Source organism: Streptomyces palmae, assembly GCF_004684805.1.
GTDB lineage: Bacteria > Actinomycetota > Actinomycetes > Streptomycetales > Streptomycetaceae > Streptomyces > Streptomyces palmae.
Map to the genome: position 1 here is coordinate 1 of NZ_SRID01000002.1, position 55,177 is coordinate 55,177.

59 protein-coding genes and 1 tRNA gene (1 of these 60 cut by a window edge) are annotated in these 55,177 nt (G+C 71.4%); 17 read left to right on the top strand and 43 right to left on the bottom strand.

What is annotated here, in order from left to right; genetic code table 11:
- Positions 1–83: 83 nt before the first annotated feature.
- The 9 genes from E4099_RS34760 to E4099_RS00410 all read right to left on the bottom strand — a co-directional run bounded on the left by E4099_RS34760 (position 84) and on the right by E4099_RS00410 (position 9,001).
- Positions 84–647, bottom strand: a complete 564-nt coding sequence (locus E4099_RS34760; protein ID WP_135336833.1) for a hypothetical protein — start codon at positions 645–647, stop codon at positions 84–86.
- 75 nt (positions 648–722) lie between these two features.
- Complete coding sequence (locus E4099_RS00375; protein WP_280923462.1) at positions 723–2,453, bottom strand: phytoene desaturase family protein; 1,731 nt, start codon at positions 2,451–2,453, stop codon at positions 723–725.
- Positions 2,450–3,001: a hypothetical protein gene (locus E4099_RS00380; RefSeq protein WP_135336834.1), complete on the bottom strand. Its 552-nt coding sequence runs from the start codon at positions 2,999–3,001 to the stop codon at positions 2,450–2,452. The genes E4099_RS00375 and E4099_RS00380 overlap by 4 nt, the downstream gene beginning before the upstream one ends.
- A 5-nt stretch (positions 3,002–3,006) precedes the next feature.
- Positions 3,007–5,280 (bottom strand): MMPL family transporter, encoded by a 2,274-nt coding sequence (locus tag E4099_RS00385; protein ID WP_135336835.1) that lies wholly within the window; start codon positions 5,278–5,280, stop codon positions 3,007–3,009.
- A 98-nt stretch (positions 5,281–5,378) separates the two neighbouring features.
- Positions 5,379–5,882, bottom strand: a complete 504-nt coding sequence (locus E4099_RS00390) for a 3-hydroxyacyl-ACP dehydratase FabZ family protein (protein ID WP_135336836.1) — start codon at positions 5,880–5,882, stop codon at positions 5,379–5,381.
- Entirely contained in the window at positions 5,879–6,295 is a 417-nt protein-coding gene (locus E4099_RS00395) for an ApeI family dehydratase (RefSeq protein WP_135336837.1), read from the bottom strand. The genes E4099_RS00390 and E4099_RS00395 overlap by 4 nt, the downstream gene beginning before the upstream one ends.
- Complete coding sequence (locus tag E4099_RS00400; protein ID WP_135336838.1) at positions 6,292–6,543, bottom strand: acyl carrier protein; 252 nt, start codon at positions 6,541–6,543, stop codon at positions 6,292–6,294. The genes E4099_RS00395 and E4099_RS00400 overlap by 4 nt, the downstream gene beginning before the upstream one ends.
- An 83-nt stretch (positions 6,544–6,626) precedes the next feature.
- Positions 6,627–7,724, bottom strand: coding sequence for a beta-ketoacyl synthase N-terminal-like domain-containing protein (locus tag E4099_RS00405; protein WP_135336839.1), 1,098 nt, complete (start codon positions 7,722–7,724; stop codon positions 6,627–6,629).
- Positions 7,721–9,001, bottom strand: a complete 1,281-nt coding sequence (locus E4099_RS00410; protein ID WP_135336840.1) for a beta-ketoacyl-[acyl-carrier-protein] synthase family protein — start codon at positions 8,999–9,001, stop codon at positions 7,721–7,723. Before E4099_RS00410 ends, E4099_RS00405 begins: the two co-directional genes overlap by 4 nt.
- Positions 9,002–9,215: 214 nt before the next feature.
- Between E4099_RS00410 and E4099_RS00415 the strand changes: the two genes are divergently transcribed.
- Complete coding sequence (locus tag E4099_RS00415; protein WP_167828243.1) at positions 9,216–10,661, top strand: aminotransferase class I/II-fold pyridoxal phosphate-dependent enzyme; 1,446 nt, start codon at positions 9,216–9,218, stop codon at positions 10,659–10,661.
- Between the two features lie 149 nt (positions 10,662–10,810).
- Here the strand turns inward: E4099_RS00415 and E4099_RS34765 are convergent, their stop codons facing one another.
- The 13 genes from E4099_RS34765 to E4099_RS00480 form a co-directional block, all read right to left on the bottom strand.
- Complete coding sequence (locus E4099_RS34765) at positions 10,811–11,782, bottom strand: beta-ketoacyl synthase N-terminal-like domain-containing protein (protein ID WP_135336842.1); 972 nt, start codon at positions 11,780–11,782, stop codon at positions 10,811–10,813.
- A 2-nt stretch (positions 11,783–11,784) separates the two neighbouring features.
- The gene (locus tag E4099_RS00425) at positions 11,785–12,990 is read right to left on the bottom strand and encodes a beta-ketoacyl-[acyl-carrier-protein] synthase family protein (RefSeq protein WP_135336843.1); all 1,206 of its coding nucleotides are present in this window, start codon (positions 12,988–12,990) and stop codon (positions 11,785–11,787) included.
- Positions 12,991–13,102: 112 nt separating this feature from the next.
- Positions 13,103–13,486, bottom strand: coding sequence for a hypothetical protein (locus E4099_RS00430; protein ID WP_135336844.1), 384 nt, complete (start codon positions 13,484–13,486; stop codon positions 13,103–13,105).
- A gap of 3 nt (positions 13,487–13,489) precedes the next feature.
- Positions 13,490–13,903: a DsrE family protein gene (locus E4099_RS00435; protein WP_135336845.1), complete on the bottom strand. Its 414-nt coding sequence runs from the start codon at positions 13,901–13,903 to the stop codon at positions 13,490–13,492.
- A complete protein-coding gene (locus tag E4099_RS00440; protein WP_135336846.1) occupies positions 13,903–14,232 on the bottom strand; it encodes a hypothetical protein in 330 nt (109 codons plus the stop codon). The genes E4099_RS00435 and E4099_RS00440 overlap by 1 nt, the downstream gene beginning before the upstream one ends.
- Positions 14,233–14,240: 8 nt before the next feature.
- Positions 14,241–14,492, bottom strand: a complete 252-nt coding sequence (locus E4099_RS00445) for an acyl carrier protein (protein ID WP_135336847.1) — start codon at positions 14,490–14,492, stop codon at positions 14,241–14,243.
- A 162-nt stretch (positions 14,493–14,654) separates the two neighbouring features.
- The gene (locus tag E4099_RS00450; RefSeq protein ID WP_135336848.1) at positions 14,655–15,380 is read right to left on the bottom strand and encodes a 2-hydroxychromene-2-carboxylate isomerase; all 726 of its coding nucleotides are present in this window, start codon (positions 15,378–15,380) and stop codon (positions 14,655–14,657) included.
- A 19-nt stretch (positions 15,381–15,399) separates the two neighbouring features.
- Positions 15,400–16,161, bottom strand: coding sequence for a 3-oxoacyl-[acyl-carrier-protein] reductase (fabG, locus tag E4099_RS00455; protein ID WP_135336849.1), 762 nt, complete (start codon positions 16,159–16,161; stop codon positions 15,400–15,402).
- Positions 16,158–17,159 carry an acyl-CoA thioesterase gene (locus E4099_RS00460; protein WP_135336850.1) on the bottom strand — a complete coding sequence of 334 codons (1,002 nt, stop codon included), beginning with the start codon at positions 17,157–17,159 and terminating at the stop codon, positions 16,158–16,160. Before E4099_RS00460 ends, fabG begins: the two co-directional genes overlap by 4 nt.
- A complete protein-coding gene (locus tag E4099_RS00465) occupies positions 17,156–18,031 on the bottom strand; it encodes an alpha/beta fold hydrolase (protein WP_135336851.1) in 876 nt (291 codons plus the stop codon). The genes E4099_RS00460 and E4099_RS00465 overlap by 4 nt, the downstream gene beginning before the upstream one ends.
- A gap of 4 nt (positions 18,032–18,035) precedes the next feature.
- The gene (locus E4099_RS00470) at positions 18,036–19,004 is read right to left on the bottom strand and encodes a beta-ketoacyl synthase N-terminal-like domain-containing protein (protein WP_245244442.1); all 969 of its coding nucleotides are present in this window, start codon (positions 19,002–19,004) and stop codon (positions 18,036–18,038) included.
- Positions 19,001–20,155 (bottom strand): beta-ketoacyl-[acyl-carrier-protein] synthase family protein, encoded by a 1,155-nt coding sequence (locus tag E4099_RS00475; protein WP_135336852.1) that lies wholly within the window; start codon positions 20,153–20,155, stop codon positions 19,001–19,003. The genes E4099_RS00470 and E4099_RS00475 overlap by 4 nt, the downstream gene beginning before the upstream one ends.
- 38 nt (positions 20,156–20,193) lie before the next feature.
- The gene (locus E4099_RS00480; RefSeq protein ID WP_135336853.1) at positions 20,194–20,448 is read right to left on the bottom strand and encodes an acyl carrier protein; all 255 of its coding nucleotides are present in this window, start codon (positions 20,446–20,448) and stop codon (positions 20,194–20,196) included.
- A 385-nt stretch (positions 20,449–20,833) separates the two neighbouring features.
- Between E4099_RS00480 and E4099_RS00485 the strand changes: the two genes are divergently transcribed.
- Genes E4099_RS00485 through E4099_RS00495 form a run of 3 tightly spaced genes read left to right on the top strand, consistent with a single transcriptional unit; the run spans position 20,834 to position 23,492 of the window.
- Positions 20,834–21,085 carry an acyl carrier protein gene (locus tag E4099_RS00485; RefSeq protein WP_135336854.1) on the top strand — a complete coding sequence of 84 codons (252 nt, stop codon included), beginning with the start codon at positions 20,834–20,836 and terminating at the stop codon, positions 21,083–21,085.
- A gap of 47 nt (positions 21,086–21,132) precedes the next feature.
- Complete coding sequence (locus E4099_RS00490; protein WP_135336855.1) at positions 21,133–22,377, top strand: beta-ketoacyl-[acyl-carrier-protein] synthase family protein; 1,245 nt, start codon at positions 21,133–21,135, stop codon at positions 22,375–22,377.
- Between the two features lie 17 nt (positions 22,378–22,394).
- Positions 22,395–23,492, top strand: a complete 1,098-nt coding sequence (locus tag E4099_RS00495; protein ID WP_135336856.1) for a beta-ketoacyl synthase N-terminal-like domain-containing protein — start codon at positions 22,395–22,397, stop codon at positions 23,490–23,492.
- A 532-nt stretch (positions 23,493–24,024) separates the two neighbouring features.
- On the opposite strand, the gene E4099_RS00500 is transcribed toward E4099_RS00495, so the two are convergent.
- From E4099_RS00500 to E4099_RS00515, 4 genes are all read right to left on the bottom strand, one after another.
- Positions 24,025–24,762 carry an IclR family transcriptional regulator gene (locus E4099_RS00500; RefSeq protein WP_135336857.1) on the bottom strand — a complete coding sequence of 246 codons (738 nt, stop codon included), beginning with the start codon at positions 24,760–24,762 and terminating at the stop codon, positions 24,025–24,027.
- Positions 24,763–25,096: 334 nt separating this feature from the next.
- Positions 25,097–25,966, bottom strand: a complete 870-nt coding sequence (locus E4099_RS00505; RefSeq protein WP_245244443.1) for a helix-turn-helix domain-containing protein — start codon at positions 25,964–25,966, stop codon at positions 25,097–25,099.
- Between the two features lie 40 nt (positions 25,967–26,006).
- Positions 26,007–26,777, bottom strand: coding sequence for a helix-turn-helix domain-containing protein (locus E4099_RS00510; RefSeq protein WP_135336858.1), 771 nt, complete (start codon positions 26,775–26,777; stop codon positions 26,007–26,009).
- A gap of 885 nt (positions 26,778–27,662) precedes the next feature.
- Positions 27,663–27,735 (bottom strand) — tRNA-Thr (locus E4099_RS00515).
- A 232-nt stretch (positions 27,736–27,967) separates the two neighbouring features.
- Here E4099_RS00515 and E4099_RS00520 point away from each other — a divergent pair.
- The 3 genes from E4099_RS00520 (at position 27,968) to E4099_RS00530 (ending at position 30,838) form a co-directional block, all read left to right on the top strand.
- On the top strand, positions 27,968–29,098 hold the full coding sequence (locus tag E4099_RS00520) for an ABC transporter ATP-binding protein (RefSeq protein ID WP_135336859.1): 1,131 nt from the start codon (positions 27,968–27,970) through the stop codon (positions 29,096–29,098).
- A gap of 269 nt (positions 29,099–29,367) precedes the next feature.
- The gene (locus E4099_RS00525) at positions 29,368–29,784 is read left to right on the top strand and encodes a hypothetical protein (RefSeq protein ID WP_135336860.1); all 417 of its coding nucleotides are present in this window, start codon (positions 29,368–29,370) and stop codon (positions 29,782–29,784) included.
- A gap of 274 nt (positions 29,785–30,058) precedes the next feature.
- Positions 30,059–30,838, top strand: a complete 780-nt coding sequence (locus E4099_RS00530; protein ID WP_135336861.1) for a nucleotidyltransferase family protein — start codon at positions 30,059–30,061, stop codon at positions 30,836–30,838.
- 256 nt (positions 30,839–31,094) lie between these two features.
- Here the strand turns inward: E4099_RS00530 and E4099_RS00535 are convergent, their stop codons facing one another.
- The 7 genes from E4099_RS00535 to E4099_RS00565 form a co-directional block, all read right to left on the bottom strand.
- Positions 31,095–32,687, bottom strand: coding sequence for a DoxX family protein (locus E4099_RS00535; RefSeq protein WP_245244445.1), 1,593 nt, complete (start codon positions 32,685–32,687; stop codon positions 31,095–31,097).
- A 545-nt stretch (positions 32,688–33,232) separates the two neighbouring features.
- On the bottom strand, positions 33,233–34,186 hold the full coding sequence (rlmB, locus tag E4099_RS00540; protein ID WP_135336863.1) for a 23S rRNA (guanosine(2251)-2'-O)-methyltransferase RlmB: 954 nt from the start codon (positions 34,184–34,186) through the stop codon (positions 33,233–33,235).
- Positions 34,187–34,323: 137 nt separating this feature from the next.
- Positions 34,324–35,721 (bottom strand): cysteine--tRNA ligase, encoded by a 1,398-nt coding sequence (gene cysS / locus E4099_RS00545; protein ID WP_135336864.1) that lies wholly within the window; start codon positions 35,719–35,721, stop codon positions 34,324–34,326.
- A gap of 111 nt (positions 35,722–35,832) precedes the next feature.
- Positions 35,833–36,243 carry a PPOX class F420-dependent oxidoreductase gene (locus E4099_RS00550; protein WP_135336865.1) on the bottom strand — a complete coding sequence of 137 codons (411 nt, stop codon included), beginning with the start codon at positions 36,241–36,243 and terminating at the stop codon, positions 35,833–35,835.
- Positions 36,244–36,425: 182 nt separating this feature from the next.
- A complete protein-coding gene (gene ispF / locus E4099_RS00555; protein WP_135336866.1) occupies positions 36,426–36,971 on the bottom strand; it encodes a 2-C-methyl-D-erythritol 2,4-cyclodiphosphate synthase in 546 nt (181 codons plus the stop codon).
- Complete coding sequence (ispD, locus tag E4099_RS00560; RefSeq protein WP_135336867.1) at positions 36,961–37,734, bottom strand: 2-C-methyl-D-erythritol 4-phosphate cytidylyltransferase; 774 nt, start codon at positions 37,732–37,734, stop codon at positions 36,961–36,963. The genes ispF and ispD overlap by 11 nt, the downstream gene beginning before the upstream one ends.
- A 436-nt stretch (positions 37,735–38,170) precedes the next feature.
- A complete protein-coding gene (locus E4099_RS00565) occupies positions 38,171–38,653 on the bottom strand; it encodes a CarD family transcriptional regulator (protein WP_009716930.1) in 483 nt (160 codons plus the stop codon).
- Positions 38,654–39,165: 512 nt separating this feature from the next.
- Here E4099_RS00565 and E4099_RS00575 point away from each other — a divergent pair.
- Entirely contained in the window at positions 39,166–39,879 is a 714-nt protein-coding gene (locus E4099_RS00575) for a DUF461 domain-containing protein (protein WP_135336868.1), read from the top strand.
- Between the two features lie 301 nt (positions 39,880–40,180).
- Here the strand turns inward: E4099_RS00575 and phoP are convergent, their stop codons facing one another.
- Together phoP and phoR are read right to left on the bottom strand one after the other, a co-directional pair.
- Entirely contained in the window at positions 40,181–40,861 is a 681-nt protein-coding gene (gene phoP / locus E4099_RS00580) for a two-component system response regulator PhoP (RefSeq protein ID WP_135336869.1), read from the bottom strand.
- Positions 40,858–42,213, bottom strand: coding sequence for a two-component system sensor histidine kinase PhoR (gene phoR, locus E4099_RS00585; protein ID WP_135336870.1), 1,356 nt, complete (start codon positions 42,211–42,213; stop codon positions 40,858–40,860). Before phoR ends, phoP begins: the two co-directional genes overlap by 4 nt.
- A gap of 505 nt (positions 42,214–42,718) precedes the next feature.
- Between phoR and phoU the strand changes: the two genes are divergently transcribed.
- The 3 genes from phoU to E4099_RS32750 all read left to right on the top strand — a co-directional run bounded on the left by phoU (position 42,719) and on the right by E4099_RS32750 (position 45,577).
- Complete coding sequence (gene phoU / locus E4099_RS00590; protein WP_135336871.1) at positions 42,719–43,396, top strand: phosphate signaling complex protein PhoU; 678 nt, start codon at positions 42,719–42,721, stop codon at positions 43,394–43,396.
- A 600-nt stretch (positions 43,397–43,996) separates the two neighbouring features.
- Positions 43,997–44,737 carry a DUF4097 family beta strand repeat-containing protein gene (locus E4099_RS00595; protein ID WP_135336872.1) on the top strand — a complete coding sequence of 247 codons (741 nt, stop codon included), beginning with the start codon at positions 43,997–43,999 and terminating at the stop codon, positions 44,735–44,737.
- A 276-nt stretch (positions 44,738–45,013) separates the two neighbouring features.
- Positions 45,014–45,577 carry a hypothetical protein gene (locus E4099_RS32750; RefSeq protein WP_167828244.1) on the top strand — a complete coding sequence of 188 codons (564 nt, stop codon included), beginning with the start codon at positions 45,014–45,016 and terminating at the stop codon, positions 45,575–45,577.
- An 80-nt stretch (positions 45,578–45,657) separates the two neighbouring features.
- Here the strand turns inward: E4099_RS32750 and E4099_RS00600 are convergent, their stop codons facing one another.
- On the bottom strand, positions 45,658–46,419 hold the full coding sequence (locus E4099_RS00600) for a phosphoglyceromutase (protein ID WP_135336873.1): 762 nt from the start codon (positions 46,417–46,419) through the stop codon (positions 45,658–45,660).
- Positions 46,420–46,671: 252 nt separating this feature from the next.
- Here E4099_RS00600 and E4099_RS00605 point away from each other — a divergent pair, with 252 nt between their 5' ends.
- Positions 46,672–48,021, top strand: coding sequence for an MDR family MFS transporter (locus E4099_RS00605; RefSeq protein WP_135336874.1), 1,350 nt, complete (start codon positions 46,672–46,674; stop codon positions 48,019–48,021).
- 85 nt (positions 48,022–48,106) lie between these two features.
- Here the strand turns inward: E4099_RS00605 and E4099_RS00610 are convergent, their stop codons facing one another.
- Both E4099_RS00610 and E4099_RS00615 read right to left on the bottom strand, forming a co-directional pair.
- Positions 48,107–48,361: a hypothetical protein gene (locus tag E4099_RS00610; RefSeq protein ID WP_135336875.1), complete on the bottom strand. Its 255-nt coding sequence runs from the start codon at positions 48,359–48,361 to the stop codon at positions 48,107–48,109.
- Positions 48,348–48,821: an ATP-binding protein gene (locus E4099_RS00615; protein ID WP_135336876.1), complete on the bottom strand. Its 474-nt coding sequence runs from the start codon at positions 48,819–48,821 to the stop codon at positions 48,348–48,350. Before E4099_RS00615 ends, E4099_RS00610 begins: the two co-directional genes overlap by 14 nt.
- Before the next feature lie 248 nt (positions 48,822–49,069).
- Between E4099_RS00615 and E4099_RS00620 the strand changes: the two genes are divergently transcribed.
- The 5 genes from E4099_RS00620 to E4099_RS00640 all read left to right on the top strand — a co-directional run bounded on the left by E4099_RS00620 (position 49,070) and on the right by E4099_RS00640 (position 52,824).
- Positions 49,070–49,924 (top strand): Scr1 family TA system antitoxin-like transcriptional regulator, encoded by an 855-nt coding sequence (locus E4099_RS00620; protein ID WP_135336877.1) that lies wholly within the window; start codon positions 49,070–49,072, stop codon positions 49,922–49,924.
- A 9-nt stretch (positions 49,925–49,933) separates the two neighbouring features.
- Entirely contained in the window at positions 49,934–50,125 is a 192-nt protein-coding gene (locus tag E4099_RS00625; RefSeq protein WP_135336878.1) for a DUF397 domain-containing protein, read from the top strand.
- A 254-nt stretch (positions 50,126–50,379) separates the two neighbouring features.
- On the top strand, positions 50,380–50,679 hold the full coding sequence (locus tag E4099_RS00630) for a hypothetical protein (RefSeq protein ID WP_135336879.1): 300 nt from the start codon (positions 50,380–50,382) through the stop codon (positions 50,677–50,679).
- Position 50,680: 1 nt separating this feature from the next.
- Complete coding sequence (gene tgmB, locus E4099_RS00635) at positions 50,681–51,646, top strand: ATP-grasp ribosomal peptide maturase (protein WP_135336880.1); 966 nt, start codon at positions 50,681–50,683, stop codon at positions 51,644–51,646.
- The gene (locus E4099_RS00640; RefSeq protein WP_245244446.1) at positions 51,643–52,824 is read left to right on the top strand and encodes a methyltransferase domain-containing protein; all 1,182 of its coding nucleotides are present in this window, start codon (positions 51,643–51,645) and stop codon (positions 52,822–52,824) included. The genes tgmB and E4099_RS00640 overlap by 4 nt, the downstream gene beginning before the upstream one ends.
- Before the next feature lie 29 nt (positions 52,825–52,853).
- On the opposite strand, the gene E4099_RS00645 is transcribed toward E4099_RS00640, so the two are convergent.
- The 5 genes from E4099_RS00645 to E4099_RS00665 form a co-directional block, all read right to left on the bottom strand.
- Positions 52,854–53,165, bottom strand: coding sequence for a gas vesicle protein K (locus tag E4099_RS00645; RefSeq protein WP_135336909.1), 312 nt, complete (start codon positions 53,163–53,165; stop codon positions 52,854–52,856).
- Between the two features lie 58 nt (positions 53,166–53,223).
- Entirely contained in the window at positions 53,224–53,490 is a 267-nt protein-coding gene (locus tag E4099_RS00650; RefSeq protein ID WP_135336882.1) for a gas vesicle protein, read from the bottom strand.
- Complete coding sequence (locus E4099_RS00655; RefSeq protein ID WP_245244448.1) at positions 53,487–54,299, bottom strand: GvpL/GvpF family gas vesicle protein; 813 nt, start codon at positions 54,297–54,299, stop codon at positions 53,487–53,489. Before E4099_RS00655 ends, E4099_RS00650 begins: the two co-directional genes overlap by 4 nt.
- 109 nt (positions 54,300–54,408) lie before the next feature.
- Positions 54,409–54,999 (bottom strand): gas vesicle protein, encoded by a 591-nt coding sequence (locus E4099_RS00660; protein WP_135336883.1) that lies wholly within the window; start codon positions 54,997–54,999, stop codon positions 54,409–54,411.
- Positions 55,000–55,020: 21 nt separating this feature from the next.
- On the bottom strand, positions 55,021–55,177 hold the 3' end of the coding sequence (locus E4099_RS00665; RefSeq protein WP_135336884.1) for an SRPBCC family protein. Its footprint extends 986 nt past the window's final position; only the last 157 of its 1,143 coding nucleotides appear in the window; its start codon lies beyond the right edge, outside the window; the stop codon is at positions 55,021–55,023.

The window sequence follows — 55,177 nt, forward strand, 5'->3', positions numbered from 1 at the left end:
GCGGCAGGGTGCGGGGCGGGTCGGGCACGACCGCGGACGGCCCGGGTGCGGGACGGTCGCGCCGGGTGGCCGGCGCGGGCGGGTCAGCCGCGGCCCTCCCTGCCCTCGTCCGAGGCGTTCGACATGGTGAGCGAATCGATGTAGACGGCCAGCAGATTGGCGAACCACTCGCCCTCGGCCAGGGGGTCGGCGCCGATGACGTCCAGGGGGTGGGGCGAGCCGAGGTCCCGGTCCGTCTCGCCGCGGTCCCGATCGACGGTGCCGAGGTCCCGTGCGGCGTCCAGGTCCCGACTCATGGCGCCCAGCTCCCGGCCCACGGTCCCGAGGTCCCGGCCAGGGGCGCCGAGCTCCCGCCCCGCGGTGCCGAACTCCCGCACCGGGGTCCCGAGGTCCCGCCCCGCGGTGCCGAACTCCCGGACGCCGGCGCCCCGCTCCCGACCGGGGGTGCCGGCGTCCCGGGTGGTGGGGCCGAGGTCCCGGTCGAGGGCGTCGAGGTCCCGACCGGTGGCGCCGAGGTCCTGGCCGGTGGCGCCGGGGTCACTGCCCGTCCGGTCACCGGATCGGGCGCGCTCGTGCCAGTGCTGGCAAACGGCGCAAGGCTCGGGGCCCAGGTCGGTGCCCGGGTCGGTGCGCAGGTCGGTGCTCATGGTGTCGCCGCCTTTCCGCGAGTGCCGCCGGGGCCCGGCCCGCCCGGGCCCCGGTCGGCTGGTGCGTGTCTCCGGTCAGTCCATACGGGCCAGCCCGCGGGCCGACCGCCGGTCCTTGCCGCGGGAGACCACCACCGGGTCCCAGTCCGCGCCGCGCTCCGGGAGCAGGCTCGGGTCACCGACCACCGCGCCGTTGTGCACCTCGTTCATCAGCGGGCGCTCCAGGATGGACGCCGCGGCGGCCAGGCCACCGACCATGACGCCGGTGATGCCGCTGCCGTAGCGGGTGGACTGGCCCACCATGTGCAGCCCGGAGATGCTGGTGCCGGTGCCCGGCTTGGTGCCGGCGCGGCCCCAGCGGGCCAGACCGAAGGGGGTACCGCCGGTGGAGAGGGTATAGCGCTCCTGGGTCAGCGGCGTGGCCAGTTCGCAATGGACCAGATTGTCCCGGAAGGGGCCCAGGACCCGCTCGGCGGCGGTCAGCATCGCCTCGGTGAAGCGCTCCTTCTCCGCCTTGTAGGCGTCCAGGCGGCGGTAGCGGGTGCCGTCGGCCGGCCCGGTCTCCACACCCCAGGGGGCGTAGCTGGGCGGGCACAGGGTCATCAGCTGGAAGTTGCTGTGGCCGGGCGGGCAGGTGTGCCGGTTGGTGCGGTCCTTGAGCGAGCCGAAGGAGATGAAGAGGAACTTCACGTCCTCGGGCTGCTTCCCCGCGGCCAGGTCGCGGTAGTAGGCGTCGATGTCGTCGGTGTCGTACCACCAGACGTTCGCCTCGTTGCGGTCCGCCTCCAGCTCGCGGTCCAGGGCCACGTAGAGGGTGACGAACGGCAGGCCCATCTCGGCCTGCTCGGTGTTGCGGATGATGCTCTTGCCCAGGTGGTCCGGGCCGACCAGGTCCAGCACGGTGCGCCGGTAGTCGGCGTTGGAGACGACCAGCGGGGCGTCGTACTCGGTGCCGTCCGCCAGCACCACGCCGCGTACCTGCTTGTCCTCCACCTTGATGCGCTGGACCAGGCTGCGGGTGCGCAGCATGCCGCCGTTGGCCTCCAGCACCTCGACCAGGGTCGCGGCGAGCATCTGGCCGCCGCCGGCCGGGAAGTAGGCGCCGCGGATGTAGTGGTCGGTGACGATGGCGTGGATGGAGACGGTGGCCTGGTCCGGGCCGACGCCGTAGTTGGGCGACTGGGCGGCCAGTACGGTACGGGCCCGCGGCGACAGCTCGCAGTGGTCGAACAGCTCGGTGAGCGAGCGGCGGCCCCAGGCCTGGGTGGTGGGCGTGCCGGCGACGATCTCCGGGACCGAGATGTCGGCCGGGGCGAGCAGGGTGTTGCGCTGCTCCTCGCCCATCGTCTCGATGACGTCGCAGAAGGCGTCCAGGCCCGCGGAGTCCTCGGGCAGCGCCTTCTTCAGCCGGGCCCGGTACTCCGGCCAGCTGGCCGGCACGTCCACGGCCACCTCGGGCAGCACGACCTTGTCGAAGCAGTCCGGGTCCAGCTCCAGGAACTCGACGCGGTCGCGGGCGCCGAGGCCGCCGAGGATGGCGGGCACGATGCCGTCCGGGCCGCAGTCGCCGACGTAGTGCACACCCACGTCGAACTCGTACTTGCGGCGGCGCCGGAAGACATGGCTGTTGCCGCCGGCGATGTCGTGCTGCTCCAGCAGCAGGACCCGCCGGCCGGCCGCCGCGAGGTAGGCGGCGCAGGTCAGGCCGCCGAGTCCGGCGCCTACGACGATGGCGTCCCACGTCTGGGGGACGCTGTTGCTCTGGTCCATCTCACCCGTCTCGCTTGGGTCGGTGATCGTGGTCATACCGCGCCGCTCCCCGGGCCGCGTTCCGCGGCCGGGCGCTGGTGGCGCTGTACGGCGGCCCGCAGCCATTCCTTGCGGGTCATACCGCTGCCCAGCCGGATGAAGATCCAGCTGATCCTGGTCAGGGCGGCGCCCGCCCCGCTGGTCGCCTGACCGCGGGTCAGGGTGTGCAGGGCGCCGCCGGTGTGGCAGAAATTGAAGACGAGCCGGAGGTGTCCGGGCTTGTCGAAGGCCTTGAAGGCGTCCAGCACCGAGTCCTCGGCCGAGACATAGGGGACCGGCGACATGGCCGGGAGCTTGAGTACGGTCCCGAGCACCAGCTCGTCCTCGGTGCGGACCAGCTCGCGGAAGCCCAGCTGGGCGGCCATCTCGTCGAAGACGAGGGTGTCCAGCTTGTCCTTGCCGATCCGCATCAGCTTGCGGGTGAGCGGCACCTCGCGCCAGGTCACCTCGGCGGCGGCGGCGATCACCCGCTCCGGCTCGCCGGCCGCGGCCATGCGGTGCCGCTCGCTCAGGTGCGTGCTGGGCAGGATCTCCTCGATCAGCATCCGGATCACCTCGTCGATACGGGGGTCGGGTGGCGGTCGGGCTCGTCCGCCGGCTCGGAGCTCTCCTTGACGCCGTAGGCGGCGTAGAAGCGGGCCATCGGACCGGGCGCCCACCAGGCGGCGCGCCCCATCAGCCGCAGGATCGCGGGCACCAGCAGCATCCGGACGATGGTGGCGTCCAGCAGGATGATGATGAACAGGCCGACCGCCAGGAACTTCAGGTCCTTCACGCCCACCAGCACGAAGGAGCCGATGGTGACGGCCAGCAGCACCGCGGCGCTGGTGATGATCCCGCCGGTGCGCTGCACCCCGGCGACCACCGAGTGCGGGGCGTCCTGGGTGCGGTCCCACTCCTCGCGGATGCGGGAGAGCAGGAAGACCGAGTAGTCCATGGACAGGCCGAAGGCGAAGGCGAGCATCATCACCGGTTCCATCGCGGTGATGAAGCCGGTGGTGGTGAAGTCCAGCACCCCGGACAGATGGCCGCTCTGGAAGATCCAGATGATCGGGCCGAAGGCGGCGGCGATGGAGACGATGTTGAGCACCACGGACATCAGCGGCACCAGCAGCGAGCCGAAGGCCAGGAACATGAAGAGCACCGTGACCACGATGATGATGCCGGCCATCAGCGGCAGATGGTCGCGCAGCGAGCCCAGCTGGTCCCTGAGGTCCGCGGCCAGGCCGCCGACCAGCACCTCGGTGCCCTCGGGGCGGTCCAGGGCGCGGATGTCGCCGACCACCCGGCGGGCCTCCTCGGAGGTCCACTCGCCGTGGTGGGTGGCGGTGAGCACCACGGAGGTGGTCGGTTTCCCGTCCACCGTGCGGTCCTTGGCCGCGGTCAGCAGGACCGAGTCGCGGTCGACGCCCGGCACGCCCTTGATCCGCTCGGCGAACTCCCGGGCCCGGGTGACGGTCTCCTGGCCGGTGCCGGGTTCGCCGGAGACCAGGACGTAGATCGACTTGCGGGCGTCGATGGTGAACTCGTCGGTGAGCCGCTCGGCGACCACCCGGCTGGCCGCGTCCTTGGGCAGCGACCGCTCGTCGCTGGTGCCGAAGTGGACGCCCAGCAGCGGGGTGGCCAGCAGCACCAGTCCGACCACGGTGGCCGCGGTGACGGCGAAGGGGTGCCGCATCACCTTGCCGGCCACCGTGCCCCAGCCGCCCTGGGCCGCGGTGCCCTGGGCCGCCCGGGCGGCGCGCCGCCGGTCGCCGGGCAGCGGCACCCGCAGCGCGTCCACCTTGCGGCCCAGTACGGCGAGGAAGGCGGGGAGCACGGTGAGCGAGGCGAGCATCGCCAGCACCACGGCGACCAGGCCGCCGTAGGCCATCGAGCGGACGTACGCCTGGGGGAAGACCAGCAGGCCGGTGAGGGCCAGGGTGACGGTGACGCCGGAGACCAGCACGGTGCGGCCGGCGGTCTGCATGGTGCGGGCGATGGCACGCGGCACCTCGTGGCCCTGGGCCAGCTCCTCGCGGAACCGGCTGACCATGAACAGTCCGTAGTCCACGGCCAGTCCCAGGGCCATGAACATCAGCACGTTGAGGGCGAACACCGAGATGCTGGTGAACTCGTTGAGCACCCGCAGCAGCACCAGGCCGCCGATCAGCGCCAGGATCGCGATCACGATCGGCACGGTGGCGGCGACCACGCTGCGGAAGACGAACAGCAGCAGCACGAAGAGCGCCGGGATGGTGATGAACTCGATGGTGGCGGCGCCGTCGCTGATGCCGCTGTTGAGGTCGTCGAACATCGGGCGGATGCCGCCGAGTTCGGTGTGCGCCGCGGCGCTGTCCACCACCAGCGGGTTGCCGCCCTTCGCGTCCTTCAGGGCGGTGTAGGACCGCATCCGCTGGTCGTCGTCCTCGCCCTTGAGCTGGACCACGGCGTAGGTGGCGTGCCGGTCCTCGGAGACCAGGGCGCCCCGGGCGGGGCCGGCCAGGTTCCGGTCGTAGTAGGAGTCGATGTGCTCCACCCGGGGGTCGCGGCGCGCCGCCTCCAGCGCGGAGACCACCTCGGTGCGGAACGCGGCCTGGTCCACGGTGCCGCGCGGATTGGTGTAGAGCACCAGGACGTCGGCGTCCTGCCGCCCCACCTCGTTCTTGATCCGGTCCATGGCCCGGTAGGACTCGCTGGCGCGGTCCTCCAGACCGCCCTGGCTCAGCACCCCATCCTCGGTGACCCCGGTTCCCCACACGCCGCCCACGGCGACCAGTACCACCGCCGCGATCAGTACCGCGCGGCGCGCGGTGACGACGACTCTCCCCAGCCAACCGAACACGCGCTCTCCCCCGTCCTCATCCTCTGAGCACCCGGGACCGATGGCCGGTCCCGGGTGTCCGTCAGTGGGCCGGATGCGCTCCGGCCGCTGTCAGCCGTTCAGTGCTGTCCTTCCGGTACACGGCCACTGCCCAGCACCTGGGCGGGGCGCCGCACCACGAGCCCGTGTCCGACGGTGAGGACCCGGTCCTCGCCGACGAAGCTCTCCCCCGTGAGGACCATGGACTCGTTGTGTTCCTGTTCGATACGGATGTGGTGCACCATCGTCTCGCCGGGCAGCACGGGGCGGCCGAAGCGGACGTTGTTGTAGGTGCCGAGCATCGGCACACCCGCCTCCAGCACCCCGGTGCTGAAGCTGCGCCAGGTCGTCATCACCAGGACCGCGCAGGCCTGGTTGAACGACTCCAGCAGCGCCGCGTGCGGGTAGGCGTGGTGCTCCGGGGCGGCCTCGCGCACCCCCGGACGCTGGTACCAGCGCTCCTCGATGCTCACGGTCTTGGCGACCACCGCGCGCTCCCCGGGCACCACCTCCAGCACCTTGTCCACCAGCAGCATGGTGTCGCGGTGCGGGATCAGCTCGGCCGGATCCGATGAGAAGGTCATGCCGACTCCCCCCACTCGTAGGCCAGTCGGACGCGGGCGCTGGGCCCGCGCTCGGTGCTCAGGACCGTACGGCAGCGCCACCCGTCCTCGGTGCGCTCCCACTTCAGCTCGACCGTGACCGCCTCGCCCGGGAAGACCGGGTCCTGGAAGCGGGCCGCCTCCACGGCGGCCAGCCGGGCCCGCCCGGCCGCCGGAGCGGGCGGCAGGGCGGCCATCGCGGTGCGGTGCGCCAGCTCGATCAGGCAGACTCCGGGAAGGATCGCGAAGCCCCGGTAGTGCCCGTCGAAGGCCGGCTCGTCCGCCCCGACGACCACCCGAGCGGTGGCCTGCGGAGGCTGCCCGTCCGCCTGGTCCCCGGCGGACAGGATCTCGACCTCGCCGAAGACCGTCCGGGCGGTCTCGTCGCTGATCACGCCTGGCTCAGCCGGTTCTGCAGCAGGGTGTGGGCGTCCTGGAAGGTGGTGATGGTGCGGAACTCCTCCTCGGTCAGCTTGACGCCGTACTTCTGCTCCAGCTGCACCATGACCTCCAGGGACATCAGCGAGTCCACGCCCAGGTCCTCGACGAAGTTGGCGGTGTCGGTGATCTTGGCCTGCGGGATGTCCAGGGCGTCGGCCATGACGCTCCGCAGCTCTTCCCGGTCGATGGTGGCGGCAGACATGTGATGTCCCAATCTGGTGGTGGTCGGGTGGAGATGGGCCGGAGTTCCGGCCGGTGCGGCCAGGCCGCCGGCGGGTCGGCGGGTCAGGCCGTCGCGCCGTCGAGCAGACGCAGCAGGGCGCAGCCCAGTGCGCCGTCCCGGTCCACCGCGGTGACCAGCGCCAGCCGTCCCGCCAGGGCGGGGCGGTGCTGGGCCGACACGAGGACCGAGACGATCTGGAAGGCGGCGGCGGCCGCCGAGGTGTCACCGATCAGTTCGGTGCAGGAGACGCGTTCGGGGGCGGCGCCGGCCAGGACCTCGTCCAGCGCGGCCAGCTCCTGTTCGCCCAGCACGCCGGCGGCCTCCCCGGGGGCCACCAGGGCCAGGTCCCCGGGGGCGGCCTCGGCGGTGGCCAGCGCGCGGCGCACGCAGTCGGCCAGTGCCGGGCGGATGCCCTCGGCGTCCGCGTACACGCCCATCTGCACGGTCAGCACCTCGGCGAGGCCGGGGCGCTCGGGGCCGCCCGCGCCGGCCGGCTCGATCAGCATCATGGCGCAGCCCTCGCCGAGCACCGCCGCCTCCTCGCCGGTGTCCCGGGAGTGGTGGCCGAGCCAGGCACGGGCGTGGCTGTACTCCTCGGCGGCACCGCACAGCACCGAGCCGGCGCGGCCGGTCAGCTGGAGGCGGCGCGCGTAGTTGAGGGCCAGCAGGCCCGCGGTGCGGCCGCCGCCGATGGTGGCGTTGGGGCCCTTGAGCTGGTAGCGGATGGCGCAGGCGCCGGCCGCGCAGTTCATCACGGTGTTGGGGAAGCGCGCCGGGTCCACGAAGAACGGCTTGTCCTCGGTGAGCGAGCTGCGGGTGAAGTCCATCATGCTCTGCGCGCTGCCGGTGGTGGTGCCCAGGACGACCGAGCGGCGCGGGTCCGGGGCGTCGTCGGCGGCCGGGGCGTCCAGGCCGGGCGCGGTGGCCAGCAGTTCGCCGACGGTGGCGGCGGCCAGCGCGGTGACCCGGTCCATGGAGCGGGTGCCCTTCTTGCCCAGCACGGCGCGGGGGTCGAAGTCCGGCACGGTGAAGGCGGCCTTGTCCGGCCCGGCCGGCTCGCCGGCGGCTGCCGGCCGGCCGGCCAGCAGCCCGTCCTGGAAGACCTGGCGGCCGATGCCGAACGGGGATACCGCGGCCCACGCGGAGATGACGGTGTTCACGACTGGTAGCTCCCGAAGATCACCACGGCGTTGTTGCCGCCGAAGGCCAGGCCGTTGTTCTGCACGATGCGCAGGTCCGCCTCGACCGCCTCGTTGGGTACGCAGTCCACCGCGCACTCCGGGTCGGTCTGGACGTGGTTGATGGTCGGCGGGATGAAGCCTTCCTTGATGGCCAGGGCGCAGCCGATGGCGGCGAGCGCGCTGGCCGCGCCCATGGCGTGCCCCAGCATCGACTTCATCGAGATGGTGCGCGGCACGGCGTCGCCGAAGACCGAGCGGATGGCCCCGACCTCGGTGGTGTCGTTGGCCTTGGTGCCGGTGCCGTGCGCGGAGATGAAGTCCACCTCCTCGGGCTTGACGCCGGCGTCGTCCAGGGCCAGCCGCATGCAGTCGGCCACGCTCTCGCCGAACGGGGCGACCTGGTGGTAGGCGTCGCAGTTGAGGCCGTAGCCGAGCACCTCGGCGTAGATCCGGGCGCCGCGCGCCAGGGCCGACTCCAGGCTCTCCAAGACCAGGATGCCGGCGCCCTCGCCGGTGAGGATGCCCTTCCGGTCGGCGTCGAAGGGCTGGCACTTCTCGGGTGCGATGGTGCCCAGCCGGTAGAAGCCGGTGAAGGTCTTGCGGCAGACGGCGTCCGCGCCGCCGCACAGCGCGATGTCGGCCTCGCCGATGCGGATGGCGTCCAGGCCGTAGCCGATGGCGTAGTTGCCGGCCGCGCAGGCGGTGGGCACGGTGACGGCCTCGGCCCGGGTGAGTTCGAACTCACGGGCCACCGCGGTCGACAGGTGCCCCACGGGAACCCTGCGGGCGGTGATGGCGTCCATGTGCTCGGGGCCCTCGGCGACCTCGGTCTCCACCAGCCGGTCGAGGTCGTGCGACTCGCCGTCGGTGGTGCCGACCGAGATCAGGCAGCGGCCGGCGTCCAGCGCCTCCGCGGTCAGTCCGGCGTCGGCGACCGCCATCCGGGCGGCGGCCACCGAGAACTGGGTGGCCCGGCCCAGGCGTTGCGGGTCCAGGGTGCGAATATGGCGTTCCGGCTGGAACCCGACGACCTCGGCTCCATTTGCATACTCAAAGCCGGTGGTGTCATAGAGTGAAATCGGCCGGACTCCGCTGCGACCGGACCGCAGTCCATCGCGGAATTCCTCGACACCGATCCCAATGCTGGACACGGCACCGAGTCCGGTCAGTACGACCCTTCTCCCTCGGCCGCGACCTTGAGGTTCCAGCACCTCAGACCCCCCATTGGCTGTGCGTTCCGCTATTGCGCCAGACATTAGGGTCCGGCGATCGCCCCGGCCAAGCCCGGGACAACGAACTGCCAGCGGTCACTTTAATCTGTGACGAAGGGTCCCCTTTTCTCTACGCAGCGTCATGGCGACCGCCGGCCTTCAGGCACCAACTTGCCAATCTGTGACGACACTTCGAAGTACGTCCAGAGTGGGCCGATACGGTCACCGGCAACGATTGCCACGAGAAGGTTGGGGGACCATGACAATCGATGCAGCCGGAGCGCCGACCATGTCACTGCGCGCGGAAGGCGTGTCCGAGGCGGTCAACGGGGGCGCCGCGGATCCGCTGACCAGCAATGACACCAGCCCTCTTTCCCATATAGCGGAGAGTGCGGCGGCCGACGAGCGGGACAACGACCGCCTCGCCAAACTGCTGCGACTGCTGGAGCAGCTCGGCGACGACCAGGCGGACGAGCTGCTGCGCTATGGCTCCTCCCTGAAATGGCAGTTCAGCCAGTTCGCCGAGGGACTGCGCCGCTTCGGTGTCACCAACGTGCCGTTCACCGAGGGCATGTCGGGTGTTCCCGAGGTCACGATGGACGGCCGCAGCCTTGTCAACTTCGCGCCGGTCAACTTCCTCAACCTGCACAGCAGGCCGGATGTCATGGACCATTTCGTGAACGCGGCCCGCACCTTCGGCCTGGCCACCGGCGGCGCCCGGATCAGCCAGGGCGTGACCCGTCCGCACCTGGACATGGAGGCCGAACTCTGCCGCATCCTGGGCAAGGAGCGGGCGATCAGCTACGCCACCGGCACGCTGGCCAACATCGGTTTCGTCCACGCCATGACGAACCGGCAGGCCTGGTCGGAGGATATGCAGATCGACCACACCGACGTGGTCTTCGTCTACGACCGGGACAACCACTGGAGCCTGTGGAAGGCCGCCGAGAAGCTCGAATACGGCAGGCAGCTCTTCTCCTTCAAGCACAACGACGTCGCGCACCTGGAATCGATCCTCAAGCGCCTCCAGCGCAAGCGGGTCGTGGTGGTGTTCGAGAGCGTCTACTCGGTGGACGGCTCGGTCGCCCCGATGCACGAAATCGTCGATCTGTGCGAACGCTACGGCGCACTCACCTATGTGGATGACGCCAACGGATTCCTGGTGTACGGCGCCGAGCACCGGCCCTTCGCCAAGGAGTACGCGGGCATGCTCCGCGCGGACTTCATCATGGTGTCGCTGAAGAAGTCGGTGGGCCTGGAGGGCGGCATGATCGCCGGCCCGAACGACGCCATCTGGGCCATGGAGGCACTGGGCATGGCCTCGGTCTTCAGCGCCCAGGTGCAGCCGCCGACGGCGGCCACCGCGGCCTACACCATGAAGCTGCTGACCCAGCACGAGCCGGAGATCGTCGACAACTACCTGGCGAAGGTCGCCGATTTCCGCCAACTGCTCACCGACGAGGGCTTCCAGCTCAATCCGACGCCCTCCATCATGACCTCGATCGATGTCGGCCCGGAGTCCAAGGGCATGGCCATCAGGGACGCGTTCCTGGAGCGCGGATACCGCATTCCGGTGTATCTCTTCCCGGCCGCCCGCCGCAACCACGCCACGATGCGGCTCATCCTCAACGCCACCCACACCGACGAGCACATCCTGGGCTTCCTGGGGCTGATGAAGGAGTTCCGCGACAAGTTCGACATCTGATAATGGCTCTTCCGTAATCCCCGGTGGGCTCACCGGGGATTACGCAATGCGCCATGCCGGTCGGCCGGGCACCGGCCGGTGGGATGCAAAGCACGGCTGCGGGGCCCCTGGATGCCAGGGGCCCCGCAGCCGTATGAGCGATGGCAAACTCAGCGCGCGGTGGGCCGAATACGGGCCAGCGTCACCTGGCCGCTGCCGCCCGCCGCGACCACCAGGCACTCCTCGCCGTCCCGCAGCGCCCGCGCCACCTCGGTCATCGGTCCCAGGCAGCCCGGTCCGGCGTGCGTCCGGTCCAACCGGCCGCCCTGCGCGCCGAGCGCGGCGGCCAGCGCGTCGGCCACCGGGGAGGCGTCGGCCACCAGCCGTACCGGCAGCCCGGCGGCGCCCTGGTCCGGCAGCCCGAGCGCGGCCAGCGCCCCGGCCAGCAGCCGCTCGGTGTGCCCGGCCGCCCGCGCCGGATCCGCCGCCGCGGTGGGCGACAGGAAGAAACCGCGGGCCGCCACCCGGCCGTACTCCGTCGCGCCCCGCTCCCGGACCCGCTCGGCCGGCTCCAGGACCAGCACCACCGCGCCGTCCTCGGAGCTCGCCGCCTCCGGCTCCACCGGGTCCAGCGGCTCCTCGGTGACCCCGAGCACCAGCCAGGACGCCCGGCCCAGGGCGACCGCGCGCAGCCCCGTCTCGATCGACTCCAGACCGGCCACCCGGGGGGTGTGCAGCGCCAGGCTGAAGCCCTTGAGCCCGTGCTCGATGGCCAGCTTGCTGAGGAAGAGGTTGACCGAGAAGTACGGGGCGGTGGTGGGCCGCAGCCCGCCCAGCCCCTTCTCCAGCACCGCCCGGTCGATGACGCCGTGCAGGTCGGAGGCGCAGTTGTTGGACCCCAGCGCCACCCCGCAGTCCAGCCCGCGCTGCTCCGGCACCTCGGCCAGGGCCGCGTCCGCCAGCGCCCGCTTGCCGGCGCCCAGCAGATAGCGGGAGGAGCGCGGCACGTACTTGTAGCCGGACGGGCCCAGCTCGGTGCGGTAGTCGAACCACTCCCGCTCCGCGTCCGCGGGCGGCAGCACCTCGCCGATCCCGGAGACGACGAGCTCGGTGGCGTCGGTGTGCCCCGTCGTGGTCGCCATGGTCAGTCCCGCCCTTCCGCCTGCTCGACGCCCTCGAAGAGCAGCGAGATGTTGTGCCCGCCGAAGGCGAAGGCGTTGATCATCACCAGCCGCCCCCGCGGGGTGGTCGGCTCGGTCGGCAGCCACACCTCGCACTCCGGGTCCAGGTCGTCCACCGGCAGGTTCGGCGGCAGCTGCCCGTGTTCCAGCGCCAGCACCGCGGCCACCGCGGACAGCGCTCCGGAGGCACCGCCGGTGTGCCCGAGCAGCGCCTTGAGGCTGTACAGCGGCACCTTGGCGGCGTCCGGGCCGAACACCTGGCGCAGCGCGGCGCACTCGGTGACATCGCTGAGCTGGGTGCCGGTGGCGTGCGGCAGCACGGCCGAGACCTGGTCGGCGGTGCGTCCGGCGGCCTCCAGGGCCAGCCGCATGGCGCGGGCGATCTGCACGCCGCTGGGGTCCGGGGCGGTGGGGTGGTGGGCGTCGCAGGTCCAGCCGGAGCCCACCAGGCGGGCCAGCGGGCGGGCGCCCCGGGCCCGGGCGGACTCCTCCGACTCCAGGACCATCGCCGCGGCGCCCTCGGCCTGCCCGGTACCGCGCCGCAGCCGGTGGAAGGGGCGGCAGCCGTCCGGGTCCACGGCGCCCAGCCGCTGGAAGCTGCCCATGGTGACCCGGGAGTACATCTCCACCCCGCCGGCGATCACCACGTCCGCGTCCCCGGCCCGGATCAGGTCCGCGCCCATGGCCAGCGCGTAGGCGCCGCCCGCGCAGGCGTTGGAGAGGCTGCCGGCCGCCGCCTGCGCCCCGTACTCCTCGGCGAGCACCGCGGCGGTGGCGTAGCCGGGCACCCAGCCCTCGGTCGGGGTGGCGGTGCCGGCCCGCCACTCCTCCACCTGCTGGGCGTCGGAGACCCCGCTGGCGAAGAACACCGCGGTCCGTCCGGCCGGCGCGCCCGGCACCAGCCCGGCCTGGGCGGCGGCCTCCGCCGCGGCCTGCCGGGCGGCCCGGGTGGCCCGGCCCAGCGGCAGGCCCAGCGCCCGTCGCGGCTGATCCGGCACGACCCCGTCCGGCACCATCTGGCATAAGGTCAGCGGTGTCAGCTCCGGCCCGAGCTCCTCGGCCGGAGTGGGCGCCGTTCTGCGGCGCTCGCGCATGGCGTCCCAGAACGCCGCCGTACCGCCACCGAAGGACGACAGCGCCCCCGTCCCGGTGACCACGATCCCGGTCATCAAGCTTTCCCCCTCTTATCGCGCCCGTACCCCCGCCGCACCGGACGGGGCCGGGCTGGTCAAGCGCGTAAGCCGCGGGCCGGCCCCCTCGCCGGTCCGCGGTGTGCGCCCCTCACAGGAACCACACGTGCTGGTAGGTGTCCCAGCTCAGCGCCAGCCGCGTGCTGTCCACGCAGCGCACCCCCGGCAGCAGCCGGTCCTCGTCCAGGCCGAGGGCGGTCAGGCCGTGCCGGTCCACGTAGACCGCCACGCCCTCCTCGACCAGGGTGGCCACCGAAGCGCGCGGGTCAGGCGCGGTGATCTCCGGCAGGCCGGCCAGCTTCAGCCGGGGTGGTGCGGACTCGGCGGTCACCGCGGCGGTCACCGCGGTGCCGCGCAGCACCAGGTCGATGGTGCCGAGCTGGCCGCGGAAGGCCAGCACGCCGTAGAGCGCGTCGAAGAACTGGGCCTCCAGCGTGCCCCGGTAGCCGCGGTCGATCACGGCCAGGTACGTCATCGCTCAGGCTCCCCCGATGTACACGGTCCGGTCGGCCGCGGCGACCGTGGCGGCCAGCCGGGCGTCGGACCTGAGCCGGACCTCGGGGATGTGCCGGCCCGCGCCGCGCTCGGCGCTGCACGCGGTGCAAACGATCCAGGCCAGCCGCTTCTCGGAGGCGTCGATCATGCCGCGGATGACGGCGGCGGCCGAGGGCGCGACCACCCGCGGGTCGAGCAGGTGGGCCGGCTTGCGGTCGCCCAGCGACTCCTGGGTGAGCATGGTGTTGTAGCCGCAGGCCCAGATCCGTACCGTCCGCCCCTGGTCGAGGACGGCCTGGGCGAGCCGCAGCGCGGTGGTGAGCGCGTCGTTCACATGCGGCGGGGCGGTCAGGACGATCAGCAGGTCCCAGTGCCTGCGGGCGACGGTGGCCGCCATCAGTGCCACACCACCCGGGTGCCGGCCGCGGTCAGTTCGGCCGCCACCCGGTCCATGTCCACCACGCTCGCCGCGTCGGCGAGGACCCGCCGCGGGATGGCGCGCTGGGCGAGGGTGAATCCGTCCACCCACAGCTCGCCGCCGGCCGCGGTGAAGGCCGCGACCGGCTCACTGGCGCCGCGCACGGCGGCGGCGACGGCGTCCGCCACCAGGAACAGGCGCACCCGCCCGCCCGCCGCCGCCAGCGCCAGCGCGTCGCCGACGAACCGCTCCGAGGCATGGCCGACCTGCGATTCCACCAGCAGGTACGACATGGTCGGCGCGGTCATCGGCCGGGTCACACGCTCGCGAGCTTCCGCTGCAGCAGCTCGTGGACATCGCGCAGCCGCTGCACGTCGGTGATCTCGTGCGACTCGATCTTGATCTCGTAGGTGCGCTCCAGGATCACCGCCATCTCCAGCGCCAGCAGCGAGTCCGCGCCCAGGTCCTCGATGAAGTGGGCGTCCTCGGTCACCTCGTCCGAGGCGATGTCCAGAACGTCGGCGATCAGCTCGCGCAGCTCACCGATCTCGATGCTCTTCTCGGCCATAGCCCTGTTTCTCCTTGCTTGTATCGATGTACGGCGGTACCGCGCTCTCAGGGGGCGCTGGGCGTCCCCCCGGACGGAGTCTGGGGGAGGAACTGCGCGACAAGCCACAAACAGACCCGCAGCCGAACGACCACGAACCCCTGCGGCCCTCAAGCGGAGCGCCTACGCACAGCCGCCCGCGATGCCGCCGTCGCCACCCGGGGTGACCAGTTCCGGCAGCTCGATGAACTCGCCCAGCCAGGACTGGTCGATGTCGCCCTCCACCGGGTCCTCGCCGCGGACCGCCGCCACATAGGGCTTGAGCCGGTCCACCCCGAAGAACTTGTTGAAGCCATGCACGAAGAACGGCACGCCGAACAGGCCGTCCTTGTACGAGCGGGTCAGCGCCGCGGCGCCGCGGGCGCGGATCTCGTCGTCGTCCGAGGCGTTGGCCACGGCGTCCGCGTCCAGGCCCAGCTGCTCGGCCACCGCGGCGATGGTCGCCCGCTCGGTGATGTCCTTGCCCTCGATCCACCGGGCCCGGTAGACCGCGTCGATGTACTCGCGGCCCTTGCCGGCGTCCTGGGCCACCAGGTAGCCCAGGTGGGAGATCTCCCAGTTGGGGTCGCGGTCCACCGGGACGGTCATCTCGAAGCCGCGCAGCTTCGACAGGCGGCGCAGGTCCTGGAGGATGTAGAAGTTCTTCGCCCGCGACATCGGGACGATGGGCAGCTCCACCCCGTCCGCGTCGAGCAGCTTCTGGGTCACCGCGTCCGGCTCCCAGAACGGGATCCACTCGATGGCGTCGGCGACGTCCGGGTAGCGCTCGGTCAGGTCCCGGTAGGCGAAGTAGGCGTAGGGGCTGCGCAGCGAGAAGTACCAGCGCGGCTGCTTCTTGGGCTTGGCCATGGGTCTGCTCTCCTTCCGGTCAGAGGTGGATGCCGCCGTCGATCTGCAGGACGGCGCCGGTGATGTACGAGGAGCGGTCGGCCACCAGGTACGAGACGAGGTCGGCGACCTCCTCCGCCCGCCCGACCCGCCGCAGCGGGATCTGGGTCTTGGCCTGCTCGATGACCTTGTCGCTGAGCGCGCTGGTCATGTCGGTCTCGATGAAGCCGGGGGCGACCACGTTGGCGCGGATGCCGTACCGGCCCACCTCCTTGGCCAGCGACTTGGTGAAGCCGATGATCCCGGCCTTGGAGGCGGCGTAGTTGGTCTGGGTGGCGTTGCCGTAGACGCCGGCCACCGAGGAGAGGTTCACGATGACGCCGGACTTCCGCTTCATCATCTCGTAGATGACGGTGCGGCAGACGTTGTACGTGCCGTCGAGGTTGACCTGGATGACCCGCTGCCAGTCCTCGTCCTTCATCAGCAGCAGCGGGTTGTCCCGGGTGATGCCGGCCGAGGTGACCACCGCGTCGATCGGGCCGAGCGCCGCCTCCACCTCGCCGACCAGGGCGCGGACCTGTGCCATGTCGGAGACGTCGGTCTGCTTGACGAAGGCGCGCCGGCCCAGGTCCACCACCTCCTTCTCCAGCGAGGCGGCGGCTTCGGCGTTGCCCGCGTAGCAGATCGCCACGTCGAAGCCGTCCGCGGCCAGCCGCAGCGCGACCGCCCGGCCGATGCCCCGGCTGCCGCCGGTGACCAGCGCGACCTTGGCGGTCTCCGCCGCCTGTTCGGTCGCGGTCACTTGGCGTCACCCTCACCGCGGAAGGCTCGGGCGACCCGCTCGTCCCACTCGACCAGGCGGCCCTTCTTGCCGTTCTCCACCACACCGTAGGCGTGGGTGATCTCGCCGGTGGCGGTCTTCACCAGGCGGCCGTCGCGGACCACGTAGTAGTCCAGGCGGGAGGTGTAGAGCAGGTTCTTGAAGATGTTGTCGACCGTGTAGACGACGTACAGGTCCTCTTCCAGGTGCGCCTCGTCCAGCAGCGTGACGTGCGAACGGGTCACTGCCGGGATCCAGTTGGACTCGTCCAGCAGGGCGCGGATGGAGATGCCCCGGGCGTCCACGAAGCGGTGCTTGGCCTCCTCCATCAGGCGCAGGTAGCCGGACATCGGCATGCGCTCGAAGAAGTGGACGTAGGGGTAGGGGATGCGGAACTTCCAGGCGTAGGCGTTCTCACCGGCGGTGAGCTGCTCCAGCACCGGGTCGCGGTCCACGGAGCCGCCGGAGATCAGGGTCTCCGCACCCAGCTCGGCGACCTCGGCGCCCGGCTCGGCGCCGCCGATGCGCGCCTTGACGAAGCGCTCCAGGCCGGCCGGGACCGGCTTGCGCTCCAGCATCCGGCGGTCGTCCTCGTCGTACCGGAGCACCGCGCGGGCCTTGGAGGAGACGGCCTTGTTGGGCTCGCCGTCGCGCTCCACGGTGATGGAGACCTTGAAGGTCAGCTCGTCGTCGCCGTCCTTGGTGACCGGCTTGACCTCGATGGAGGCCTGGTCGTCCACGATCAGCGCGGTGTTCAGGCGGGAGTCGAGGAAGGTGAGGTCGAAGCCCAGGCCGCACTCCTCGTAGAGCGCGCCGACCGGCAGGCCGCTGACCCGGAAGTGGTCGATGATGGCCTTCTCGACCAGGTAGTTGACGTGCTTGAAGCCGATGATGGTGCCGATGTTGGCACCCTCGTAGCCGGGGCTGTGCACCACCGTGGTGGTCTCGGACAGCAGGCGCTTGACAGCGGTATCGGTCATGATCGGTCTCCCATGCAGGCGGAAGGGGCGACGGTCTCGCCCCGGGTGCGGATCCGGTCGGCGAAGCCGTCGACCAGTGCCGCGAAGTGTTCGCTGTGCTCGGTCATCGGGAAGTGGCCGCAGTCCTCCAGGGTGTGGAGTTCGGCCTGCGGCAGGAGGCGGGCGAGGGTGGCGGCCTCCTCGGTCGGGGCCATCCGGTCCCCGGCACCGGTGATCACCAGTACCGGCAGGTCCAGCCGGGCCAGGTCGGCCCAGGGGCTGCGCAGGTACTGCTCGAAGAAGCGGGTCCAGCCGTACGGGCCGACCAGTTCGGCCAGCCGCAGCGCCATGGCCTGGCGCAGCGCCGGGTTGCCGCGGCCCTGGGACATCACCGCCAGGGAGTCGGCCGTGTGCTCCTGGATCCGGCCCAGCATGCCGGTGAAGGTGGCGTAGTCGAAGTCCTGCGGCGCGGCCCGGTAGAACGGCGAGACCAGGACCAGGCCGCGGATGCCCCACCGTTCGGGCAGCTCCCGGTCCGGCGCGGTGCCCGGTTCGGCGCCGCCCAGCAGGTTCAGCAGCAGCAGCGCCGAGAAGGAGTGGGCGACCACGATCTCGCAGCCGCCGGCCGGCTCGGCCGCGGCGTCCAGCGCCTGCCGTATCCAGTCCAGGGCCGCCGGGTGGTGGTACCAGTTCCCGACACCGCCGCCGCGCCAGGGCAGCTCGGCGGCCCGTACCGGACCGCCCGCGGCGCTGTGGGACAGATAGGAGTCCCACAGCGTCGCGCTGTTGGCCAGCCCGTGCAGCATGAGCAGACCGGGCTCCCCGGGGCCGCCCGCTCGCTTGGGGAGCAGTCGGACCGGGGGCTGCCCGCTCGGCCGCACCGGCTGTGCCATGGCGTCAGTCCTGTCCGGGCCGTATCAGGACGCCGGCCACACCGTCGTCCTCGGCGCCGCAGACCGCCAGCACCGGGCCGCGCTCACCGGTCTGGTAGCGGCCGGCGGCGGAGGCGAGCTGGAGCACGCCCAGCGCGCCGGAGGTGGTGCCGAACACCGGGGCCAGGTCCAGCCGGTCGGCGCCGGGCAGCAGCTCCTGGTCCACCTCGGCGCCGCCCTCGGGCAGGTACCAGGCCGCGGGCCGCTCGCCGCCGGCGGTCAGCGCGGCCGTGCAGGCGGCCACCGAGGAGGTGCGCACCGCACGGACGCACTCGGCCAGCGCCGGGGCCTCGCGCTCGGCCGCGTCGGCCGGACGCTCCAGCACCAGGGCCGCCGCGCCGTCCAGCACCCGGTCCCCGCCGACCAGCTTGCGGACCACCGGGTTGTCCGGCTCGACACCCACCACCAGGACGTAGCGGGCGCGTCCGGCGCGCAGCCAGGACAGCGCCCAGCCGACCGCGTCCAGACCGCCGGTGGCGCCGTTGCACACGGTGAGGTTGGGCCCGCGCAGGGTGTACCGGATCGCCACCTCGGAGGCGACGATGTTGCTGGACAGGTTGGGCGTGACGATCGGGCTGACCAGCCGGGAGCTGCACTCCTTGGCGATGGTGTCCACGACCTCGACGACCGAGTCCAGGTTGCCGAAGTTGGAGCTGACCACCACGGCGACCTCTTCCGGGGCCACCTTGAGGCTGGTCTTCAGGCCGTGGCCGTCCAGCAGGCCGGCGGCGATCAGCGCGTCGTGCGCGGCCACCAGGCCGAGCTGGGTGGCCCGGTCCTTGTAGCGCAGGCCCTTCTTGCCGATCCGGGCCGCCGGGTCGACCGGCTCGGGGGCCGGGTCGACGGTGCTGAGCAGGTCCTTGGCGGAGTCCACGCCGGGGAGGGCGAGCCCCACCCCGGTGATGACCGCGCTGCTGGTCACGGAAGTGGTCACGACGCGGCCTCCACAATCGCGACGGCGTTGATGCCGCCGAATCCGAACGCGTTGATCTGGGCGAGCGAGACCTTCGCGGAGGCCTCCTTGTCACGGACGATGCGGAAGGTCTCCACCTCGTCCATCGGGTCGTCGAGCGTGATGGTGGGCGCGATCCGACCGGTGCGCATGCTGCCCAGCGCGGTGATCAGCGAGTGCAGCCCGGAGCCGCCCGAGGTGTGACCGGTCATCGACTTCATGGCGGTCATCACCGGCGAGGTCACGTCCTCGCCGAACACCTCGCCCATGGCCTGCGCCTCGCCGAGGTCGTTGGCCGGGGTCCCGGTGCCGTGCAGCATCACCAGGTCGATCTCGGCCGGGGCCACCCCCGCCCGGCGGTGGGTCTCCCGCATCACCTGGGCGATCATCCCGGCGTCCGGGGCGGTGGCGTGGATGGCGTCGCAGTTGACGCCCACCCCGCGCACCCAGCCGCGCGGCGCCGCGCCGTCCCGCGGCGCGCGACGCAGCACCACGGCCGCGGCGCCCTCGCCCAGGATGGTGCCCATCCGGTTGCGGTCGAAGGGGCGCACCGCGCCGGGCGGTACGGACTGCACCCGGTCGGCGATGCCGAACATGCTCTCGGTGATCGAGTCGGTGCCGGCCACCACCACGACCTCCGGGCCCGCCTCGTCGGCCAGCAGGTCGGTGGCGAGGGAGAGCGCGTACAGCGAGGCCGAGCACGCGTTGGAGAAGGTGTGGGTGTTGCTGGCGTTGAACCGCTCCCGCAGCGCGGCACCGAAGTGCAGCCCGGCCGCGGTCAGCGGGTCGCCGTCACGCCACCAGCGCTCCACCGAACGCAGCTCGCGCAGCCCGGTGCCGACGAGCACCGGGATGTCGCCCAGGTCCTCGTCCATGCCGGCGTCGGCCAGCGCCTGCGCGACGGCGTCCAGCAGGAAGCCGGTCGCGCGCTGTGCCGTGCTGGGCTGCCCGGCCGCGTCCTTGGTGTCCGCCTGGATCTCGTACAGCTCACCGGCGGTGTACCAGTCCTTGGTGAACTCGCGCATCGGCGCGAGCCCGGTCCGTCCCGCGCAGAGGCTCTCGAAGATCTCCTCGGCGGTACGGCCGACGCTGGCCACCGCGCCCACCCCGGTGATGGGCCACCGCTCGGTCATGCTCTACCCCCTGGGTTCCGCTGGTTGCGTTCGGCGGGTTACTTGGCGTCCATGGACTCGCCGACGACCTCGGCGACACCCTTGAGGTTGACCATGCGGGAGAGCTCCGCCTGGTCGATGGTGATCTTGAACTCCTTCTCGAGGGAGGCCAGGATCTCGATGGCGCGCAGCGAGTCGGCGCCGTGGTCCTCGCGGAACAGGCTGGTCTCGGTGACCTCGTCCTCTTCCAGCTCGAGGATCTCGCAGACGATCTCCTTGATTTGCTCGAACTGCTCGTCGGTGATGGCAGGCATGGGAGACCTCCGCGGCCAATTGGGAATACGGAAGATTCCTGCCGCCGAATGCGCCTCCGGACAGCGCCGGAAGTCTGGCGGTTCGGCAGATCAGGAAAAGTGGATTCACCGGAACGATAGAGGTGGCGGGGGAGTGCTCCCGACCATCCCGACAGGAAGATGCCACCCCCACCCGGCCCTGGGAGTATGCGCCGCCGACGGTTCGGCAGGTGGGTGTCAGACCCATCAATCGGTGCAACGTCCCCGGTCGCGCAGCACGTTGACAGGTTGGGACAGCCGACGCGGCGTCACATGACAACTTCCTGCGAATGCGGTTGCCGCGCGGTTCGACGCCTCCCTACTGTCCCCCGGGAAATACCCAGGTAATTCTGAAAGGTTGACCACCATGGCCAATGTCACGGCTGAGCAGGCTGCCACCATCAAGGAGATCGTCTGCGAGATCCTCGAGCTCGAAGAGGACGAGGTCACCGGCGAGAGCCTGTTCCGTGAGGACCACGGCGCCGACTCGCTGCGCGCCATCGAGATCCTGGCGTCGCTGGAGAAGGAATTCAAGGTGACGATCGACCAGGCCGAGCTCTCCCGCATGGTCAACCTGAACGGCGTTTACGAGGTCCTGGCCGAGTCCGCCGGCTGGTAGCAGCCCGATCCATCCACCGCCGCGCCCGATCCACTTGGGGGGAAGCCATGACGACTAATCCAGCCGGCGGCGTACACGACGCCGCACGCAGAGTGGTGCTGACCGGATTCGGAGTCTTCTCCAGCATCGGAGTGGGCGCCGCAGAGTTCGCCGAGGGCCTGCGCTCGGGACGGAGCGGCGCCAAGCCGATCACCGTCTTCGACACCGAGGGGTTCGAGCACACCAACGGGTGCGAGATCCGCGGTTTCGAACCCGAGCGCTGGATCCGCAACCTGGACGCGGCCCAGCTCGGCCGGGCCAGCCAGTTCTCGGTCGCGGCGGCCCGGATGGCCGTCCAGGACGCCGGTCTGGACCCGGCGGACCTGCGCGAGCAGCGCGGCCTGATCTCCATCGGCACCACCGACGGCGAGTCCTGGGACCTGGACCGCCTGGTGGCCAGCCAACTCGCCAAGGGCTCCGCCGAGATGGACCGCTCCATCGCCGGCCGGATCCGCGCCGGACGGCTGTCCGCCAGCATCGCCCAGGAGCTGGGCCTGACCGACGTCGAGGCCGTCACCATCCCGACCGCCTGCGCGGCCGGCAACTACGCCATCGGCTACGGCTTCGACGCGGTGCGCTCCGGTGAGGCGGACTACGCGCTGTGCGGCGGGGCCGACGCCATGTGCCGCAAGACCTTCGCCGGCTTCTACCGGCTGGGCACCATCGCGCCCGAGCGCTGCCAGCCCTTCGACATCGACCGCAAGGGCCTGCTCACCGGCGAGGGCGCCGGGGTGCTGCTGCTGGAGACCCTGGAGTCCGCGCTGGCCCGCGGCGCCCGGATCTACGCCGAGGTGCTCGGCTACGGCCTCAACTGCGACGCCGACCACCAGGTGGCGCCGCTGGAGTCCAGCGTCGCCCGCTGCATGGAGCTGGCGCTGGAGAACGCGGGCGTCAAGCCCGAGGAGGTCGACCTGATCTCCGCCCACGGCACCGGCACCAAGGCCAACGACGTCACCGAGTCCCGGGCCATCCGCTCGGTGTACGGCACCACCCCGCCGCGCACCGTCTCGGTGAAGTCCATGCTCGGGCACACCATGGGCGCGGCCAGCGCACTGGCGGCGATCGCCTGCTCGCTGGCGATCACCCACGGGTTCATCCCGCCCACCATCAACCATGCCTCCACCGACCCCGAGTGCGAGATCGACTGCGTGCCCAACGAGGCCGTCGAGGCCGATCTGCGGATCGTGCAGAACAACGGGCTGGCCTTCGGGGGCAACAACGCCGTGGTCCTCCTCGGCAGGTACGAGGCGTGAGAGGGAGCGTGAGCAGCATGACCGGACCACTGATCACCGACTGGTCGGCGGTCTCGCCGTACGGCATCGGCCGCGCGGCGTTCGAGGAGGGCTTCCGCTCCGGCCGGACCACCTCGGTGCCGCTGGAGAACGAGGACTGGCTGGTCGGCGAGCGCGCCGACACCGAGGCCTGCCTGGTCCCCGGCTTCGTCATCAAGGAGGTGCTCGGCAAGAAGGGCACCCGCGCCATGGACCGGGTCACCGGCCTGGTGGTCACCACGGTCGGCAGGCTGCTGGACACCACCGGCGGCCCGCTGCCCTCCGAGGACCCCGACGAGGACACCGCGCTGGTGCTGGGCACCACCCACGGCAGCCACAAGAGCATGGTGGACATCACCCGGGACACCCTCACCGACGAGAAGCCGTACTACATCAACACCGCGCACATCCCCAACGCCATCGGCAACGCCTCGGCCGGCATGTGCGCCATCTGGTACGGGCTCAAGGGCCCCAACGCCACCATCGCGGCCGGCCGCAACTCCGGTATCGCCACCCTCAACTACGGCCGCCGGCTGCTGGCCACCGGCCGCGCCCGGACCGTCCTGTGCGGCGCCGCCGAGGAGTACACCACCGACCGCTCCTGGCTGGAGTGGCACACCCGGGGCGCCGACGAGACCGGCACCGTGCTGGGCGAGGGCTGCGCCATGGTCCAGCTGCGCGCGCCGGCCGCGGACGGCAGGGGTGACGACGACGCGCTCGCCGAGGTGCTCGGCGTGAGCAGCGGGATCACCGGCCCGGACGGGGTGGCCGCCGGACTGGAGACCGTGGTGGGCAACGCGCTCAGGCGGGCCGGCATCGGCCGCGAGGAGGTGTGGGCGGTCTCCGCCTCCGCCCCGGCGGGCGAGGCGGGACGGCAGGAGCTCAAGGCCCTGGACGCCCTCTTCGGCGACCTGGACCCGCTGACCCTGGGCCGGCCCGGGCAGATCGGCGACACCGGCGCGGCCACCTCCGCGTTCCAGGTGGTCGCCACGCTCACCGCGGCCCAGGACTCGGCCCGTGCCGCGGGCCGGGTGGCCGTGCTCACCTCGGTCGACCGGGACGGTGCGCTGGGCTGCGCGCTGCTGCGGATGCGCTGACCGCGCGGCCTCTCCGCGGGGCGTGCCCGAGATCAGGTGGCCGGTGTCCTCCCGGGGGACACCGGCCACCGCCGCATGCCACGCCCCGGCACGCGGATACGCCGAAGCCGGCCGAGCCAAGGGGCCCCGCGCCCGAGCAGAACGGACTTGCCGCGTCGGTCGGTTCAGGGCACACGCCAGGACGGCGAACGAAACACCGACCGCCGCCGTACGCCACCGGTCAGGCATGCCAAAAGGTCCATGTCAGTCGCCTCGCCCTGGCCGGATGGCCTTACCGCGTCGGCCAGTTCAGGTCCGGTCCAGGACGGCGAACGAACACCGACCACCGCCGTACGCCACCGGTCAGGCATGCCAAAAGGTCCGCGTCAGTCGCCTCACCACTGCCGTACGGCGTCACCGCGTGGGCCAGTTCGCCGGATCGCGACCGGGCCGCGCCAGGACGGCGTGCGGGAAGACTCATCACCGCCGCAGGCCGTCGCCCCGCGGGCGGGCACGCCGGAGCGGCGCCACACCCCGGCCGGACGGCCACTCGTCAGCGGTGCAGGCCGCCGCCGCTGAGCCGGAGCGCCGCGTCGATCACCGCACTGCCGTACAGCCGGCCCGGGGTGCTGCTCATCTCGGTCACCGGTCCGGAGATGGACAGCGCGGCCATCACCCGGCCGCCCGGGCCGCGGACCGGCGCCGCCACCGCGGCGATGCCGTGCTCCCGTCCGCCGATGCTCTGCGCCCAGCCCTGCCGCCGCACCCCGGAGAGGGTGGCCGCGTTGAACTGCGCCCCGCGCAGGCACTCGTAGAGCTCGTCCGGCCGCTCCCAGGCCAGCAGCACCTGGGAGACCGGTCCGGCGTTCATCGGCAGCGCGGCGCCCACCGGCACCCGGTCCCGGGGACCGGGGTCGCCCGGTGCGGCCACCTCCGCCACGCAGACCCGCATGTTGCCGCGGCGCCGGTAGAGCCGGGCGCTGGCGCCGGTGATGTCCCGCAGCTCGCCCAGCACCGGCTCGGCGGACAGCACCAGATGGTCCCGGCACGCCTCCATGGCCATCAGCCCCAGCCGGGGCCCCAGGATGAACCGGCCCTGTGCGTCCCGGGCGAGCAGCCGCAGCCGCTCCAGCGCGAGGACCAGCCGATGCACCGTGGGGCGCTTCAACCCGGTGTCCGAGACCAGTCTCGACAGCGAGGCCGGTCCGCCTTCCAGCACGCCGAGCAGGAGCGACGCCTTGTCGAGAACACCGACTCCGCTCAGTGCCTGTTCCGGAGTTGAGGTCGTCATGGATGTGTCTCCTCGTCGGACGGGCGGAGGCCCGGCGTGGCTGGGGAGGGTATCCCGAACCTCCGCGCCGGCGACCCGCGCGGGGATGAGGGCCACCGGGGAATTCATCATCCAACTCCCTGAAGTGGGTTGAGAATTCCTATGGTCATGTCTAGTCGCCGCCGCCAAACACCCGCAACGACGACTACAGGAACCTGCCAGCCCCGCCGGGCGCGCCGTCGCCTTCCGGTCTCCTGACTATTTGTTGAAGTGCGGCCGTCCCGTCACCCGTGGCGAGCTTTGGAGGCTCACTGAATCCACCACGGATGACGGGACGTGCCCTGGGCCGCCGCGCTCAGCGCCGCAGCTGCGGTGGCTCCTGGGAGGGCGCAATGGGCAGCAGACCCAGCTCCGCCGCCCGAACTCCGGCCTGGAAACGGGAGTTCGCCCCCAGGAGGGCCATGATTTCGGCCACGTACCGGCGATACGTGCGCACCGAGACGGACAGTTCCCGGGCGGCCACCTCGTCGGTGACGCCCAGCCGCAACCACTCCAGGATCGGCCGGACCATGTCGGTCCGGGCCCGGTCGCCGAAGTCGATGCGCTCGGTCACCTGGAGCGCGTTGCGCCAGATGCCGTCGAACAGCGTCTGCAGGGTCTCGATGACCCCCGGGTCGCGGATCGCCGAGGCCCGCCGGCCCACCGCCGAGTCGGCGCAGACCAGCGCGGAGCGGCCGTCCGCGATCAGGGCGGCCAGCAGCGGGATGCGGGCGACCCGCACCTCCAACGGCTGGCCGTCCCCGGTGTGCCGCTGCACGAATTGCCAGTCCAGCGTGGACTGGGCGCACAGCATCCGGGTCCTGACCGTGATGCCTTCCTCGGTGAGCCATTCACTCAGTACGGAATGGATGACGCGGGCGTGCGCGGCTTCCGCCGCGAGTACCACGTCAACGGTTTCCGAGGCCTGCGCGAGCAATTCTCGAGCAGCCCGGAGAATTTCCCTGTCCTCGGTTTCGACGGCAGCCACCCAGGAATTGCGGGACTGCCGGTCGCGGTGCTTGACCACCGTCGACTCAATGAGCTCGCGAACCGCGAGGAGTTCCTGCGCTATGTCATCTTCGACATGCGCATGACTGAATTCGCTACTTTCGATGCCGGCGGCACCATCAGCCCCGCCCTCGTTTCCCCAGCCGGTACCCGCCCCGGACAGTGCGGGATCTTTCAACTACCTCACCCCGTGACATCTATCAGCCGATCAGCCCAAGTCAGTCACATTGCGACAGAAGCCCCAGCTCAACGGCGCGAACCCCCGCCTGGAAGCGGGAGTTGGCGCCGACGTCGCGCATGATGGCCGCCACATGGCGGCGGTAGGTGCGGAGAGACACCTGGATCTCCTTGGCCGCCACGTCGTCCGTGTGGCCGGCGCGCAGCCGCTCCAGGATGAGCCGCACCGCCTCGGTTCGCAGCCGCTCCGCCAGCCGCAGGTGCTCGGCAAGCGGAATGGCGCTCCCCCAGATGCCCGCGAACATCAGGTCCAGCGCCCGTACCGCGGCCGGGTCGCTGATGACCGAGGCGTAACGGCCGTTGCGCTCCGGGCCGGTGCGGCCGAAGGACCGACGCCCGTCCACGATGATCGCGCCCTGCAGATCGACCTCGGTGACCCGCACCTCGTACCCCGGAACGCCCCGCCGGGCGGCTCCCAGGATCCCCAGCGGCGCCAGCACCTCCGGCGAGCACAGCACCCGTACCGCGACCCCCGAGCCCCCCAGCGCGCTCAGCTTGCCCAGTAACGGAATGATCGGCTTGGCACGCTCGAAGCTGCCCGGCACGATCACGCAGACGCTCCGCTTGGCCTGGGACAGCAGCCGCGCGATCTCCCGGCGCACCGCCGGGACATCCGAGGTCAGTACCATCGGCGAGCGCTGCGCCGGCGCACTGCGGTGCATCGACACCGCGGACTCGATGAGCCGGCGCGCCCGCATCAGGGCGTCCTCCACACCGTCCGCGCTATCGGCCGTTTTCGACAGCTCTGTCATGACTCCCCCATGTGGCGCGCGCCCTCGCGATCGCGCACCCGTCGATTACCGTCGAACACCCAGGTGGACAGGGGTCACCGAAACTGATCATCGATACCCGAATCCGCTAATTGAATCCGCAATTAAATGTCCGTCTCACGGCGACTCCGGTGTCCACCCGTACGCCACCGACTCTTAACTCGCGAGTAAGAACTCGCAGGTCGGCCATGCTTTGACTTCGAAACTCGTCACCAGCACTTGACGCGCGAGATTAGTTCGCTGGTTCCAACCCAGTCAACGCGCGACTACTGGTAAAGGTCAAGCAAAACCCCCCTTGCGCACAAGGTCTCCCATAAGCGGAGCCCATAACGTTGGCGGGATTGACATCAAGCTGCACTCCAAGCCCGAAACCGACCCCGCACGGCCACCCCGCGCATGCACAGCGCAGCCGTTCCACGACGCTGGGCTATCGCAGACGCCCCCGTTGGCCTGTTGTTGACAGCTCCCGGAGCGTCTGCAAACGACCTGTCCGATCGTCTCGTACGGGTCTTACCGATCTATCCCGGGCATGTCACCAAACCGCCACACACGCCCCACGCCCCCGGGACGACCCGACGACCGAAACGGCCGCGGCGCCGCCGGCACCGGAGCGAGGGAGTACGGCCCACCCCGGACCCACCGGCGGCGCCACACCGCCCCGCCCCAGGAGAAGCTCGAGAGGACCGATGAGGAGTCCGGCCGGCCCCCTCCCGGATGGCGACGATCCTTCCCACCCGGTCCGGCGCCGGGTGTCCCGCCCCCTCACTCGTCCGCCGCGTACGCGAAACGGCCCCGGACCGGTGTCCGAGGCCGTGAGGGACGCCTCCCCCGGAGATGGAGCGTCCAGGGCGGGGCGGTGGTGCACAGAGCCGACTGTCGGGTTCGAACCGACGACCTTCGCTTTACAAGAGCGGTGCTCTACCAGCTGAGCTAAGTCGGCGAGTCCTCTGCAGTGTACCCATCACCGTGACCCGTCCGAGCCCCATCCGCCGCATCCCCGGCCGGTTCGGCCGAACCGCCCCCTCGGCGCGGCGGGGCGGAAGGCACCCCTCCCTACTGACACGGGGGGATCCGCCGGGTACCGTCACGGCAGGTTCGCGCGAGTGGACCGGAAACATCCACCTTTACTCGGATCGTCCGGCACGTTCCTGCCGGTGAAGGGATGCATCACCATGGCTACGGTCACGTACGACAAGGCCACCCGGATCTACCCGGGCAGCACCAAGCCCGCCGTCGACCAGCTGGACATCGCCATCGAGGACGGCGAGTTCCTGGTTCTCGTCGGCCCCTCCGGCTGCGGCAAGTCCACCTCGCTGCGCATGCTCGCCGGCCTGGAGGACGTCAACGGCGGCGCCATCCGCATCGGCGACCGCGACGTCACCCACCTGCCGCCGAAGGACCGGGACATCGCCATGGTGTTCCAGAACTACGCGCTCTACCCGCACATGACCGTCGCCCAGAACATGGGATTCGCGCTGAAGATCGCCGGCGTGAACAAGACGGAGATCCGGCAGAAGGTCGAGGACGCGGCCCGCATCCTGGACCTCACCGAGTACCTGGAGCGCAAGCCCAAGGCGCTCTCCGGCGGCCAGCGCCAGCGCGTGGCGATGGGCCGCGCCATCGTGCGTGAGCCGCAGGTCTTCCTGATGGACGAGCCGCTGTCCAACCTGGACGCCAAGCTCCGCGTGCAGACCCGCACCCAGATCGCCGGCCTCCAGCGCCGGCTGGGCATCACCACCGTGTACGTCACCCACGACCAGGTCGAGGCCATGACCATGGGCGACCGGGTGGCCGTGCTCAAGGACGGACTTCTTCAGCAGGTCGACTCGCCGCGCAACATGTACGACCGGCCGGCCAACCTCTTCGTCGCGGGCTTCATCGGCTCCCCCGCCATGAACCTGGTGGAGGTGCCGATCACCGACGGCGGCGTGAAGTTCGGCAACAGCGTGGTGCCGGTCTCCCGGGAGGCGCTGAGCGCCGCGGCCGACAGGGGCGACACCACGGTGACCGTGGGCGTGCGCCCCGAGCACTTCGACCTGGTCGGCGCGGGCGGCGAGGTCAGCGGCAAGTCGCTGACCAAGGACGCCCCGGCCGGTCTGGCGGTCACCGTCAACGTGGTCGAGGAGCTGGGCGCGGACGGCTACGTCTACGGCCACGCCGAGGTCGGCGGCGAGACCAAGGACCTGGTGGTCCGGGTCAACGGGCGGCAGGTGCCGGCCAAGGGCTCGGTGCTGCACGTGGTGCCGCGGCCGGGCGAGACCCACGTCTTCTCCACCTCCTCCGGCGAGCGGCTCAGCGACTGACCTCGCCCGGTACGACCCGAGCGCCCGACGGCGCCGCCCTCCGCTCACCGCGGCGGGGCGGCGCCGTCGCCGTTTCCCCACCCCGCGCTCCCTGTCTCGATAAGTACTGCGACAGAACGGGCAATTCACCGCGAGATGTCAACGCAGCACAGATAACTACCCTTTCGCCATCCCTCATCAGGGTGACTCAATGTCGCCATCTCATCACTCCTCGCTACGATCTCGGCGTCATCGCAGTTCCCTCCCCGAACGTCCACGAGGAAGTCCCTGTGAACACCGCCACCCGCCACATCGGCAGAACTCTCGCGCTGGTCCTCCCCGTCGTCCTGGTGCTCTCCGGCACCCTCGCGGTCGCCCGCGTGCCCTGGGCGAACCCCCACGCGGAATCGCAGATCCTCACCGCCTCCTCCGGTCGGGCCTCCACCCACGCGGCCCCGCGCGCCGCCCACGAGGTGCTGCGCGACCAGCTGCTGGCCGAACTCCAGCGAAGGGATCCCGGGGTGGCGCTGACCCACCTCCAGATGGCCACCGACCGCCGCCCCTCGCTGGCCAAGCACTGCGCCACCATCGCCCGCGCGCTGGGCCGGGCCGCGGTGGCCAAGTACGGCTCCGCACAGCGCGCCCAGGCGTACTCGCGGCCGGTCTGCGACACCTCCTTCGCCAGCGGGGTCTCCCAGATCCACTGACTCCGCGGGTCCCGCCGTCCCTCACCCCACCCCAGCCCGACGCGTCGCACGGTGCCGCGGGCCGTACCGCACGCCGGATGCGCGCGTCGGGCGCCGCCATGTGCCGCCCTGTGCCGTCATGCGGGTCGTACGCCGGTACGCGGGTGGGTGCCGCGCCGTGCTCGCGGCCTCGCGGCGTACGCCGGGCACCCGAGGCGCCGCCTCGCCCTCACCCCGTACGGCGGACGCACCCACGCCGCAAGGGCGGCGCCCCGTACCGCATAAGGTGCGGACCATGACAGGTGACGCCCGAACCGCCCCTCAGCCGCACGCCCATCCGGTACGGCCCACCCAGGCCGTCGTCCTGGCCGGAGGCCAGGGCTCGCGACTGCGCCCGTACACCGACGACCGGCCCAAGCCGATGGTCGAGATCCCCGGCACCGGCACGCCGATCATCGGCCATCAACTGTCCTGGCTGGCGGCCGAGGGCGTCACCGATGCCGTGATCTCCTGCGGCCACCTCGCCGACGTCCTCCAGGAGTGGTTGGACTCCGCCGACCTCCCGCTGCGGGTGACCACCGTGGTGGAGACCGAGCCGCTGGGACGCGGCGGCGGCCTGAAGTACGCCGCCGCCTCACTGCCCCACCCCGACCAGCCCTGGTACGCCACCAACGGCGACATCTGGACCCGCTTCTCGCTGCGCGACATGGCCGACTTCCACCGCGAGCGGGACGCGGTCGCCACCCTCGCCCTGGCCCGGCCGCGGATTCCCTGGGGAGCCGTGGAGACCGACGAGTTCGGGCACGTCCTGGACTTCATCGAGTCGCCGCCCTCGCCGTACCTGATCAACGCGGGCGTCTACGTCTTCTCCGCGGCCTTCACCGCGCTGCTCCCGGACCGCGGCGACCATGAGCGCACCACCTTCCCCCGGCTGGCCAGGGAACGCCGCTTGGCCGGATTCCCGCTGCCGCACGGGGCGTACTGGCGGGCCATCGACACCGCCAAGGACCTCACCGAGGCCGCCAAGGAACTCGCCGGCACCGCCGCCGCACCCGGCCTCCCGGAACCCCGCTGACGGACACCGCCCGGCGAGACTCCCGAAAGCCGAACGGAAGCCGGACCCCAACGCCGGCGGCAGCCAGACGAATCAGGACCGGGAGCCGGACCGGAATCCGGACTGGCAGCCGGTCACCAAGGCCGCTCCAGGGCCGGACCTTGGTGCCCGGGCCGGAAGCCGGTACGCCACACGGGCCCGTACGGAGCGTCGGATCGCTCCGTACGGGCCCGCGGTCGCTGCCGTGGCGGGAAGCGCCACCGGTCCGGGCGGTCGGTCAGCCGAGCAGGCCGCCCAGGGCTCCTCCGCCGCCGGAGGTGGAGCCGGAGCCGCCGGAGGCCGAGCCGCCGCCACCGCCGGAGGCGGACCCGCTCGGGGTCCCGCCGCCCGCCGAGGTGGTGGGCCCGGAGGGGGCCGCCGGGGGTGCGACGGGCCGCCGGGGAGCCTGCGGCCGGGTGCCCTGGGGGACGCTCTGCGTCTGGCTGGGCACGCCGCCGGCCCCGCCGGTGCCCGTGGGAGCCGCCTCCCTGGTCGACCGCGGCGCCGCGGGGGACGCCGAGGTGGACGGGCTCGCCGAGCGTTGGGCCGCCGAGGGGGAACCTCCCACGTGCGCGGGGCGCTTGGCGTGATGGCGGGTGCTGTGCCCGGAGGGCTGGGGCAGCGGCGAGCCGGGCAGGCTGTTGTGCGGCGAGTCACCGTGGTGCGGAGCGTGGACCGGGTGCGAGGAGCGCACCGCCCCGCCGAGCATCGCGCCGAACAGCAGCGTCAGCCCGCACACCACGGCCGCGGTCAGCCCGCCGCGGCGCAGCACCCGCCGCCGCAGCTGCCACAGTTCGACCCGCGGGCCCAGCCGTCGCCAGGCCTCGCCGGTCAACCGGGCGTCCATCGAGTAGACCGGGGCGCCGGCGATGATCAGCGGGCTCCAGGCGGCCAGATAGATGATGTCCGGTGCGTCGTAGGCCGGCAGGGTCCGCCAGCTCACGGTGACCAGCAGCGCGGCCGACAGCGCCGCCCCGAACCCGGCGGCGACCCGCTGCCAGAGCCCCATGACGGTGAGCACGCCGACCACCACCTGGATGAACGCCACGCTCAGCCCGGCACCCACCGGGTGGTTCAGCGCGAAGTCGCGCAGTGGCTCGGCGACCGGCCACGGGTCCAGGGACCGCAGCCACTTGACCATGGAGCCGCGCTCGCCGCCGTCGAAGTAGACCGGGTCGGCGAGCTTGCCCAGGCCCGCGTAGACCGAGATCAGGCCGAGGAAGATCCGCATCGGCAGCAGCACGATGCCCAGGTTGAGGCGGCGGGCGGGGTAGTACGCGTGCCGCACCCCGGCGTTCGCGTTCGCCGCGCCCGCGGTGCGCCCGCGCCGGTGGCCGGGCTGCGGCTCACCGCCGGGCGCGTCGTCCGGGTCGCCGTCCCGCTCCGGGTCCGGTCCGCCGGGCAGGCCCGCCCCGGGGGTGCCGGGCGTGCCCGGGCGGGCACCGCCGTACGCCGGCCGGCCGGGGCGTACCACCGGGAGCCGCTCGGTGCCGTCCTGGGACAACCGGGGCTTGATGACCAGGGTGGGCGGGTCCTGGAGCGCCACCCGGGGGATGACCCGGGTGGCCCCGGCCGGCTCCTCGCCCTCGGCACCCGCGGCCCAGGTGCGGCCGGACTGCCGCACCGCCTGGAGCAGCTGTGCGGCCGGGTCGCCGCCCGGCACGGTGTGCCCGCTCCAGACCACCGGCGCCCGGCGGCGGCGCGCGCCCGGCGGTTGGCCCGTCCGCGCGGCGTCCACCCGCGAGCGGCCCCGGACCGGGCGGGCGAGCTGCACCCGGAAGCTCGCGTGACTGACGATGACCTGCGCTGGGTCGCATGGCACCTTGGCCATGTTCAGCAGCGGCTCCTCATCGAACCCGGGCGAGCTTCCCCCCGACGGCGAGCGGGGTGTTCTGGTGTCCACGCTCATCTAACCGAGTGACGCCCGGTTAAGACACTGCCCGGACCGCCATTAGCTGTCCGAGGCCCGTCAAGTCAAGATCAACACGGTGTGTTCCCGCCGGTCAGCGCCGAATGCCGTACGCACCCGACACCGCCGACACCCGACGGCGCCACGGCACCCCGCGCACGGCCGCCACCAGGCGGCGCACTCCCAGGCGCGGGCTCCCGCACCACGGCCCCCGACCCGGAACCGCACCGCAGCCCGACGGCGGCGCGGGTGGGGACGGCGTCACCCACCCGCCCAGCGGTCAACGCTCAGCCACCCCGCCCGGCAGGGCACAGCGCACCCGCACACCCGCCCGGCAGGGGCGATCCCGCACGGCGGCGCGAGGCCTCGTGGCACCACGCCAGCCGCGCGACACCCGCGATGGGCCGCACCATGCCACCCCGCCCGGCAGGGCACAGCGCACTCCGGAGACCCGCCCGGCAGGGCGGTCAGGCTCGGCGGCGGGAGGCCTCGTAGAGGACGACACCGGCCGCGACACCCGCGTTGAGCGACTCCGCGCCACCCGGCATCGGGATCCGCACCCGCAGGTCGCAGGTCTCACCGACCAGGCGGGACAGGCCCTTGCCCTCGCTGCCGACCACGATCACCACCGGGCCGTCGAGGACCTCCAGCTCATGCAGCTCGACCTCGCCGTCGGCGGCCAGTCCGACCACGGTCAGCCCGGCCTTCTGGTAGGACTCCAGCGCCCGGGTGAGGTTGGTGGCCCGGGCCACCGGCGTACGGGCCGCGGTGCCCGCCGAGGTCTTCCAGGCGCCCGCGGTCATCCCGGCCGCGCGCCGCTCGGGCACCACCACGCCATGCCCGCCGAAGGCGGAGACCGAGCGCACCACGGCACCCAGGTTGCGCGGGTCGGTGACCCCGTCCAGGGCCACGATCAGCGGGTCCTCGCCCTCGTCCGCGGCACCGTCCAGCAGGTCCTCAGGGTGCGCGTAGTCGTACGGCGGGACCTGGAGCACCAGGCCCTGGTGGTTGAGGCCGTTGGTCATCCGGTCCAGCTCGGGGCGGGGCGCCTCCATGAGGTTGATGCCGCCGCGCTCGGCGGCCAGCTGCAGCGCCTCGCGCACCCGCTCGTCGTTGTCGATGAACTGCTGGACGTAGAGGGTGTTGGCCGGCACGCCCTCGCGCAGCGCCTCGACCACCGGGTTGCGGCCCACCACCAGTTCGTTGGTGCCCTTGGGGCCGCCGCGGCGGGGCGCCGGACGGCGGGTCGCCGCCTTGGCGCGGGCGTTCGCCACGCGCTGCTTGACGTGTCCCTTGCGCATCTCCGCGGGCGGGGTCGGGCCCTTGCCCTCCAGGCCGCGGCGGCGCTTGCCGCCGCTGCCGACGGTGGCGCCCTTCTTGTTGCTGGTACGGCGGTTCCTGCGCTGGCTGTTGCCGGCCATGAATGTCACACCTGTTCTGTTCATTGCTCAGCACTGCTCAGCAAACGTACGTCTGTCATCCAGTGTGCCGCCCCGGGAGGCCGGACGGCACACGGCTGCGCGGACGGGCCGGGGCCCGTCCGCGCGTCACGGCCGGGTCAGCGCGAGCCGAGCTCCCAGCGCGGTCCGGACGGGGTGTCCTCGATCACCAGCCCGGACTGCTGGAGCTGGTCGCGGATGGCGTCCGCGGTGGCGTAGTCCTTGCGCGCGCGGGCGGCCTGCCGCTGCTCCAGCACCAGCTGGACCAGCGAGTCCACCACACCGTGCAGGTCCTCGCCGCGCTCGCCGGCGCCCGCCCACTGCTCGTCCAGCGGGTCCAGGCCGAGCACCCCGAGCATGGCGCGCACCTCGGCCAGCCGGGCCACCGCGGTCTCCTTGTCGTCCGCGGTGAGGGCCGAGTTGCCCTGCCGGACGGCGTTGTGCAGCACCGCCAGCGCCTGCGGGACGCCCATGTCGTCGTCCATCGCCTCGGCGAAGGCCGGCGGCACCTCGGCGGCCGGCTCCACGGGCTGGCCGGCCTTCTCGGTGGCCCGCTGCACGAAGCCCTCGATACGGGCGAAGGCGGACTCCGCCTCGCGCAGCGCCTCCTCGCTGTACTCGATCGTCGAGCGGTAGTGCGGGGTGCCCAGGTAGTAGCGGAGCACGATGGGCCGCCACCGCTGGAGCATGTCGGCGACCAGCACCGAGTTGTCCAGCGACTTGGACATCTTCTCGCCGCTCATGGTGACCCAGTGGTTGTGCAGCCAGAAGTTGGCGAAGTCGTCGCCGAAGGCCTTGGCCTGCGCGATCTCGTTCTCGTGGTGGGGGAAGATCAGGTCGAGCCCGCCGCCGTGGATGTCGAAGGCCGCGCCCAGGTACTTGTGCGCCATGGCCGAGCACTCCAGGTGCCAGCCGGGGCGCCCGCGGCCCCAGGGGGTCTCCCAGCTGGGCTCGCCCGGCTTGCTCGCCTTCCACATGGCGAAGTCGCGCGGGTCCCGCTTGCCGGCCTCGACGTCCCCGGCGGCCTGGAGGTTCTCCAGCTGCTGGTTGGACAGCTCCAGGTAGTCGGGGTGGGAGCGCACGTCGAAGTAGACGTTGCCCTCGGCGGCGTAGGCGTGGCCGCGCTCGATCAGGCCGCGCATCATCTCGATCATCTCGGGGACGTGCCCGGTGGCCCGCGGCTCGTAGGTCGGCGGCAGGCAGCCGAGACCGTCGTAGGCCGCGTTGAAGGCGCGCTCGTTCTCGTAGCCGATCGCCCACCACGGGCGGTCCTGCTCGGCCGACTTCCGGATGATCTTGTCGTCGATGTCGGTGACGTTCCGGATGAAGGTCACCTGGTAGCCGCGGTACACGAACCAGCGGCGCATGATGTCGAAGTTGAGGTTGGACCTGATGTGCCCGATGTGCGGGGCACCCTGCACGGTGGCGCCACACAGGTAGATCGAGACACAGCCCGGCCGCAGCGGGGTGAAATCACGGATCTGCCGGGCGCTGGTGTCGTACAGGCGAATCGTCACGCATCAAGGGTAGACGCAGCACGCCAGTGCCCCGCGACCGAATGGCCGCAGGGTCACCGAAGTGTGATACCGCGGATCTCCCACCGCGCCGGGCGGGTCCGGCGCCGGGCCTCAGCCCAGGCCCATGCCGACCACCTTGCGCGGCTGGATCCGTACCACCACCCGCTGGGCGTCGTTGACGGAGTCCGGGTTGAAGTCGCGGTAGTCCTTGCCGGTGTACTTCCGGGAGAGCCGGTCGATCAGCTCGTCCCCGCCCTCGGTGGTGAGCGTGGCGGTGCCGCGGATCTCCGCGTAGTTGTAGGGCGCGTCGGCGGGCTGCACCAGCACCGTCACCCGCGGGTCCCGGCGCAGGTTCCGCTCCTTGCGCCGGCCGACCGTGGTGGAGAAGAGCACGTCGTCGCCGTCGTGGGTGACCCAGACCGGGGACAGCTGCGGGCTGCCGTCCGGCTGCAGGGTGGCCACGATGATGAAGACGGGCGTGTCGAGGAGCTCCTTGAGCTTGTCGGAGAGCTCGGCGGCCATGGGTCCTCCCGGACGGGTCGGTGCGGATGGTCGGTGCGGGGCGCGGGCGCGGCGGGTACGGGTCCCTCCCGGGAATCCGTACCACGCCGCACGCTCCACTTAGCCGCCATGCCCCCTGGCGGGTGACCCATGCGCGCGCCACCCGGGATGGACCCGCGAGGACCACCCGGGGTGCCGGGCGCTCAGCCGGCGGCGCCCTCGGGGGCGCGGTAGACCAGTGCCGTGGCGATCGCGGTCAGCCCCTCCGCGCGGCCGGGGTAGCCCAGGCCGTCGGTGGTGGCCCCGGAGAGCGAGACCGGGGCGCCGATGGTGTCGGAGAGCAGCCGCTGGGCCTCGTCCCGGCGCTTGCCGATCTTCGGCCGGGCGCCGACCACCTGGACCGCGACGTTCCCGATCTCGAAGCCGGCGGCGCGTACGATCCGGGCCGCCTCGGTCAGCAGGGTCACCCCGGAGGCACCCGCCCACTCGGGGCGGCCGGTGCCGAAGTGGGCGCCCAGGTCGCCCAGGCCGGCCGCGGAGAACAGCGCGTTGCAGGCGGCGTGCGCCACCACATCGGCGTCCGAGTGCCCGGCCAGGCCGTGCCCGGCGTTCTCCGGGTCGTCCCAGAGCAGGCCCGCGCACCACAGCTCGCGGCCCTCCTCGAAGGCATGGGTGTCGGTGCCGATCCCGACCAGCGGGACGACCGGGACCACCGGGGCCCCCGGATTCGCTGCGCGATCAGAAGCCATCGGTGGCCCTCCGGCGGGCGATGACGGCCTCGGCCAGCACCAGGTCCAGCGGCCGGGTGACCTTGAACGCCTCCTCGTGGCCGGGTACGACCACCACCGGCACGCCGAGCCGCTCGACCATCCCGGCGTCGTCGGTGGCTCCCTCGCCCTCCAGGCGTACCGTCTCGTGCGCCTCGACGAGCGTGCGGCGGTCGAAGCCCTGCGGCGTCTGGACGGCGCGCAGCAACGCCCGCTCCGGAGTGCCGACCACCGGTTCGGGCTCACCGGCCCGCTCGCCGGTGCGCGGTTCGACCTGCTTGACGGTGTCGGCCAGCGGCAGCGCCGGGACGACCGCGGGGGCGCCCTCGTGGACCGCGGCGACCACCGAGTCCACGGTGTCCACCGGGACCAGCGGGCGGGCCGCGTCATGCACCAGCACGGTGGTGACGTCCTGGGGCAGGGCGGCCAGCCCGAGCCGGACGGACTCCTGGCGGGTGGCTCCGCCGGGGACCACCACCGCCTCGGTGGTGCCGGGCAGCGGATGCTCGTCCAGCATGCGGCGGACCTCCGCGACGCCGTCGGCGGGTGCCACCACCACGACGAGGGAGACCGCGCGGGACGCGGCCATCGCCCGTACGGCGTGCACCAGCATGGGGACGCCGCTGAGCGTGCGGAGTGCCTTGGGGGTTCCGGGGCCGAGGCGCACGCCACGGCCGGCCGCGGGGATGACCGCGGCGGTGCGGGTGGACCGCTCCGAGGGCTCCGCACCCTGGGAGGCGGACATTGCGTTGGCGTTCAGGTTTGCTTCCTCGGCTCGAATGGGTATGGCCTGGAGGTACCCCGCTCGTGAGGGCTTGGGGTGCCCGGGCGCGATGCCCCGACCAGACCCTTCCGTGACGGCTGGTCGCGCCGGCGGTCCGGGCCCGGCACCCCGGGCACGATGGGGTGCCCGAAGAGCATCGGCGCGGTGCGGTGCGTGAAGAGCATCGCAGAGCGCCGGGGTTCAGGGCTACCGTGCGGCGCCCTGTTCGGGGCGCGGAGTGGCCTCGGCCGTGCGCCGCGGGGCGGGAGCGGCCGGAGCGCGAAATGCCGCAGCGCCCGGCGACTGTGGACACGGATCGGATCGTCACCATGTCGGGTCGCGGGCGCCGCGGCATCACTGCTGTGGCATCTCACTGCTGTGGATCGAGCACCGCGTCAGACGGGTGGATCCGCTGGGGTCAGGACGCGAGAACCTCGTCGAGCAGGGCCTCGGCCTTGTCCTCGTTGGTGCTCTCGGCAAGCGCCAGCTCGCTCACCAGGATCTGCCGGGCCTTCGCCAGCATGCGCTTCTCACCTGCGGAGAGGCCGCGCTCACGCTCGCGGCGCCACAGGTCGCGGACCACCTCGGCGACCTTGATCACATCACCTGAGGCGAGCTTCTCCAGATTCGCCTTGTAGCGCCGGGACCAGTTCGTGGGCTCCTCGGCGTACGGTGCGCGCAGCACCTCGAAGACCCGGTCCAGCCCGTCCTGGCCGACCACATCGCGGACACCGACGAACTCCGCATTGTCCGCCGGCACACGAACCGTGAGGTCGCCCTGTGCGACCTTCAGCACCAAGTAGGTCTTGTCCACGCCTTTGATCTGGCGAGTTTCGATGGCCTCGATCAGCGCGGCCCCGTGATGGGGATAGACCACGGTGTCGCCAACCTTGAACGTCATGTGACAGGTACCCCTTCCGTGGCTATCCAGGGTAACACGGCAACGCTCTGTTCTGAATGGCGTTTTCGCAGGTCAGGGCATATCTCGGGGCTTGACAACAACGGCCGTAACGTGCTTCGAGGGGTCTCCGGAACGGGGTATTCGCAGGTGGGAGCGGCTGTTCGGGCGAAGCGAAAGGCGCACGTTACAGCTTCCGGTCGACCCGCGCGAGTGGCTGAACGTCCCGTTTTGCCGGACTCCTTCAGCGGTACTTCCGGTACTCCGTTCGGTCGCCGGAGGCTACATCGCGAGCGATTCGCGAATTGATCACGCCACAGATGATCGCAGGGGTGATCAAATTCCCCTGGTGGCTCATCGCATTCCTTACCGATAATCCGCCGACCGGCCGCCGGGAAGATATTCCGACCTGCGGGAGATCGTCTGGGGCGGGTCGGGTGCGGCGCGCCGAGGGTGGCTCGGTAACCTAAGCGCGCTGATCCAACCTTTACTTCGTCCTAGGAGATGCCGCCGCCGTGAGCAGCGACCTTCGACGCGGCGCCCTCGCCGCCACCGCCCTCGTGCTCTCGATCGCCTCGCTCTCCGCCTGCGCGGCCGGAAACGATGCGCAGAGCCTGGAGATCAAGCCGGACAACGCCGCCACCTCCGTCGGCGACATCGCGGTGCAGAACGCCACGATCATCACCCAGCCGGACCGCAACGCCACGGGCCCGGCGGTGGTCAACGCCCGGATCTTCAACAACGGCACCAGCGACCAGACCCTGAAGTCCATCACCGTCGCCGGGCACCCCGTGAAGCTCTCCCCGGCCAAGGGATCGGGTCCGGTCGTGGTGCCGAAGGGCTACGCGATCACCATCGGCGGCAAGGGCAACGCGTCCGCAGTGCTCGAGAAGGGCCGGGAGGCCGCCGAGGACGGTTCGGCGCAGACCGTGGCCTTCGACTTCAGCACCACCGGCGAGGTCAAGCTGGACGCCTTCGTCGTCCCGGCCACCAGCTACTTCGACAAGTGGGGCCCGTCCGAGATGCCGAGCGCCCCGGCCCAGTCCGGCCCGCCGGCGCAGAAGCCGAGCGACAAGGCGAGCGACGTGCCGGCCGGCGAGCACGACGCGGGTCAGCCCGCCGACAAGCCGAGCGGCCAGGCGGCCGACAAGCCCGCCGACAAGCCCGCCGACCGGCAGGGCGTGGCGACCGGCGAGCCCAACCCGAACGGGCAGACCGCCGGCCACTGAGCGGAGGCGCCTTGGGCGGGTCGGCCGACCTGAGCCGAGGTGCCCTTGGGCGGGTCGCCGCGGCCTGCGCGGAGGCGTCGTTCGCGGGCCGGCGCGGGGCCTGGGCGGAACCGCTCGGGCCGGCGCGGGCCTGAGCGGGACCGCGGCTTGGCCGGTCCGTGGCTGAGCGGAGGCGCCGCGGTCCGGCACCCCGAGCGGGCCCGCACCGTGGCGCGGCCGAGAGTAGGACATGCGCGAGGGCGGCCGTCCGGAGGATTCCGGACGGCCGCCCTTTGCACAGTGCTCGCGGGTGCGGCGCCGATCAGGGCTCGAACTTGTAGCCGAGGCCGCGGACCGTGACCAGGTAGCGGGGCGCGCCCGGGTCCGGCTCGATCTTCGCGCGCAGCCGCTTGACGTGGACGTCCAGGGTCTTGGTGTCGCCGACGTAGTCCGCGCCCCAGACCCGGTCGATCAGCTGCATGCGGGTGAGCACCCGGCCCGCGTTGCGCAGCAGCATCTCCAGCAGGTCGAACTCCTTCAGCGGCAGGTCCACCTTGCCGCCGCCGACCGTCACCACGTGCCGGTCCACGTCCATCCGCACCGGTCCGGCCTCCAGCGCGGCGGGGGCCACCTCCTCCGGCACGCCGCGGCGGCGCAGGACGGCACGGATGCGGGCGACCAGCTCGCGGGAGGAGAAGGGCTTGGTGACGTAGTCGTCGGCTCCTATCTCCAGACCGACGACCTTGTCGATCTCGCTGTCCTTGGCGGTCACCATGATGACCGGGACGTTGGAGCGGCTGCGGAGCTGGCGGCAGACCTCGGTGCCGGGCAGCCCCGGCAGCATCAGATCGAGCAGCACCAGGTCGGCGCCGTTGCGCTCGAACTCGTCCAGGCCCTCGGGCCCGGTAGTCGCGATCGCGACCTCGAAGCCCTCCTTGCGGAGCATGTACGACAACGCGTCGCTGAACGACTCTTCGTCCTCGACGACGAGCACTCGGGTCACGGAAGGACCTCCGGGGAGAGTGGATCGTTGGTGAAGGTCTCGTACGCCCGGTCCTGGTCCTCGCCTTCGAGGTCCTCGGGACCGAGCAGTGAGCGGCTGCCGTGGCGGCCCTCGCGGGCCGCCTCGGCTTCGGCGCGGTCCCGGGCACTGCCGGGTTCCGGGAGTCGCAGGGTGAACGTGGAGCCCTGGCCTTCGGCGCTCCACACCGTGACCTCCCCGCCGTGCGAGGCGGCCACGTGCTTGACGATGGCGAGACCGAGGCCGGTCCCGCCGGTCTGCCGCGAGCGGGCCGGATCGACGCGGTAGAACCGCTCGAAGATCCGCTCGCGGTCCTTCTCCGAGATGCCGATCCCCTGGTCGGTGACCGCGATCTCGATCATTCCGGCGGGGCCGCCGGCCGGGCCGGGGATGCGGCGGGCGGCGATGCCCACCCGGGTACGGGCCGGGCTGTAGTTGACGGCGTTCTCCACCAGGTTGCCCAGGGCCGCCGCGAGCTGGCCGCGGTTGCCCCAGACCCGCAGGTCCTCGGTGCCCTGCCGCCCGCCGCCCTCGGAGGAGTGCCCCGCGGGGGCCACCACGTTGGTGGCCATGGTGATCTGCTTGGTACCCGCCTGGTGGCGGCAGCGGTCGATGGCCTCGGCCACCAGCTCGTCCACCCGGACCGGCTCCGCGTCCTCCAGTGGGTCGTCGTTCTGCACCCGCGAGAGGTCGATCAGCTCCTGCACCAGGTTGGTCAGCCGGGTGGCCTCGATCTGCATCCGGCCGGCGAACCGGGTGACCGCCTCGGGGTCGTCGGAGGCGTCCATCACGGCCTCGGAGAGCAGCGACAGCGCGCCCACCGGGGTCTTGAGCTCATGGCTGACGTTGGCCACGAAGTCGCGGCGGACCGCTTCGATCCGCCGGGCCTCCGTGAGGTCCTCGACCAGCAGCAGCACCAGCCGGGAGCCGAGCGGGGCCACGCGGGCGGAGACCGCCAGCGCCTCGCCCCCGCGGCCGGTGCCGCGGCGCGGCAGGTCCAGTTCGATCTGGCGTATCTCGCCGTCCCTGCGGGTGTCGCGGGCCATCGCGAGCATCGGCTCCACCGCGAGCTTCCCACCGCGCACCAGTCCGAGGGCGTACGCGGCGGAGCTGGCCTTGACCACCGCGTCCGCCTCGTCCAGCACCACCGCCGAGGAGCGCAGCACCGAGAGCACGGTGTCCACGCCGGGCGGCAGGGCGGCCTCGGTGTGCAGGGAGGAACGGGTGGGCCTGGCCTGGTCGCGCTCGCTCCAGCGGAACGCCAGCATGGCGATGACACCGGTGCACAGACCGGCGACCGCTGCCAGTGCGGCGACCGCCGCGTCCACGTTCATGCGTCCAGGTTATGCACGGAATGCGAGGGCTCCACAGCCTCGGAAGCGATCGCTCGAACAGACGTTGCCGAGAGTTCACCGAGGGGTCGGCCCTGATTCACTCCGCACGACCCGTGTACCGCCCAGGCATACCGCCGGTTTCCCGTGATCCCGCCGCTCTGACCGCCTCCGGCGCAGGTCGGAGGGTTGTGAGCAGCGCCACCCGCCGAGACGCCGGGGGGAACGTGCGTTACCCAGAGTTCACCGAGGGGACCATCCCGATTCACACGAGGTGCTGGAGCCCGACGTGTTCCCACTCGAGCGTGGGACCGTGGGGAGGGGCGCGCGACCAGTCCGGCGCGCTCCCCGCACCGCGTAGCCGTCAACACCCTGCCCACCAGGCACCCCGGACGTGCGGGAGCACCTGCGGGGACGCGTGCAGGGAACAGGGTGCGCAGGATGAGTACGCGGGACACACCACGGACACCGAACGCCCCCGGGGCGCGAGAGCGAGAGAAGGTCACTGATGCGGGACGCCTACCACGAGGAGCTCGATTCGATCGGCGAAGACCTGGTCGAGATGGCCCGGCTGGTCGGTTCGGCCATCGGCCGCGCCACCACGGCGATGCTCGACGCGGACCTCAAGCTCGCGGAGAGCGTCATAGCCGCCGACGAGAAGGTCGACGACCTCCAGCGCGACCTGGAGCAGCGCGCGATAACCCTGCTGGCCCGCCAGCAGCCGGTCGCCACCGATCTGCGGATCGTCGTCACCAGCCTGCGGATGAGCGCCGACCTGGAGCGCTCCGGCGACCTGGCCCAGCACGTCGCCAAGCTGGCCCGGCTCCGCTTCCCGGCCTCCGCCGTCCCGGGCGACCTGCACGCCACCATGCTGGAGATGGGCCAGCTCGCCCAGCGCCTGATGGCCAAGGCCGCCGAGGTGATCATCACCAAGGACATCGACCTGGCGATGCAGCTGGAGCACGACGACGACGCGATGGACCTGCTGCACCGCACGCTCTTCCAGCACCTGATGGACGACCGCTGGAAGCACGGCATAGAGACCGCCGTGGACGTGACCCTGCTGGGCCGCTACTACGAGCGCTTCGCCGACCACGCGGTGTCCGTCGCCAAGCGGGTGGTCTACCTGGTCACCGGCGAACACGCGGACGAACTCCCCACCCCCGAGCCGGTCGAGGGCACCTGACCACCCACGCGCCCGCTGGTGCGGTACGGGTTGGGGGGTGGCCGGCCCTCCTGCCGTAGAGGATGGTCCGGGGCGGGATGCGGGCGCCCGCGCCGGGCCGCGCCCCCGCCGCGCGCCGTTGGTGCGCGGGAGCGCACCTCGGGTGCGCCGCGGACGCGCCGTTGATGCGCCGGGGCCCCCAGGAGTGCAATGGACGGCAGGACCGAGCCGATCCCAGGAGGTCACCGATGCCTACCGCACATCCGGCCAGCCCCACGTCCCACGCCACCTCGAGCAACTGCTCCTGCGGCCCCGGCTGCTCCTGCGGCTGCCAGTCCGGCGGCTCGTGCAGCTGCGGCGGAGGCTGCGGCTGAACGACGCGCCCGCACCCACCGAAGGGCCCTCGACCGGACACTACCGGCCGGGGGCCCCGCCGGTGCCGAGCCGCGTCCACCGCCGCCCGACCCCGGGTGTACCCCTACGCCCACTTCCACCACACCTAGGGGCTGCCTCCCCCCGCATCCCTCCCGAGACGGACCCGCAGACCGATCGTGCGGGGGATCTCCGCCACGGGCACGTGATGGGACGCTGTGATCAGCGAGCACCATCGAGGGGGAAGTGATGATCCACCGTTCGGCAGTCCGCCTGCTCAGCGCCGCCGGCGCCGCCACCACCGCGGTCGCGCTGCTCTCCGCCTGCTCCATGCTGGGGCCGGACAAGCACCGCGAGGTCAGCTACGAGGTGGGCGCACCGGTGCACAAGCTGGTCATCAAGGGGGGCACCGGGGACATACGGGTGGTCGGCGGCGGTTCGGCGGTCAACGTCACCGAGAAGCAGAACTACAAGAGCTCCGCACCGCACACCACCCACACCACCGCCGACGGCACACTGACCCTGACCTACGACTGCCATGACTGCGGCGTCGACTACGACGTACGGGTTCCGACCGGTACGACGGTCTCCGTCACCACGGACACCGGCGACGTGTCACTCACCGGGGTGAGCGGCTCGGCGACGGCCAGGACCGACACCGGCGATGTGTCACTCACCGCGATGGGCGGCCCGGTGACGGCCGGCAGCAACACCGGCGACGTCTCCGGGATCCGGCTCAAGGCCGCACGGGCACGTTTGAGCACGCAGACCGGCGGTGTCCGGGCGACGTTCAGCAACGCCCCGTCCGCCGTCCACGCCACCAGCCAGACCGGCGGAGTCCGTATCGCCGTCCCACCTGGCGCGCCGTACGCGGTCCGGGCCGAGGCTCAGACCGGCAAGGTCGACGTACGGATCGAGCAGGATGACAACAGCCCACACACCATCACGGCGAAGACCCAGACCGGCGACGTCACGGTCGAGCGGACGTGAGCCCGTCAGGCGTCATCCTGTGAGATGAGGCTCCGGACCGGCCCGATGACGGTGCCGGGGCGACGGTGAACAGGCCGTCGGCGGCGGACTCGGTGGGGATCACCCCGTCCGGGCGGTCGGCCCGTGCGCCTCGTGGCCGCCATCCTTGTTCCCGCTCCGCGGCGCGGGTGCAATCCCCTCGGGCGTCCTTTGCGTATGACTTCACAAACAGCAATGGGGTTTCACCACCCATCTCGGCCCCCGCCTTCTCCCTCCGCAAGAACACCTGGAGTCATCATGAACTCCGCCTCTGTCGCCGACGTCACCCTGCGGGGCCTGGGGGTCTGCTGCGCCGTGGGAAATGTGGTGCTGCACGGTCTCCTCGTCCCCGATCACCTTGAGGAGAAGTTCTACATCGGCCTCCTGTTCGCCGTGGGCAGTGCCGTCATGCTGGTGGTGACGGTGGGGCTGGTGACCTTGAAACGCCCGATGGGCGCCTGGCTGACTGGCGCCTTCGTCAGCCTCGGCATGATCGTCGGTTTTCTGCTGTCGCGCACCGTCGGCCTGCCGGGCGGCTACTACGAACCCGGTTGGGAGCTGCCATACGGCCCCCTGTCCTTGATCGTCGAGGCGGGCTTCATCCTCGCCTTTCTCGCCTGGGCGGGGCAGAGGTCGCGGCCCCGTACTGTCCGGAGGCCGTCGGAGGCACCAGACCGTACGCGCATCGCGCCGGGTCGTCGGAGTGGAAGCACTGAGGCCGACGCCTTTCCGATCGACGTCCGATCGGCGACGCGTCGGCGATCGGACGTCGATCGGAAACGCGCCACGTCGTCCGGCAGCTCGAGCCGAGCCGTGTTCTGACGGCCCACAGGCGGCCCCAGGGCAGTGCAGAGCCCCCCATCCGCGGCGAAACCGCGGGTGGGGGGCTTGACCGCTGCTGCCTACTTCTTCTTGCCCTGGTTCTTGACCGCTTCGATGGCGGCCTTGGCGGCCTCCGGGTCGAGGTAGGTGCCGCCGGGGACGACGGGGCGGAAGTCCGCGTCCAGCTCGTAGGAGAGCGGGATGCCGGTGGGGATGTTCAGGCCCGCGATGTCCGCGTCGGAGATCCCGTCGAGGTGCTTGACCAGCGCGCGGAGGCTGTTGCCGTGCGCGGCCACCAGGACCGTGCGGCCGGCCAGCAGGTCCGGGAGGATGCCGTCGTACCAGTACGGCAGCATGCGGTCGACGACGTCCTTGAGGCACTCGGTGCGCGGGCGCAGCTCGCTGGGGATCGACGCGTAGCGCGGGTCCTCGCTCTGCGACCACTCGGTGCCGTCCGCCAGCGCCGGCGGCGGGGTGTCGTACGAGCGGCGCCACAGCATGAACTGCTCCTCGCCGAACTCGGCCAGGGTCTGCGCCTTGTCCTTGCCCTGGAGCGCACCGTAGTGGCGCTCGTTCAGCCGCCAGGAGCGGTGGACCGGGATCCAGTGGCGGTCGGCGGTCTCCAGGGCCAGCTGCGCGGTGCGGATGGCGCGCTTCAGCAGGGAGGTGTGGAGCACGTCGGGGAGCAGGCCGGCCTCCTTGAGCAGCTCACCGCCGCGGATCGCCTCCTTCTCGCCCTTCTCGTTGAGGTTGACGTCCACCCAGCCGGTGAACAGGTTCTTCGCGTTCCATTCGCTCTCGCCGTGGCGGAGGAGGATCAGCTTGTACGGTGCGTCGGCCATGCCTCTGAGCGTAGATGACACCCCGCGGGCGACCGCTGCCAGGCCGCCGGGGCCCGCCGCCGCGCCGTCCGGTGTGCGCGGCCGGTATTCCCACCGTCGGGACGTTTGACGGGTCGCGTCAATTGACTGGCGTGCGAGGAACACCGGAGCGTAAGTTACGCAGGCCGTTGGAGCCACTTACACCCGTCGCCGACCTGCACGGCTTCCCGTCGTGCCGATCGAGCGCGCCCGCATACCAGGGGGAGAGAACCCATGTCCGCAGCCGCCGTCAGACGGGCCCTGCGAGAGAGTGTCTCGGGGCTCCCCCGGGACTTCTGGTGGCTGTGGACCAGCACCCTGATCAACCGGCTGGGCGCCTTCGTGGCCACCTTCCTGGCCCTGTACCTGACCGTGGAGCGCGGCTACTCCGCCACCTACGCCGGACTGGTCGCCGCCCTGCACGGTCTGGGCGGGGTGATCTCCTCGCTGGGTGCCGGGGTGATGGCGGACCGGCTGGGACGCCGGCCCACCCTGCTGATCTCCCAGAGCGCGACCGCCGCCGCGGTGGCCGCGCTCGGCTTCGTCCAGCACCCGATGGCCATCGCCGGTGTCGCCTTCCTGGTCGGCATGGCCTCCAACGCCTCCCGCCCGGCGGTCCAGGCGATGATGGCCGACATCGTGGCCCCCGAGGACCGGGTGCGGGCCTTCTCCCTGAACTACTGGGCGATCAACCTGGGCTTCGCCATCTCCTCCACCGCGGCGGGCTTCATCGCCCAGTACAGCTACCGGGCCGGCTTCCTCGGCGAGGCCGTGATGACGCTGGCCTGCGCGGTGCTGGTCTTCATCAAGCTGCCCGAGTCCCGCCCCGAGCGGGCCCCGGTCGCCGGCCCCGCCGCCGAGCCGGAGACCGGCCTGGGCACCGTGCTGCGGGACGGCCGCTTCATGAGCGTGGTGGGCCTCTCCTTCCTGATCGCCCTGATCTTCCAGCAGTCCTCGGTGGCGCTCCCGGTGACCATGGGCCTGGAGGGCTTCTCCAGCTCCGACTACGGCATGGTGATCGCGGTCAACGGCGTCCTGATCGTGGCCCTGCAACTCCCCATCACCCGGATCATCGAACGCCGCGACGCCCGCCTGACGCTGATGGTCTCCGCGCTGCTCGCCGGATACGGCTTCGGGCTCACCGCCTTCGCGGGCTCGCTGGGCGTGTACGCGCTCACCGTCGCCGTCTGGACCCTCGCCGAGATCATCAACTCCCCCACCCAGATGGGCCTGGTGGTACGGCTCTCCCCCACCCATGCCCGCGGTCGCTACCAGGGCGTCTACACCATGTCCTGGTCGGTGGCGGCGCTGGCCGCGCCGCTGATGTCCGGTCAGATCATCGACCGCTTCGGCGCCGCCTGGCTGTGGGCCGCCTGCGCCGCGATCGGCACCCTCGCCGCCGCCGGCTACTGGCTCCTCCTGCGCACCCTGCCGACCGAACCGCGCGGGAAGGCCGCGGGTACGGGGGCCGGTGCCGGTACGGAGGCCGGTACGGGTGCGGAGACCGGTCCCGGCAAGGAGGCCGGCGGCGCGCCGGAGGCCGGGGACGGTACCCGGTCGGACTCGGCGTCCATGGCCTCCTGACGGGCACCAGCCGCCGGTCGGTGGCATCACCCACGCATGAGAGGCGCCCCCGCCCGGCCCGCACGGCCCGGGCGGGGGCGCCGCCTCAACGGCGGCTTCGGTGGTCCGGCGACCGACCACGGGCATGCCGCCCGCGCCCCGGCGGGATCCGGGGTGCGATCTCGACACGGACAGGGGCCTGCCAGCACAGACAGGTGTAGGTGCCCCCGGGCTCGTCCAACGGCGGCGTGACACCGCGCTGCCCACTGGGCATCCAGGCGAAGAGCGCGACCAGGACGAGGAGGCTGACGCAGATCGCGACGACCATGCACGTCAGCAGGAAGCCGTCAGTACTCGTCATCGGCCCTCCCGTTCGCGACGGAATCCAGCAGGAACCACACGGACTTGCGCTCCGGGGCCGCACGGCCGTAGATGGTGGTGCCCCACAGATCGGCGTACCTGCTGACCAGCCGCAGTCCTCGGCCGTGCTCGGGGATGTCACTCTCGTTCGCCTGCGGCACCACGACGCCTTCGGGCATGTCGTCGTGAACGTGCACGGTCAGCCTGCCGGCGGCGAGTAGGGCCTCGACCGTGATCACGGTGGTGGCGGTGTGCTTGTGCGCGTTCGCGACAAGCTCCGTCACGCACAACTTCGCAGCCTCGACAGGTTTCTCGGCGACACCCGCCGACAGCAGAAGGTTCGCGAGGAACAAGCGGGCGAGTCCCGCCATGGTCGGACTGCTCGGCCCCGTCAACGAGTAGGCGTGAAGCGGCAGTTCAGGTGGCGCCGACGGCGCCGTTAAGGCAGATGTGATCTTCATTCGACCTCTCCCAACGCGGGTACGGCTCGCGCCGCTCACCACCGTGGCCCGGTCACCCCCCAGGGGCGCCCCACAAGAGGGCACGCGGATGACTGCACTGCGGACTTACTGGCGTGCGACGCGGTGCTGGGAAGCACCGTAGCGCGCCCGTCTCACAAGTTGTACCCCTCGGAAGCAGAAGTGATACGAGGTGGACCACTCCGAGGTACCAGGCCAAACTGAGAAGCCACATGAGAAGGGGAGGCCAGATGCCACCGAGGAAGGCGCCGACCGCTCGTCAACGACGGCTGGCCGCGGAGCTTCGGAAGATGCGCGAACACGCCGGGCTCACCATAGGCGACGCCGCTCAACTCCTCAGCACAGACCGAACCACAATAAGCAATATCGAATCTGGCCGCTTTGGCGTGAGTGCCGATCGAGTGCGCACATGGTCGACGAACTACGCCTGCCCCGACGCAGCGTATGTAAATGCACTCGCCAGCATGGCCGAGGAGCGGGGAAAAGGGTGGTGGGAGCAGCACCGCACCACGCTGTCGACAAGCGCGCTTGACCTCGCCGAACTCGAATATCACGCCCGGAGCCTCACCGTTTTTCAGGTGGTATACGTCCCCGGCTTGCTTCAAACCGAGGAGTACGCACGCGCACTGTTCAGCCAGACGGTTCCCGAACTCTCCGCCATAGAGGTCCAGCGACGAGTGTCGCATCGAATGCAACGAAAGTGCATCCTCGAGCGCTCCCCGCAAGGCACCGAGTGCACCTTCATCATCCACGAGGCAGCACTGCGGATGCTCTTCGCGGGCCAGGATGGCCAGCGGCGCCAACTCGATCGACTCGCTGAACTCAGCGAACAAGATCGCATCACCATTCGCATCATCCCGTTCTCGGCGGGAGCGTTCCCTGGCGCGAACAGTTCCCTCACGTACGCCTCCGGACCGGTCCCGCAACTCGACACGGTATCACTCGACACGGCGCACGGATCGCTTTTCCTGGATGCCGAAAACCACCTGGAGAATTACCGCAGCATCCTGCGCCGAACGCTAAAGGTTTCCCTGGCTCCAAACGAGTCACGGGATTTCATTCACACCATGGCCAAACAACTGTGAAGGCACCCAATGTCTGAGATCAACTGGCAAAAGTCCTCTTTTTCGGGTGACAGGGATGACTGCGTCGAGGTGGGGCAGGCCGGCGACAGCATCCTCATGCGTGAAAGCGATGAACCCCACGCGGTCATCACCACCACGCGCGAAAAGCTCGCCGCGTTTATCCTCGGAGCAAAAGCAGGCGAATTCGATCATCTGATCTAACGCTCACCCGCCGGGACGAGCCCGGCCTGCATACGCCCGTGACCCGTATCAACTGTTGGCATATGCCGTCTCTCGGATTAGACGTACAACTATTGATACGGGCCCGCGAAGAGCGCTACGGTCGCTCCACGTGCCGCCTGGGCGACCGACTGTCAGTCCTCCCCCTGCCCGAGGCATGTGTGCCTGCGGGCAGTTCGCAGGGCCGCTCCGCTTGGACAACAGTGGGGCAACCGACAGCGAGAGGAGCACCACCAGTGTTAGCCGCGCTCGCCCACCCTCTTGAGGGGTTCCCCCTCACCGCCGAAGGCGGATCCCTTCCGTACAGCAGCGAGGCCCCCACCGGCCCGAACACCCGTCCGTGGATTCTCCGCCACGTCCAGCGCCCGGACGCCACCCAGGCCATCGTCAAGCCGGCCGCGGTCTACGACGAGCAGGCGCAGATGTCCATCAGCATCTACGACGGTCCGCTGCCCTACATGGCCACCCACAGCCCGACAGTGCCGGACGGAAACGTCAAGAATCCGCCGCCGCTGGACGAGGGCGCCAAGGACTGACATGGGCAACATCCTCGTGATCGCCGCCCGTGACGACTGGCCGACGGACCGCGTCGTCAAGGTGCTGGCGGACCGAGGCGCGGAGGTGTTCCGCATGGACGCCGCAGAGTTCCCGCAGCAACTCACCCTCGCCGGGCGTATCGACGCCCGGCGAGGGTGGACCGGCGGACTCACCAACGCACACCGCGCCGTCGACCTCGCCGACATCCAGGCTGCCTACTACCGCAGGCCCACCGCGTTCCAGCTGCCCAAGGGCATGTCCGAACCCGAGCGCAGGTTCGCCGCCGCCCAGGCGCGCGCCGGACTCGGCGGCATCATCACCGCCCTTGACTGCCGATGGGTCTCCGACCCCGCCGCCATGTCCCGCGCCGAGTACAAGCCACTCCAGCTCGCCACCGCCCGACAGTGCGGACTCGCCGTACCCCCGACCCTCATCACCAACAGCCCCGACGCCGTCCGGGCATTCGCCGGCGACATTGCCGGCCCGATCATCTGTAAGCCGGTCGCCTCGCCCGTACTCATCGAGGACGACGAGCTGAAAGTCGCCTACACCCGCCGCATCACTGAGGACGACCTCGCCGACCTGCGCGGCATCGACACCACCGCCCACCTGTTCCAAGCCTGGATCGAGAAGGCATACGAGGTGCGCCTCACCGTGGCCGGCGACCGCCTGCTCGCCGCAGAAATCCACAGCACCACCAGCGCCGGCCAGACCGACTGGCGTAGCGACTACCAGTCCCTCTCCTACCGGGTCACCGACACACCGCCCGTGATCGGTGACGCGGTGCGCCGCCTCATGCGCAGGCTCAACCTCCGGTTCGGTGCCCTCGACTTCATCGTGTCTCCTGACGGGCAGTGGACGTTCCTCGAGGTCAACCCGTGCGGCGAATGGGACTGGATACAACACCGGACAGGACTACCCATCGCGGAAGCCATCGCCGACGAACTGCAAGGAGTACCCGCGTGAGTACCGACCCCACGCTTGCCGACGTTCGGCCGCGACTCGGCGCTCTGGTCGACGAGCTGAGCACCGCCGGCGCGATCCGCACCCCCCGGTGGGCCGAAGTCTTCGCCTCCGTGCCACGCCACCCGTTCGTACCCCGCTGGTACAGCCAGGAGACCAACGACAGGGGACTCACCGTCTGGCGCCTGCACTCCGCGGCTGAGGACCGCGACGCCTGGCTCGCGGCCGTCTACAGCGACCAGACCCTCGTGACCGCCCTTGACCCCGAAACCGCCGAGCAGGTGGACGAGCACGCGTGGACGGGCGTGCCCACCTCTTCCGGCACCATGCCGAGTCTGCTCGCCGGCATGGTCGAAGAACTCCTGGTCCATGACGGTCACCGGGTATGGGACGTGGGTACCGGCACCGGCTACCTCACCGCCCTACTGTGCTCCCGCGTCGGCGCTGATCTCGTCTACTCCTCCGACGTCGATCCCCAGCTCGTCGACGCCGCCCGAGGGCGCCTCGCTCAGCTCGGCTACGAGCCGCACCTCGCAGCCTGCGACGCACGCGACGGCCATCCCGGTCCGGACGACGTCCAGTTCGACCGCACCATCGCCACCTGCTCAGTACCTGCCATCCCACAGGCATGGATCGAGCAGACGCGGCCCGGCGGCCTCATCGTGACCGACATCGCGCTCGGTATCGAAGGAGGTCTCGTCCGCGTCAGGGTCGACAAGGAACACGCCTCAGGCGCCTTCACCATCACAGGTGGCCGCTTCATGGCTGCCCGCGGCAACGCCACCACCTACCCGGCGAAGCACCGCGCCCCGTACGCGTCGGCCGTCGACACTCGCCGCACCGACGTCACGGCAGCGGACATCCGTGCGCACTACCCGTTCCGTCTCCTCCTCGCGTTCCACTTCCCGGCCGCCGAACTCGTCTACAGCATCGACGACGACACAGGCGCCATGGCTCTTCAGCTACAGCTGCCTGACGGCACCTGGGCCCGCACGCCGCTCTCCGGAGCGCAGACAGTCACCTACGGAGGGTCACCCGGGCTCTGGCAGGAGGTCGAGGAGGCGTGGCGGTGGTGGAACGAGCAGGACCGCCCCACACAAGACCGGTTCTGCTACCACCGCGACGCCGACGGCTGCGCCCACGTTCGCCACCTCCCGACCCGCCGCCGCTGGGCACTGTGACCAGCAACCAGGCCGGTCGGCCCGGTGGGTCAGAGCAGGGGGCCCAGGGGGCCGAGGTCCAGGTTGAGGTCGTCCATGGTCAGCCCGTATCGGTCGCACAGTTCGGCCATCCGGTCGTGGAGGAGCATCAGGGTGAGGCCCAGGCGCTCCTCCTGCTCCTCGGTGAGGCCGCCCGCGTCGACCCGGTGCAGTGCCTGCCGTTCCATGAGCTGGCGCAGCAGCTCCACGATGGTGAGCACCAGGCGCACCAGGTCCCGCTCCACGGTGTCCGGGTCGCTGTGCAGCCGCTCGGCCAGCGAGCCGGGGTGGGGGTGCAGCTCGTCGGGGCGCGCGGGGGACATCGACAGCGCGCGGGCGGCGGCCTGGGCGGCCTCCCGTACGGGGTCGGGGGACGGGCGATCAGTAGGGTTCGGCACGGTCGGCACCGTCCTCGGCGGAGCTGGTGGGCAGTTCGAGCGTCCAGGTCCGTTCGGCTTCCTCGCGGATGGCCACCACCACGGCCCGCAGGGAGACGCGGACCAGGTCGATGTCGGCGATCGACAGGATGAGGTCGCCGGTCAGCACGGCACCACCGCTGAGCAGGCGGTCCAGCAGGTCGATCAGGGCGACCTGCGGCTGCACCAGGGGGCGATCCCCGGGCTCCGCGCCCGCCGCGTGCCTGGTCATGGCGCCGGCGCCTCCTCCGGGGCACCCAGGCGACTGAAGGAGTACGGGGCCCAGGGGCCGGTGATGTCCACCCGGACGCCGGGGCGGCCCTCGGCTGCGCGCAGCACCCGGTCACGGAACTCCTCGGCCAGGTCGTGGGGGACGAGGTAGGCGTCGTTCGCGACGTTCTCGCCGGAGGTGTCGGCCAGCCGGCCCTGCTGCGGCCGGTGGCGGGCGTGCTCGGAGACCACCTCCCGGACCCCGGCGTCGATCCGGCGCACCACCTCTTCCGCGGTGTGCCAGACATCCTGGCGTTCCTGGTGGTGGTGGCGGCGTTGGCGCAGATAGGCCCGGCCCGGATCAGCCGCCTCCGCGGCGGGCGTGGTCGCCTGGGGTTCCGGCGCGGCGGGAGTGCTGACGTAGACCTTCACGCCCCACTCCGCCTGTCCGGCCAGCCGGTCCAGCAGGGCGGCGAAGGTCTGGTGGCCCTCGCGCAGCATCTGCGCCACGCGCTCCTCGTCGAGGTAGACGGTGGCCAGCCGGAGCGGCAGGACCGTGGTGTGGGCGGCGAGGGAGTCGACGACCAGGTGGTGGGCCCTGGCCGTGCGCTCCAGCCAGTCGAGGTCCTCCAGGTGCGCGGTGAGGGCCGCCTGGGAGAAGTCGGTGTCGGGTACGGGGCTGACCGCCGCCGCCAGGTCCGCCGAGCGGACCAGGGTGACGGGTCCGTCGGCGACGCCACGGCAGCCGGCCAGCGCGCTGTGCTCCAGCGGATCGGAGTACCGCACTATGGCGTAGGCGTAGCTGAGGGTGCCGGCCATCGCTCCGGCCATCGCTCCTCCCTGTTCCCTGTCGGTCTCGGTCAGTCGGTCTTCGTTCGGTCCCTGTCGGTCCCGGTCAGTCCCTGTCAGCCGGTCTTCGTTCGGTCCCTGTCAGTCCCTGTCAGTCCTCTTCTCGGTCCCGGGTGCGCCGCCTGCCACGGCTCGGTTCGGCCCCTCGGGAGCGGTCCGCCGCGCGTGGGCGTTCCGTCTCGCGGGGGCTTCGCGCGTCGCTCGGAGGTTCGGGGGTCTCGCGTGGGCGCTGCGCCTTGCGGGGACGTTCCGCCTCGCTCGTACTCTCCGCCTCGCGCGGGCTTTCCTCTTCAGGGGCCCGCTCGGTGACGGCCGGGGGCTCGGTGGTCTGCCTCCGCAGCTCCTGGACCTCGGCCCGCAGGCGCTCGTTCTGCTCTTCCAGGCTGCGCCGCTTCTCCTCGCGGGAGGACAGCTCCGGGTCCGCCCGCGAGGAGAGCGCCGGGTCGTGCTCCCACCAGTCGATGCCGATCTCCTTCGCCTTGTCCACGGAGGCCACCAGCAACCGGAGTTTGATGGTGAGGAGTTCGATGTCCAGGAGGTTGATCTTGATGTCGCCGACGATGACGATGCCCTTGTCGAGCACCCGCTCAAGGATGTCGGCCAGGTTGGCGCCGCTCCCCGACCGCTCGGGTGGGTAGAACGATCGGGCGGGGCCCCCGGGGGAGGGAACGGGCTCGGTCACGGCGGGATCGACCTCCTCGGTTCATCGCCTGGATCGGCGGGGCCGCTCTTCCTCCTCGGGCTCCTCGTCCTCGTAGGCGTCCTCGGCGTCTTCCTCGAACGTGTCCTCGTACGGCTCGTCATCGCGCTGGCCGCGGCGCCGGCTCCGCGCCTCGGGCTGGTCGTGGGCCGCGTCGTCC

Coding starts and splice junctions, on each gene's coding strand:
- E4099_RS00605 (WP_135336874.1), top strand. CDS start 46,672: ATGTCCGCAGCCGCCGTCAGACGGGCCCTGCGAGAGAGTGTCTCGGGG.
- E4099_RS00615 (WP_135336876.1), bottom strand. CDS start 48,821: ATGAAGATCACATCTGCCTTAACGGCGCCGTCGGCGCCACCTGAACTG.
- ispD (WP_135336867.1), bottom strand. CDS start 37,734: ATGTCCGCCTCCCAGGGTGCGGAGCCCTCGGAGCGGTCCACCCGCACC.
- E4099_RS00550 (WP_135336865.1), bottom strand. CDS start 36,243: ATGGCCGCCGAGCTCTCCGACAAGCTCAAGGAGCTCCTCGACACGCCC.
- E4099_RS00460 (WP_135336850.1), bottom strand. CDS start 17,159: ATGACCGATACCGCTGTCAAGCGCCTGCTGTCCGAGACCACCACGGTG.
- phoR (WP_135336870.1), bottom strand. CDS start 42,213: ATGAACGTGGACGCGGCGGTCGCCGCACTGGCAGCGGTCGCCGGTCTG.
- phoU (WP_135336871.1), top strand. CDS start 42,719: ATGCGGGACGCCTACCACGAGGAGCTCGATTCGATCGGCGAAGACCTG.
- E4099_RS00535 (WP_245244445.1), bottom strand. CDS start 32,687: ATGGCCAAGGTGCCATGCGACCCAGCGCAGGTCATCGTCAGTCACGCG.
- E4099_RS00530 (WP_135336861.1), top strand. CDS start 30,059: ATGACAGGTGACGCCCGAACCGCCCCTCAGCCGCACGCCCATCCGGTA.
- E4099_RS00435 (WP_135336845.1), bottom strand. CDS start 13,903: ATGGCGGCCACCGTCGCCCGCAGGCACTGGGACCTGCTGATCGTCCTG.
- E4099_RS00415 (WP_167828243.1), top strand. CDS start 9,216: ATGACAATCGATGCAGCCGGAGCGCCGACCATGTCACTGCGCGCGGAA.
- E4099_RS00650 (WP_135336882.1), bottom strand. CDS start 53,490: ATGACCAGGCACGCGGCGGGCGCGGAGCCCGGGGATCGCCCCCTGGTG.
- E4099_RS00655 (WP_245244448.1), bottom strand. CDS start 54,299: ATGGCCGGAGCGATGGCCGGCACCCTCAGCTACGCCTACGCCATAGTG.
- E4099_RS00480 (WP_135336853.1), bottom strand. CDS start 20,448: ATGCCTGCCATCACCGACGAGCAGTTCGAGCAAATCAAGGAGATCGTC.
- E4099_RS00410 (WP_135336840.1), bottom strand. CDS start 9,001: ATGTCTGGCGCAATAGCGGAACGCACAGCCAATGGGGGGTCTGAGGTG.
- E4099_RS00490 (WP_135336855.1), top strand. CDS start 21,133: ATGACGACTAATCCAGCCGGCGGCGTACACGACGCCGCACGCAGAGTG.
- E4099_RS00520 (WP_135336859.1), top strand. CDS start 27,968: ATGGCTACGGTCACGTACGACAAGGCCACCCGGATCTACCCGGGCAGC.
- E4099_RS00445 (WP_135336847.1), bottom strand. CDS start 14,492: ATGGCCGAGAAGAGCATCGAGATCGGTGAGCTGCGCGAGCTGATCGCC.
- E4099_RS00565 (WP_009716930.1), bottom strand. CDS start 38,653: ATGACGTTCAAGGTTGGCGACACCGTGGTCTATCCCCATCACGGGGCC.
- E4099_RS00600 (WP_135336873.1), bottom strand. CDS start 46,419: ATGGCCGACGCACCGTACAAGCTGATCCTCCTCCGCCACGGCGAGAGC.
- E4099_RS00495 (WP_135336856.1), top strand. CDS start 22,395: ATGACCGGACCACTGATCACCGACTGGTCGGCGGTCTCGCCGTACGGC.
- tgmB (WP_135336880.1), top strand. CDS start 50,681: ATGGGCAACATCCTCGTGATCGCCGCCCGTGACGACTGGCCGACGGAC.
- E4099_RS00425 (WP_135336843.1), bottom strand. CDS start 12,990: ATGACCGGGATCGTGGTCACCGGGACGGGGGCGCTGTCGTCCTTCGGT.
- E4099_RS00485 (WP_135336854.1), top strand. CDS start 20,834: ATGGCCAATGTCACGGCTGAGCAGGCTGCCACCATCAAGGAGATCGTC.
- E4099_RS34760 (WP_135336833.1), bottom strand. CDS start 647: ATGAGCACCGACCTGCGCACCGACCCGGGCACCGACCTGGGCCCCGAG.
- E4099_RS00440 (WP_135336846.1), bottom strand. CDS start 14,232: ATGACCGCGCCGACCATGTCGTACCTGCTGGTGGAATCGCAGGTCGGC.
- E4099_RS00430 (WP_135336844.1), bottom strand. CDS start 13,486: ATGACGTACCTGGCCGTGATCGACCGCGGCTACCGGGGCACGCTGGAG.
- E4099_RS00390 (WP_135336836.1), bottom strand. CDS start 5,882: ATGACCTTCTCATCGGATCCGGCCGAGCTGATCCCGCACCGCGACACC.
- E4099_RS00465 (WP_135336851.1), bottom strand. CDS start 18,031: ATGGCACAGCCGGTGCGGCCGAGCGGGCAGCCCCCGGTCCGACTGCTC.
- E4099_RS00400 (WP_135336838.1), bottom strand. CDS start 6,543: ATGTCTGCCGCCACCATCGACCGGGAAGAGCTGCGGAGCGTCATGGCC.
- E4099_RS32750 (WP_167828244.1), top strand. CDS start 45,014: ATGAACTCCGCCTCTGTCGCCGACGTCACCCTGCGGGGCCTGGGGGTC.
- E4099_RS00625 (WP_135336878.1), top strand. CDS start 49,934: ATGTCTGAGATCAACTGGCAAAAGTCCTCTTTTTCGGGTGACAGGGAT.
- ispF (WP_135336866.1), bottom strand. CDS start 36,971: ATGGCTTCTGATCGCGCAGCGAATCCGGGGGCCCCGGTGGTCCCGGTC.
- E4099_RS00475 (WP_135336852.1), bottom strand. CDS start 20,155: ATGACCGAGCGGTGGCCCATCACCGGGGTGGGCGCGGTGGCCAGCGTC.
- E4099_RS00595 (WP_135336872.1), top strand. CDS start 43,997: ATGATCCACCGTTCGGCAGTCCGCCTGCTCAGCGCCGCCGGCGCCGCC.
- E4099_RS00510 (WP_135336858.1), bottom strand. CDS start 26,777: ATGACAGAGCTGTCGAAAACGGCCGATAGCGCGGACGGTGTGGAGGAC.
- rlmB (WP_135336863.1), bottom strand. CDS start 34,186: ATGGCCGGCAACAGCCAGCGCAGGAACCGCCGTACCAGCAACAAGAAG.
- E4099_RS34765 (WP_135336842.1), bottom strand. CDS start 11,782: ATGGCGACCACGACGGGGCACACCGACGCCACCGAGCTCGTCGTCTCC.
- E4099_RS00375 (WP_280923462.1), bottom strand. CDS start 2,453: ATGACCACGATCACCGACCCAAGCGAGACGGGTGAGATGGACCAGAGC.
- E4099_RS00500 (WP_135336857.1), bottom strand. CDS start 24,762: ATGACGACCTCAACTCCGGAACAGGCACTGAGCGGAGTCGGTGTTCTC.
- E4099_RS00380 (WP_135336834.1), bottom strand. CDS start 3,001: ATGCTGATCGAGGAGATCCTGCCCAGCACGCACCTGAGCGAGCGGCAC.
- E4099_RS00450 (WP_135336848.1), bottom strand. CDS start 15,380: ATGGCCAAGCCCAAGAAGCAGCCGCGCTGGTACTTCTCGCTGCGCAGC.
- E4099_RS00620 (WP_135336877.1), top strand. CDS start 49,070: ATGCCACCGAGGAAGGCGCCGACCGCTCGTCAACGACGGCTGGCCGCG.
- E4099_RS00610 (WP_135336875.1), bottom strand. CDS start 48,361: ATGACGAGTACTGACGGCTTCCTGCTGACGTGCATGGTCGTCGCGATC.
- E4099_RS00645 (WP_135336909.1), bottom strand. CDS start 53,165: ATGTCCCCCGCGCGCCCCGACGAGCTGCACCCCCACCCCGGCTCGCTG.